45 protein-coding genes and 1 rRNA gene (1 of these 46 running past the window's edge) are annotated in these 57,671 nt (G+C 38.6%); 29 read left to right on the top strand and 17 right to left on the bottom strand.

Annotated features, from left to right (window positions below; genetic code table 11):
• Positions 1-1,398 carry the 5' portion of a B12-binding domain-containing radical SAM protein gene (locus tag H6G44_RS09790; protein ID WP_190386373.1) on the bottom strand. It extends 180 nt beyond the left edge of the window, so only the first 1,398 of its 1,578 coding nucleotides appear in the window; its start codon is at positions 1,396-1,398; its stop codon lies beyond the left edge, outside the window.
• Between the two features lie 324 nt (positions 1,399-1,722).
• Positions 1,723-2,319, bottom strand: coding sequence for a glyoxalase-like domain protein (locus H6G44_RS09785; RefSeq protein ID WP_190386372.1), 597 nt, complete (start codon positions 2,317-2,319; stop codon positions 1,723-1,725).
• Between the two features lie 207 nt (positions 2,320-2,526).
• Between H6G44_RS09785 and H6G44_RS09780 the strand changes: the two genes are divergently transcribed.
• The 12 genes from H6G44_RS09780 (at position 2,527) to H6G44_RS09725 (ending at position 15,207) form a co-directional block, all read left to right on the top strand.
• On the top strand, positions 2,527-3,150 hold the full coding sequence (locus tag H6G44_RS09780) for an RNA polymerase sigma factor (protein WP_190386371.1): 624 nt from the start codon (positions 2,527-2,529) through the stop codon (positions 3,148-3,150).
• 100 nt (positions 3,151-3,250) lie between these two features.
• Positions 3,251-4,318, top strand: coding sequence for a tetratricopeptide repeat protein (locus tag H6G44_RS09775; protein ID WP_190386370.1), 1,068 nt, complete (start codon positions 3,251-3,253; stop codon positions 4,316-4,318).
• A 213-nt stretch (positions 4,319-4,531) separates the two neighbouring features.
• Positions 4,532-6,013, top strand: a complete 1,482-nt coding sequence (locus H6G44_RS09770; RefSeq protein ID WP_190386369.1) for an efflux RND transporter periplasmic adaptor subunit — start codon at positions 4,532-4,534, stop codon at positions 6,011-6,013.
• 24 nt (positions 6,014-6,037) lie between these two features.
• Positions 6,038-7,255, top strand: coding sequence for an ABC transporter permease (locus H6G44_RS09765; RefSeq protein WP_190386368.1), 1,218 nt, complete (start codon positions 6,038-6,040; stop codon positions 7,253-7,255).
• 325 nt (positions 7,256-7,580) lie between these two features.
• On the top strand, positions 7,581-9,107 hold the full coding sequence (gene bchB, locus H6G44_RS09760; protein WP_190386367.1) for a ferredoxin:protochlorophyllide reductase (ATP-dependent) subunit B: 1,527 nt from the start codon (positions 7,581-7,583) through the stop codon (positions 9,105-9,107).
• Positions 9,108-9,336: 229 nt separating this feature from the next.
• Positions 9,337-9,672 (top strand): hypothetical protein, encoded by a 336-nt coding sequence (locus H6G44_RS09755; protein WP_190386366.1) that lies wholly within the window; start codon positions 9,337-9,339, stop codon positions 9,670-9,672.
• A gap of 212 nt (positions 9,673-9,884) precedes the next feature.
• Positions 9,885-10,847 carry a DUF5677 domain-containing protein gene (locus H6G44_RS09750; protein WP_190386365.1) on the top strand — a complete coding sequence of 321 codons (963 nt, stop codon included), beginning with the start codon at positions 9,885-9,887 and terminating at the stop codon, positions 10,845-10,847.
• Between the two features lie 119 nt (positions 10,848-10,966).
• On the top strand, positions 10,967-11,209 hold the full coding sequence (locus H6G44_RS09745; RefSeq protein ID WP_190386364.1) for a type II toxin-antitoxin system prevent-host-death family antitoxin: 243 nt from the start codon (positions 10,967-10,969) through the stop codon (positions 11,207-11,209).
• A 20-nt stretch (positions 11,210-11,229) separates the two neighbouring features.
• Complete coding sequence (locus H6G44_RS09740; protein WP_190386363.1) at positions 11,230-11,607, top strand: hypothetical protein; 378 nt, start codon at positions 11,230-11,232, stop codon at positions 11,605-11,607.
• Between the two features lie 533 nt (positions 11,608-12,140).
• Positions 12,141-12,323 carry a type II toxin-antitoxin system Phd/YefM family antitoxin gene (locus H6G44_RS09735; protein WP_190386362.1) on the top strand — a complete coding sequence of 61 codons (183 nt, stop codon included), beginning with the start codon at positions 12,141-12,143 and terminating at the stop codon, positions 12,321-12,323.
• Positions 12,324-12,437: 114 nt separating this feature from the next.
• A complete protein-coding gene (nadC, locus tag H6G44_RS09730) occupies positions 12,438-13,307 on the top strand; it encodes a carboxylating nicotinate-nucleotide diphosphorylase (protein ID WP_190386361.1) in 870 nt (289 codons plus the stop codon).
• A gap of 205 nt (positions 13,308-13,512) precedes the next feature.
• Positions 13,513-15,207, top strand: coding sequence for an ABC-F family ATP-binding cassette domain-containing protein (locus H6G44_RS09725; protein ID WP_190386360.1), 1,695 nt, complete (start codon positions 13,513-13,515; stop codon positions 15,205-15,207).
• A 69-nt stretch (positions 15,208-15,276) separates the two neighbouring features.
• Here H6G44_RS09725 and H6G44_RS09720 read toward each other — a convergent pair whose 3' ends face one another.
• The 4 genes from H6G44_RS09720 to cysS form a co-directional block, all read right to left on the bottom strand.
• Complete coding sequence (locus H6G44_RS09720) at positions 15,277-16,626, bottom strand: TldD/PmbA family protein (RefSeq protein WP_190386359.1); 1,350 nt, start codon at positions 16,624-16,626, stop codon at positions 15,277-15,279.
• Between the two features lie 8 nt (positions 16,627-16,634).
• Positions 16,635-17,399 (bottom strand): Uma2 family endonuclease, encoded by a 765-nt coding sequence (locus H6G44_RS09715; protein ID WP_168652275.1) that lies wholly within the window; start codon positions 17,397-17,399, stop codon positions 16,635-16,637.
• A gap of 132 nt (positions 17,400-17,531) precedes the next feature.
• Positions 17,532-18,968, bottom strand: coding sequence for a TldD/PmbA family protein (locus H6G44_RS09710; protein ID WP_190386358.1), 1,437 nt, complete (start codon positions 18,966-18,968; stop codon positions 17,532-17,534).
• Positions 18,969-19,125: 157 nt separating this feature from the next.
• A complete protein-coding gene (gene cysS / locus H6G44_RS09705; protein WP_190386357.1) occupies positions 19,126-20,589 on the bottom strand; it encodes a cysteine--tRNA ligase in 1,464 nt (487 codons plus the stop codon).
• Positions 20,590-20,733: 144 nt separating this feature from the next.
• Between cysS and H6G44_RS09700 the strand changes: the two genes are divergently transcribed.
• The 4 genes from H6G44_RS09700 (at position 20,734) to H6G44_RS09685 (ending at position 24,978) form a co-directional block, all read left to right on the top strand.
• A complete protein-coding gene (locus H6G44_RS09700; protein WP_190386356.1) occupies positions 20,734-21,351 on the top strand; it encodes a Uma2 family endonuclease in 618 nt (205 codons plus the stop codon).
• 73 nt (positions 21,352-21,424) lie between these two features.
• Positions 21,425-22,543 carry a CobW family GTP-binding protein gene (locus H6G44_RS09695; protein ID WP_190386355.1) on the top strand — a complete coding sequence of 373 codons (1,119 nt, stop codon included), beginning with the start codon at positions 21,425-21,427 and terminating at the stop codon, positions 22,541-22,543.
• A gap of 241 nt (positions 22,544-22,784) precedes the next feature.
• Entirely contained in the window at positions 22,785-24,062 is a 1,278-nt protein-coding gene (locus H6G44_RS09690) for a M16 family metallopeptidase (RefSeq protein ID WP_190386354.1), read from the top strand.
• 34 nt (positions 24,063-24,096) lie between these two features.
• Positions 24,097-24,978, top strand: a complete 882-nt coding sequence (locus tag H6G44_RS09685) for a fructosamine kinase family protein (RefSeq protein WP_190386353.1) — start codon at positions 24,097-24,099, stop codon at positions 24,976-24,978.
• 9 nt (positions 24,979-24,987) lie between these two features.
• Here the strand turns inward: H6G44_RS09685 and H6G44_RS09680 are convergent, their stop codons facing one another.
• Both H6G44_RS09680 and H6G44_RS09675 read right to left on the bottom strand, forming a co-directional pair.
• Positions 24,988-25,533 carry a GIY-YIG nuclease family protein gene (locus H6G44_RS09680; protein ID WP_190386352.1) on the bottom strand — a complete coding sequence of 182 codons (546 nt, stop codon included), beginning with the start codon at positions 25,531-25,533 and terminating at the stop codon, positions 24,988-24,990.
• A 183-nt stretch (positions 25,534-25,716) separates the two neighbouring features.
• Entirely contained in the window at positions 25,717-29,808 is a 4,092-nt protein-coding gene (locus H6G44_RS09675) for a DNA-directed RNA polymerase subunit beta'' (protein ID WP_190386351.1), read from the bottom strand.
• 18 nt (positions 29,809-29,826) lie between these two features.
• Here H6G44_RS09675 and H6G44_RS09670 point away from each other — a divergent pair, with 18 nt between their 5' ends.
• Positions 29,827-30,081: a hypothetical protein gene (locus H6G44_RS09670; RefSeq protein ID WP_242031703.1), complete on the top strand. Its 255-nt coding sequence runs from the start codon at positions 29,827-29,829 to the stop codon at positions 30,079-30,081.
• On the opposite strand, the gene H6G44_RS09665 is transcribed toward H6G44_RS09670, so the two are convergent.
• On the bottom strand, positions 30,060-31,952 hold the full coding sequence (locus H6G44_RS09665; protein ID WP_190386350.1) for a DNA-directed RNA polymerase subunit gamma: 1,893 nt from the start codon (positions 31,950-31,952) through the stop codon (positions 30,060-30,062). The two genes, H6G44_RS09670 and H6G44_RS09665, sit on opposite strands and share 22 nt — an antisense overlap.
• A 345-nt stretch (positions 31,953-32,297) precedes the next feature.
• Complete coding sequence (gene rpoB, locus H6G44_RS09660; RefSeq protein ID WP_190386349.1) at positions 32,298-35,660, bottom strand: DNA-directed RNA polymerase subunit beta; 3,363 nt, start codon at positions 35,658-35,660, stop codon at positions 32,298-32,300.
• A gap of 46 nt (positions 35,661-35,706) precedes the next feature.
• Between rpoB and H6G44_RS09655 the strand changes: the two genes are divergently transcribed.
• Positions 35,707-35,889 carry an alpha/beta hydrolase gene (locus tag H6G44_RS09655; RefSeq protein ID WP_242031702.1) on the top strand — a complete coding sequence of 61 codons (183 nt, stop codon included), beginning with the start codon at positions 35,707-35,709 and terminating at the stop codon, positions 35,887-35,889.
• A 468-nt stretch (positions 35,890-36,357) separates the two neighbouring features.
• Here H6G44_RS09655 and H6G44_RS09650 read toward each other — a convergent pair whose 3' ends face one another.
• Both H6G44_RS09650 and rpsT read right to left on the bottom strand, forming a co-directional pair.
• Positions 36,358-37,143, bottom strand: a complete 786-nt coding sequence (locus H6G44_RS09650) for a TatD family hydrolase (protein ID WP_190386348.1) — start codon at positions 37,141-37,143, stop codon at positions 36,358-36,360.
• 102 nt (positions 37,144-37,245) lie between these two features.
• Positions 37,246-37,533, bottom strand: coding sequence for a 30S ribosomal protein S20 (rpsT, locus tag H6G44_RS09645; RefSeq protein WP_190386347.1), 288 nt, complete (start codon positions 37,531-37,533; stop codon positions 37,246-37,248).
• A 383-nt stretch (positions 37,534-37,916) separates the two neighbouring features.
• Between rpsT and hisD the strand changes: the two genes are divergently transcribed.
• Together hisD and H6G44_RS09635 are read left to right on the top strand one after the other, a co-directional pair.
• Positions 37,917-39,212, top strand: coding sequence for a histidinol dehydrogenase (gene hisD / locus H6G44_RS09640; protein ID WP_190386346.1), 1,296 nt, complete (start codon positions 37,917-37,919; stop codon positions 39,210-39,212).
• A gap of 99 nt (positions 39,213-39,311) precedes the next feature.
• Complete coding sequence (locus tag H6G44_RS09635) at positions 39,312-40,481, top strand: homocysteine biosynthesis protein (RefSeq protein WP_190386345.1); 1,170 nt, start codon at positions 39,312-39,314, stop codon at positions 40,479-40,481.
• Positions 40,482-40,626: 145 nt separating this feature from the next.
• On the opposite strand, the gene H6G44_RS09630 is transcribed toward H6G44_RS09635, so the two are convergent.
• On the bottom strand, positions 40,627-41,613 hold the full coding sequence (locus tag H6G44_RS09630) for a hypothetical protein (protein ID WP_190386344.1): 987 nt from the start codon (positions 41,611-41,613) through the stop codon (positions 40,627-40,629).
• 333 nt (positions 41,614-41,946) lie between these two features.
• On the opposite strand from H6G44_RS09630, the gene H6G44_RS09625 reads away from it, so the two are divergent.
• Positions 41,947-42,840: a tetratricopeptide repeat protein gene (locus H6G44_RS09625; protein WP_190386343.1), complete on the top strand. Its 894-nt coding sequence runs from the start codon at positions 41,947-41,949 to the stop codon at positions 42,838-42,840.
• Between the two features lie 49 nt (positions 42,841-42,889).
• Here the strand turns inward: H6G44_RS09625 and H6G44_RS09620 are convergent, their stop codons facing one another.
• Complete coding sequence (locus H6G44_RS09620) at positions 42,890-43,507, bottom strand: TMEM165/GDT1 family protein (protein ID WP_190386342.1); 618 nt, start codon at positions 43,505-43,507, stop codon at positions 42,890-42,892.
• Between the two features lie 343 nt (positions 43,508-43,850).
• Between H6G44_RS09620 and arsM the strand changes: the two genes are divergently transcribed.
• Positions 43,851-44,819 (top strand): arsenosugar biosynthesis arsenite methyltransferase ArsM, encoded by a 969-nt coding sequence (gene arsM / locus H6G44_RS09615; RefSeq protein ID WP_190386341.1) that lies wholly within the window; start codon positions 43,851-43,853, stop codon positions 44,817-44,819.
• A 105-nt stretch (positions 44,820-44,924) separates the two neighbouring features.
• Here the strand turns inward: arsM and H6G44_RS09610 are convergent, their stop codons facing one another.
• Positions 44,925-45,719 (bottom strand): Rpn family recombination-promoting nuclease/putative transposase, encoded by a 795-nt coding sequence (locus tag H6G44_RS09610; RefSeq protein ID WP_190386340.1) that lies wholly within the window; start codon positions 45,717-45,719, stop codon positions 44,925-44,927.
• A 316-nt stretch (positions 45,720-46,035) separates the two neighbouring features.
• Between H6G44_RS09610 and H6G44_RS09605 the strand changes: the two genes are divergently transcribed.
• From H6G44_RS09605 to H6G44_RS09580, 6 genes are all read left to right on the top strand, one after another.
• On the top strand, positions 46,036-46,533 hold the full coding sequence (locus tag H6G44_RS09605) for a hypothetical protein (protein WP_190386339.1): 498 nt from the start codon (positions 46,036-46,038) through the stop codon (positions 46,531-46,533).
• Position 46,534: 1 nt separating this feature from the next.
• Complete coding sequence (locus H6G44_RS20630; RefSeq protein ID WP_190386338.1) at positions 46,535-47,851, top strand: SUMF1/EgtB/PvdO family nonheme iron enzyme; 1,317 nt, start codon at positions 46,535-46,537, stop codon at positions 47,849-47,851.
• A gap of 256 nt (positions 47,852-48,107) precedes the next feature.
• The gene (arsS, locus tag H6G44_RS09595; RefSeq protein ID WP_190386337.1) at positions 48,108-49,082 is read left to right on the top strand and encodes an arsenosugar biosynthesis radical SAM (seleno)protein ArsS; all 975 of its coding nucleotides are present in this window, start codon (positions 48,108-48,110) and stop codon (positions 49,080-49,082) included.
• Between the two features lie 42 nt (positions 49,083-49,124).
• Complete coding sequence (locus tag H6G44_RS09590) at positions 49,125-50,045, top strand: SPL family radical SAM protein (RefSeq protein ID WP_190386336.1); 921 nt, start codon at positions 49,125-49,127, stop codon at positions 50,043-50,045.
• Complete coding sequence (locus tag H6G44_RS09585) at positions 50,038-51,327, top strand: photosystem II assembly protein (protein ID WP_190386335.1); 1,290 nt, start codon at positions 50,038-50,040, stop codon at positions 51,325-51,327. Before H6G44_RS09590 ends, H6G44_RS09585 begins: the two co-directional genes overlap by 8 nt.
• 378 nt (positions 51,328-51,705) lie before the next feature.
• Positions 51,706-52,338 carry a hypothetical protein gene (locus tag H6G44_RS09580; RefSeq protein WP_190386334.1) on the top strand — a complete coding sequence of 211 codons (633 nt, stop codon included), beginning with the start codon at positions 51,706-51,708 and terminating at the stop codon, positions 52,336-52,338.
• Between the two features lie 109 nt (positions 52,339-52,447).
• On the opposite strand, the gene H6G44_RS09575 is transcribed toward H6G44_RS09580, so the two are convergent.
• Positions 52,448-53,632, bottom strand: coding sequence for an NAD(P)H-quinone oxidoreductase subunit H (locus tag H6G44_RS09575; RefSeq protein ID WP_028083481.1), 1,185 nt, complete (start codon positions 53,630-53,632; stop codon positions 52,448-52,450).
• A 319-nt stretch (positions 53,633-53,951) separates the two neighbouring features.
• On the opposite strand from H6G44_RS09575, the gene H6G44_RS09570 reads away from it, so the two are divergent.
• Positions 53,952-57,146: a type ISP restriction/modification enzyme gene (locus H6G44_RS09570; RefSeq protein WP_190386333.1), complete on the top strand. Its 3,195-nt coding sequence runs from the start codon at positions 53,952-53,954 to the stop codon at positions 57,144-57,146.
• 417 nt (positions 57,147-57,563) lie between these two features.
• On the opposite strand, the gene rrf is transcribed toward H6G44_RS09570, so the two are convergent.
• Positions 57,564-57,671, bottom strand: a 5S ribosomal RNA gene (rrf, locus tag H6G44_RS09565); the annotation flags it as partial.

Here is a 57,671-nt window from a genome sequence, read left to right as displayed (position 1 = left end):
TATTAATTGCCTCCAAAAAACAAACCGTGTAGAACGTAATCCTCCCTGTCGCCAACAAATAGAAATTAAAAATTTTAACTCCGATTTAGTTAAAGTGCGTTGATATTTAGCCCGCCAACCTTCCATCATCATAAAATGGCGAAAAGTCCGTTTTAGATAGGGCATAGGCTCATATAGATTCCAAAAAGCATCAATAAATTCCTCGGCAATTTCGGACATTGGCCGAGTAGGAATAAAATTCATTAAAGATTTTTGAGAACCGAAAAATTCACCTAACCCGTCTATTAATCTTCCTTCTTTTTGCAAGCGAGTCCACATAGCCGTATTGGGTAAAGCTTGCAGTAAATTCAAATGAGCTTGGGGAATACAGGTTGCTTCTATAAACTCTTGAATCCGTTTACCTGCTCCTGGTTTTTCACCATCAAATCCTAAAATAAAACCAGACATAATTTGTAATCCGGCTTTAGTAATTTTATGGCAAGATTCAACTAATGAATTACGGGTATTTTGGGGTTTATTAATTCCTACTAAACTATCGACATCAGGGGTTTCAATTCCCATAAATATCTGGACAAAACCAGCTTTCACCATTAATTCTAGTAATTCGTCATCTTCTGCTAAATTCAAAGAAGCTTCTGTTAATAAAGCAAAGGGATAATTACGTTCTTCCATCCAGGGAATTAATGCCTTTAAAAAGACTTTAGCATTGCGTTTATTGCCAATAAAGTTATCATCAACGATAAACACATAACGCCACCAACCCATCTTATATAATACTTCTAATTCTGCGAGAATTTGTTCAGGTGTTTTTGTGCGGGGTTTGCGACCAAAAAGGGTAATAATATCGCAAAATTCACATTGGAATGGACAACCACGTGAAAATTGGACAGTCATTGCTATATAAGCATTTAGATCTAATAAATCAAATCTGGGTAAGGGAGTTGTGGTAACATCTGGTTTTTCTGTAGCTCGGAAAATTCCTTTTTCTTCTCCTTTTTCTAAAGCTTCTAAAAACATGGGAATAGTGATTTCTCCTTCATCTAAAATTAAGTAATCTGCTCCTGCTTCCAGGGCAAATTCTGGAACAGATGTGGCAAATGGTCCGCCGACTACGACTTTTTTACCTAATTTTTTACCTTTCTGAATTAATTGACTAAAATCCTGTTTCTGGATAATCATTGCAGAGATGATCACCAGATCACACCATTCCCAATCTGCATCTGTTTCTAGACGAACATTGCGATCGCTTAATTTAATTTCCCAATCAGTTGGTAACATCGCTGCGACGGTAATTAAACCTAATGGGGGATTGGTAGCCCGCAGATTTGCTAAATCAAGAGTTTCCTGATAAGACCAGAAGGAATTAGGCATTATCGGCCAAATTAATAAAGCTTTCATTAAGCATATTCCCCTGAGTTATTTTTTGATTAAGACCTATTTAGTCTGAACTATAAAAGCTAAGTTAGTTAGTTTTTATCCCTCTAGAGGTACAGATTATTGTAGTTTCGTTCTTGGGCTTTTTTTTAGACAATTGGGGGGAAAGCGAATATATTACCTGATGAGTACCTGACTGTTTTTGTTAGACTCATATTGTATACTTGACTTTATTCTCTCTTCGTCTTTCTTGTGCAGAAATCAAAATGGTTGAAAGTAAAATTTAACACCTTATGTTCAGAAATTACAGTTTAGGGTGCATTAGGAAAACCCAACACACCCCCAGGACTAATTAGCAACTTCAGCCATTTCAATGACACGCCCTTCATAATCCTTAACTAAAAAATTTAAAGGCTTTTGGTTACGAATTTTGAACTTTAAACCCCGGACTTCCACCCGCATTAAAATTAATTCTAGACAATCATGATCAAAACAAACATGACGATGCTGATCTTTTTTGCCTAAACTTGCACCAGTGATAATATGTAATTGAGTATTTTTCTTGAGTTGATACCATAGTCCTTCACTACCATTGTTCATGGTGGGATTAGACCAATTGGAACTAGCGGACATATACAGCGGGTCAATACCTGTTGCACCAATAGTTTGCTCGTAATTGTAATAATAGTGCAAAGGGACTTCCGCCACTGGCAAATCTAGCAATCCTTCGTATAACTGTCGGGCAACTTCTAAATCTGATACCATAACAGTATAAACTTTAGGGGCACTACTGAGGAACATCCACATAGCGCCAGCGTAAGCCGCCAACAGCATAATCATAATCCCCTGGGTAGAGAACAGGCTATCCAAGGGCAGGGAAGGTAAAAAAGAGCCGAACATGAGTGGACTCAGCAGGAACATTATGGAACTAACTTCTATAACCATGAACAAACAGAATCACAATAAAGGAGACGCTTTGAGTATTGTCAGTTAAGACTAACATTAAGTCTTTGTCTCTAGTTTATCAATAGTCTAGTGGTCTGACTTCCCAAACTTACTAATTTTTCGATATTATTAGCCATGGCTTCACCTGCCGCAAGCATCACATCACCGTTCCCCAGTATATTGTAACAACTATCTAGTCCAGAGATTGTGCAAATTCCTCACTTTCCCGAAGCAAATCACCCATTGGTGAAATCGCTATTTCATCACAGTGACCCAGAATTACTGAATCTATTTCAGCGAAATCCAGATCATGGCAAGTATTTTACGGGGATTTTTTGCCGTTATAGTCCTATAGTTTACACTTTAATTCGGCATTCAGCGCGATCGCCTGTACAAGCTGATTATTTATTTGCCCTTATCTGGCGAAATATCTATTATGAATTAGGTGGACTGGATTTAAACCAAGCAACCCCAGGAAGCGACTCCTTCACTTTACAAAACTGGTTAATTAATATCACTGCTTTCCATATTAACGAGATTAAACTACCACCCACAGAAGCGATACATTATTCTCTCAAGGATACATCACCACCTCTATGGTGCTATATTGAACAGGCATTAGATCAATTACCACCAATATCACGATTAATCATCTTAATGGCACAAACCTTCCACTGGAGCGAAACCAGAATTGCTGCTTATTTGCAAGCTGAGGGTGAACAAATTTCTCCCGCTGAAGTAGCAAATTCTCTCCAGGAAGGTTATCAAATGCTAGAAGATAAATTACCTGCTGATATTCGAGCTATTTACTTAGGCGAAACTGGGATTTAGTCCTAAAATTAGCTATAATCATGACAATAGCTGATTTACTTATTCATCTAGAATTGGTTTTTACCATCTATTTACAGCCAGAATTTCACGGTTATATCTTATGAAACAGTGGTATTTACTATCAAGAAATCTGATTAATATAGCCAATCTAAAGTTGCCAGTTTTGACTTTTTATATGGTACTATTCATCTGTTTATTTACTAATACAGGTGTAAAAGCCATTAATATTACCGAACAAATTCAACGTCCTTTAAATAATTACGCTGGTCAATCATCGCGCAATGCGGCCGATAAATTATTAAGAGAAGGTAGACAGCAATTATCTCAAGGATTTTCCCAAAAAGCCCTAAAATTATCCTTATCAGCTTTAGAAATTTATCATTCATTAGGTGATTTAAAAGCCCAAGGTTTAACCTATGATTTACTAGCTAATATCTATCTGCAATTAAGTGATATTAACAATGCTGAAGATGCCATTCGTCGACAGGTAGCAATTGCCCGCGACAATCAGGATTTTCAAAATCAGATTTTTGCCCTGAATAATCTAGCCACATTATTTCTAGAAAAAGGCGAAAACATTGCCGCTAAACAAACTCTTGAAGAAGCATTAATCATAGCTCGTAATGTTATGAACATTGAAGGACAAGGGCTATCTTTAAGTAATTTGAGCTTAGTTGCTCTCAGAAAAGGTGATTATAATGAAGCCGTGAAAATTGGTAAATATGCCTTAACTTTTCGCCGCCAAATTAGTGATACCATTGGTGAAGCTAATACCCTTAATAATATTGGTGATGCTTATTTAGCTATGGGTGATTATCAAAATACTATTGATAGTTATTATTTAGCAATGCAGTTAGCTAAAAAAAGTTTTCAGCCTTCTAGCCAATTACGAGCTATTGATGGTTTAGTCACAGCAAATACTATCATAGGACGTTATAATCAAGCCTTAAAACTGTTGGAAACCCGGGTAAAAATTACAGATTCCATGAAAAATCCCGCAGAATATTTAAAATATTTAGCTATTTCTGGGGATATTTATGAAAAAATGGGTAACTTTACCAAAGCTAGGGATTTTTATATACAAGGTATTTCCATAGCCCAAAAATTAGAAGATAGTAAACAACAAAGTTTATTGGTTTATAAACTCAATGAATTAAAAAGACGTTAATCATAAAATTCTAGATATCCGATTTTTTAAAAGAGTCGGGAATCTAAATTAAATCATCTAAATTGAAAAATAGGAAATAAGTCATGTTTACAAATTAAAGAAGAGTATGATAATATGGTTATGGAGAAGATAAAAATTCAGGAAAATTAGAGATTCATAGATTTTTAACTATAAAAGATTCTTACTAACTTCTATTCCCAACCTTTTTTGATCATGATTTTTTACATAGAAATTCCCTTAATTGGTAAAAAAGTTAAATATCCATTACGTTGGTTAATGGGTTTGATAGCTAGTGGTGTTTTAATTGTGGGAACAACAGCCACTATCAAAACCATTCAGCAAAGAAATAAACCCCTAGATATTAGTAAATTAACTGTTCCTGTAGAAGCAAAAAGCGTAACTGTCCGCATTACTGCAAGTGGTAAAGTTCAACCAGTTCAAAGTGTGAATATTAGTCCTAAAAATTCTGGAATGATAGCAGATTTAAATGTTGAACAGGGAGATACTGTCAAACAAGGACAAATAATTGCTCGCATGGATAACTCAGAAATTAAAATGCGAATCCTCCAATACCAAGCCAATTTAGAACAAGCAAAAGCACAGTTAGCGGAAAGTTTAGCGGGAAGTCGTCCAGAAGAAATTGCCCAAGGAAAAGCCCGTGTAGCGCAAGCACAGGCTCAATTAGAGATTATCCGTGAGGGGAATCGTTTACAGGAAATTCAACAAGCACAGGCTCAAGTAGACTCGGCAAAAGCTTCTATAGAACTAACTCAATCACGGTTAAAACGATATCAAGACTTAGCAAAAGATGGGGCAATTTCTCAAGATAGTTTAGAACAATATATCAGTGAAAATAGAAAAGCAAAAGCTAATTTACAAGAAGCTCAAAAGCGATTATCCTTGCTCAAAATTGGCAATCGTAACCAAGATATTCAAAAGCAACAAGCAATAGTTAATCAAGAAAAAGAAGGATTAAGAAAATTAGAAAATGGCAATCGTCCTGAAGAAATTACCAGATTAAAAGCAGCAGTAGCTATTGCCGAAGCTCAATTAAAACAACAACAAGTACAATTAGAAGATACAATTATTCGCGCTCCTTTCACGGGAATTATTACTCAAAGATACGCGACAATGGGGGGTTTTGTTAGTCCGGCTGTTTCTGCTTCTAGTAATGCTTCTGCTACCTCAACTTCTATAGTAGCTTTAGCTAAAGGATTAGAAATTTTAGCAAATGTTCCTGAAGTCGATATTCCTCAAATTAAACAGGGACAAAAAGCAGAAATTACTATTGATGCTTATCCCGATGAAATTTTTCAGGGACAAGTGCGATTGATTGCTCCTGAAGCGATAGTTGAGCAAAATGTCACCTCTTTTCAGGTGCGTATTACTATTAGCAAAGGGGCTGAAAAACTACGTTCAGGAATGAATGTGAGTGAGATAACATTTCTTGGTAATAATATCGAAAACGCGCTGTTAATTCCCCAGGAGTTAATCGTTACTCGCAAGGGAAAAACTGGGGTGTGGTTATTAGGTGAAAAAAATAAACCTGAATTTAGTTCTGTCAAAATTGGTGCGAATATTGATAATCAAGTTCAAGTTTTAGATGGTCTTAAAGCCGGAGATCGTATATTTATTGACCTACCTAAAACAAAAGAAAAAGGAAAAACAGAACAGGGTAAAGAAAATAAAAATTAAACATACTCATATTCAGCATAAATTATGGACATTTTAGAAAGCATGAAAATGGCAACTACCACCTTATTAGCTAATAAGTTGCGGAGTAGTTTGACCATGTTAGGAATTATTATTGGTAATGCATCAGTTATTGCTATGATTGGGATTGGAGAAGGGGCAAAAATATTTACAAATAAACAATTTCAATCATTAGGACCGAATACTTTATTTGTTATTCCCGGTAGTCCAGGAACTCGCAGTAGAGTAACAGGAGTACCTAGAACTTTGGTTTTACAAGATGCTAAAGCAATAGCTAAACAAGTTCGTGCAGTTAAAGAAGTTGCTCCAGAAATTAATAACCGAATTACAATTACCTATCGGAATATAAATACAACTAGCACGGTTATCGGTACAACTCCTAATTATCCCACCGTGCGTACTTTAGAAATCAAAGAAGGCAGATTTTTTAATAATTTTGATATTAAACGGAGTAAAAGAGTAGCAGTATTAGGACCAGATTTAGCCAATAAACTATTTGATAATCAAAATCCTATTGGTCAGAAAATCCGCATTCAAAATACTACTTTTCAAATAATTGGTTTAACTGTAGCTAAAGGTTCTTCCTTTGGGAGTAATAATGATGATACCGTCTATATTCCCATTAATACTATGTTTAGTCGTTTAGTTGGGAGAACATCCCCTTTTGGTATTAATATTTCTATGATTTCTGTATCGGCAAAAGATGAAAATAGTATATCAGCAGCAGAGTTTCAAATGACAAATTTACTGCGTAGACGGCACAAAATTATCCGCGAAGATGATTTTACAATTCAAACCCAAAAGAACCTCTTAGAAATCAGTAATTCTATTACCGGAGGATTGACAATAATGTTAGCAGCAATAGCTAGTATTTCCTTATTTGTTGGTGGTATTGGAATTATGAATATAATGCTAGTTTCTGTCACCGAACGTACCCAAGAAATTGGACTTCGTAAAGCTATCGGTGCAACGCAACAAGACATTCTCTTACAATTTATGATTGAAGCTGTGATATTATCAGTAACTGGTGGTTTAATTGGCATTATTTTAGGAGGTGGTAGCATTGTTTTAGTAGGCATATTTACCCCTTTTCAATCTACAATCTCCCCTGCAGCAGTTCTTTTAACTGCGAGTGTTTCTGGTGCTATTGGTTTATTTTTTGGTGTCGTTCCTGCCCGTCGTGCGGCTCAACTTGATCCTATGGTAGCACTAAGAACCGCGTAAAAATAATTAATAATTACTTATTCTAGTTTCCTCCTGTTAATATATACAGCGGTTTTCGCTTTTATGAGGTACAAAGTTGAATCATAAAACTCTTGTGGTGCGGGCATCTTGCCCGCTAGATATGTACCTCATGACACTAGTAAGTGCTGTAAAAGATTTATAGGTGTTAGGTGCTGAGAGTGTCAATAGCTAAGTTTTAGCGTTCCCCAAGCAAGCAACCCCGTAACAAAGCTTATTTGTTAATAGCCAATAGATTTGAGATAATCAGGATCGATTTAATAATCAAGCGCTTATAGTTATTTAACTTGTCAAGGGAGAAGACCGAATGAAATTAGCTTACTGGATGTATGCAGGACCAGCCCATATTGGCACTTTACGAATTGCTACTTCTTTTAAAAACGTTCATGCAATCATGCACGCGCCCCTAGGTGATGACTACTTTAACGTCATGCGTTCCATGCTATCGCGGGAGAGGGATTTTACCCCAGTCACAACCAGCGTCGTTGATAGAAACGTTTTAGCCCGTGGTTCTCAAGAAAAGGTGGTAGACAACATCACCCGTAAAGACGCGGAAGAACACCCCGATTTAATTGTCTTAACTCCTACCTGCACTTCCAGCATTTTGCAAGAAGACCTACACAACTTTGTGGAACGGGCCCAATTAGAAGCAAAAGGGGACGTAATGCTGGCGGATGTCAACCATTACCGCTACAATGAACTACAAGCCGCAGACCGAACTTTACAACAAATTGTCCAATATTACATTGAGAAAGCCCGGAAGCGGGGGGAATTACCAACACAGAAAACCGCTAAACCCTCGGTTAATATTATCGGCGTTTCTACTCTTGGTTTCCATAATAACCACGATGTCACGGAATTGAAGCGGTTAATGACTGATTTGGGAATTGAGGTCAATATTGTTATTCCTGAAGGTGCGTCTGTTCACGAGTTAAAAACTATGCCTCAAGCTTGGTTTAACTTAATTCCTTATCGGGAACTGGGGTTAACTACAGCTAAGTATTTAGAAGAACAATTTGGCACTCCTTACGTAGATATTACGCCCATGGGTGTTGTGGAAACTGCTAGATGTATCCGTAAAATTCAGCAGGTAATTAACGCTCAAGGTAGTGATGTTAATTACGAAGACTTCATTAATGAACAAACTCTGCACGTATCCCAAGCGGCTTGGTTTTCCCGTTCTATTGACTGTCAGAACTTGACTGGGAAGAAAGCGGTGGTTTTTGGTGATAATACTCATGCTGCGGCTTTAACAAAGATTCTGGCGCGGGAAATGGGGATTCATGTGGTGTGGGCTGGGACTTATTGCAAATATGATGCTGACTGGTTTAGGGAACAGGTGAGCGAATATTGCGATGAAGTATTAATTACAGATGATCATGGTGAAATTGGGGATGCGATCGCTCGCGTTGAACCTTCTGCTATATTTGGTACGCAGATGGAACGTCACGTTGGTAAACGTTTGGATATTCCCTGCGGTGTCATTGCAGCACCTATTCACGTGCAGAATTTCCCCATTGGTTACAAACCATTTATGGGTTATGAAGGTACAAATCAAATCACAGATTTAATCTACAATTCCTTTACTTTGGGAATGGAAGATCACTTATTAGAAATCTTTGGTGGACACGATACCAAGGAAGTAATTACCAAAGGAATTTCCGCGGAATCTGGTTTGAATTGGACAAAAGATGGCCAAGCAGAATTGAATAAAATTCCTGGTTTTGTACGCGGAAAAGTGAAGCGAAATACTGAAAAGTTTGCCCGTGAACGTGGGTTTAAAGATATATCGGCTGAGGTATTGTATGCAGCTAAGGAGTCTGTAGGGGCATAGGTAAGAAGAGTGAGTAGTGAGGGCGAATATTTTAACCTTCGCTACTTGCTTTTTTTTATAACAGTGTTTATAGTTAGAGTGTTTCAAGCAATAAATGATCCAAAACCTGTCACTATCCTACGGGAAGAGAACACCCACGCAATGACAATTGGGCATTTTTTTAGTTGGAATACTCTTATACTCATTTTTTGTATCAAATTAGACTCAGTTAAGTTAATTCAATAACTATATGGATGAAGTAGTCAGAAAGGTTGCGGCTTTAGGTTTCCCTGGTGTATTGCTTGTAGTAACAATGGCCGCTACTGGTTTAGCTGGAGGTGCTGCTATAACTACTGCCTTAGCAGCTTTGGGCGGACCATTTGGAATGATAGGTGGTATTGCGGCTCTTGGAGTTGCTGGATTAGTAGCAGATGCTCTAGGTAAATATGGTATTGATGGTCTTTTAACAGGAATATATCTAGAGCGAAAGAAAAAAGAGCCAGTAGCAAAATTGTGTAAAGAAATTGACGATTTACCTATTTCTAGCGATTTGAAGCGCAAACTTAGGGATGCTATAGATTGCTAAGATAGCAGAAGTGTTGAATGTTAAGATTTTGAGGATTGTGTCCAAGTTGTGCATTGGTATTGGTGATACCAAATTTGATCAATTAATGACTCTATTCTCAATAGACAATGGATTTTACCTGGGTAAAACGCAAAGATTGTAAAGTTTTATTGCAGGATTCAACACTTGTGCTAAGATAGCTTTAAATACTTTCGTACAAGTATCCATTGAAAATGGATACTATTTATTTGATCTTTAAAACAACACTTATGAATTACTCAGAACTATTAGATATTTTCCAATCATCTCTCTGTCTTACGAATAAAGTTTTTAATTTCTTAGACGCAAATTATGAGGAATTAAATGAAAAAAATAAAATAAGGCATCATATTCTGTTCAAAATGAAGTCTACTAGCACAACTATTTTTAAAATCTTAAATCAAGATACAGAAAATCCAAATTTTATAGATTTCTCATCAGCAGCAATTCTCACAAGAAGTATCCTAGAATGTTACAAAACATTTTATTATTTAACATCTGATACTTTGCTTGCATACGAATTGGAATTTAGGTTACTAATACTGGAGTTATATGATACTCTTGAAAGGCAAAAAATGATTCAACTATTAAAAGCAAGGGAGTTAGAAGAAATAGAAAAACAAGAACTAAAAGAGCAATTAGATGAAGTGAAAAATAAAATTAAAATAAATCAATATTATCAACTACTTGAATTAGAGAAGGAAGAACATCAAAAATACAAACAACTTTTTGAGAAAGATGATACGTGTAAAAATTTATTTTCTGAAGAAGATAAATTTGATAAAGCTGTTATGGATGTCGCTGGGTGCTTTATAAGCCATTATAAGGTACTTTCCAACAGATTAGTCAAGATTATTCCTGGATATGAACATGAAGAAGAAAAGATTAAACACAGATACAAGTTTTTATATAAGTATTTATCTAATTTTGTTCATGTAAGTCCATATTCTATTTCTCAACATTCGCATCTTATTTCCATAGATGAGTTAAAAAAAATTGTCCTCCCTATTATATTTTATTTGAATATTGCCAATAATGACATATTAGATGATTTTCCAGATTTAGAAGAAGAGCTACAAGTAAAAACAAATAACCCTGAGATTTTTGAAGGGTTAGGTGAATTTATTGAATGGTTGAGATGTGATATTATAAACTAATCATTGAGTCCGTTTTAACGGACTTCGACTATTAGACTGGGAATTAATTCCCAGACGGTTTAGAAAGCTAACTGATAATATTAAAAAATATCAGCTACAGCATGAGGAAAAATCCCACCATGTCCAACCAAACAAACTTAACAGATGCTCGTAATAACCTAGCTGACATCTGCGCTCAAGTAGTTGCAGATAGAGAAGTAATGATTATTACCCAACCTAACGGTGAAAATGTCGCCCTTATTGCTGCTGACGAATTAGCAAGTTTATTAGAAACAACTCATTTACTGCGATCGCCTAAAAATGCAGTTTATCTAATTAGTGATGACAGGATTGATTTTCTCCAAGCTAGATTTCATTATTGAAACTTGGGGAAGTATTAAACATGAAAAACGACAAACAGCTTAAAATAGAAAAAATCAAACTCATGGCTGATTATGAATGTTACCCGTTATGGTGGGTAAATTCTGATAAAGCTGGAGATATTGACCCAGAAACATTACCACTGAGTCAAGAAACTATTAGCCGTTTGGAAAAATGGGCAGATATTTATGATGCGAAATTAAACTGGGAAGATCCTAATTCATCAGGTTTTCCTAGTTTAGAGGCTAAAGCCGCTTTTGAAGCAGAAGGTATTAGTTTGTGGAAGCAACTACAAAAAGAACTTGCACCTAATTATGAAGTTTTCTATTTCAGTGAAACTTTACGTAAAGTTGTCAGTGATATGAATGAATTAGACTCTTTACCTACTGTCTATGCTTAACTGATAGTCAACGAAAATAAAACTAATCATAACAACAGCCATCTTATTCCAATGGGTAGAACTAAAATAAGATGTTCCTAACAGCCCGGTAAAAACTCGAAATAAGGGCGTTTTCTTATATCATCTCAATCCTACTACAAGCCAGCCAGAACCAGGATATATTTTAGAAGTTTTTGAAGACGGTGAAACGCTGGATGTTGCTTCTGTTCCTATTTCCTGGGTTAACCCTCTTCCTGAAAGTTGGGGAAGTGTTGAATATAATACTAAACAGACAGTTTAAGGGACTTCCAAAAAATAAATTACTCAAATAAACGAACCACAGAGGCACGGAGGACACAGAGGAATGAGAGTTTGAGAGATTTTCTGCGTTAGGTGGTTGAGTGTTTTTTTATTTGGAGGTCCCTAAAGTATAATCATTGAGTCCGTTTTAATGGACTTCGGCTATGAGACTGGGAATTAATCTCCCAGACGGTTTAGAAAGCTAACTGATAATATTAAAAAATATCAGCTACAGCATGAGGAAAAATCCCACCATGTTCAACCAAACAAACTTAACAAATGCTCGTGATAACCTAGCTGAAATCTGCGCTCAAGTAGATAGAGAAGTAATAATTATTATCCAACCTGACGGTGAAAACGTCGCCCTTATTGCTGCTGACGAATTAGAAAGTTTATTCAAAACTACTTCCCACTTTTTACACCCGACTGTTTTTTAGCCAGACGTAAAATAGTTACTTCGTACTAGATTTTGCATTCCCAAATCCGGGCTAATACTTTATTTATTTGCAAATTTTTGATACTCTTAAGTAGATATAAAAATTAAGGCTAATATGAAGAGTTCAGTGGCTGTACTACCACCGTTTTTAGTTTTGGATCAATTGTTACAGAGTTGGTTGCTGGAGGATATTGGCAGGGGTGATCGTACTACTCAATCTCTATTATCTCAAAATTCGACCAAAGGACAAGCTAAATGGATCGCTAAAGCACCAGGAATAATCGCTGGTTTACCGGTTGCTGCTAGGGTGTTTCAGCTTTTAAATAATCAAGTCAATTTGATAAATGTTACAGAGGAGGGTACACTATGTAAGCCAGGACAGGTAATAGCAGAAATTAATGGTTCTCTGGACGCGCTGTTAATGGGGGAAAGGGTGGCGTTAAATTTAACAATGCGATTAAGTGGAATTGCCAGTTTAACTAGTTTATATGTGGAGAAAATAGCTGATTTACCCACTCAATTAGTTGATACGCGCAAAACTACACCTGGGTTGAGAATTTTGGAAAAATACGCGACTGCATTGGGTGGTGCTATTAATCACCGTATGGGTTTGGATGATGCGGTGATGATTAAGGATAATCATATTCTGGCTGCGGGAGGAATTAGGGAGGCCATTACCCGCGTTCGTTCTCATATTCCCTATCCCCTAACAATTGAGGTGGAAACGGAAAGTTTGGAACAAGTCCAGGAAGCCTTGAATTATAAAGCGGATATTATTATGTTGGATAATATGTCTTTAGAAACGATGAGTCAAGCTGTGTCGTTAATTCGTCAAGAAGATAGTCGGGTGAAAATTGAGGCTTCAGGAAATATAACCTTAGAAACTATTCGCGCTGTAGCAAAAACTGGTGTTGATTATATTTCTACTAGTGCGCCCATTACTCAGTCTAAATGGTTAGATATAAGTATGAGAATAGTTCAATGAGCTAATATAATATTTAATTTATACATACATTGGCAATTAGAGATATTGTCACTCTGCAAGCATTAAAATCAGGGAGCGAAAAGATAAAAACGTGATAGGTAAAGAATTTATGTTCATAGTCAAAAAATTGTACATAAGGGGTTAAATTTTGTTAAGATTATGTACGGCGTTAGCTTTGCCCTTTTCCCTACCCACGAGACATTTCATGCTGCGATTAGAACATATCAGTAAAATTTATCCTACGGGCGAAGTTCTTAAAGATATCAACTGGGAAGTCAAACCAGGAGATCGGATTGGTTTGGTTGGTGTTAATGGTGCGGGAAAATCCACCCAACTGAAAATTATCTCTGGGGAGATTGGACCGACTGCTGGGGAAATTATTCGCCCCTCCAGCCTACATATAGCTTATCTTAACCAAGAATTTGAGGTTGACCCCACCCGGACAGTCAGGGAAGAATTTTGGACTGTATTTAAAGAAGCTAACGAAGTGCAGATGGCTTTATCTCACATTCCCCATGAGATGGAAACTGCTAATCCCGAAGAGTTAGATGAGTTAATTCATAAGTTAGATCGGTTACAGCGTCAATTTGAGGCCTTGGATGGATATAACTTAGACTCACGCATTGGTAAGATTTTACCAGAGATGGGATTTCAATTGGAAGATAGCGATCGCTTAGTTAGTGCTTTCTCCGGTGGTTGGCAAATGCGAATGAGTTTAGGGAAAATTCTCCTACAAAAACCCGACCTATTACTACTGGACGAACCGACAAACCACTTAGATCTAGAAACCATTGAGTGGTTAGAAAATTATCTCCGGGGTTTAATTACTCCCATGGTGATAGTTTCCCATGACCGGGAATTTTTAGATCGTCTATGTAACCAAATCGTGGAAACTGAAAGGGGTGTTTCCAGTTCTTACCTGGGTAATTACTCATCATACCTCCAACAAAAGGCGGAAAATCAGTCAGCACAACTTAACGCTTACGAACGTCAACAAAAAGAATTGGAAAAACAACAAGCATTTGTTGATAAATTCCGCGCTAGTGCTACCCGCAGTACCCAGGCAAAAAGTAGAGAAAAGCAACTAGATAAAATTGAACGGATCGAAGCTCCCGTAGGTGGAGTCAGAACCCTACATTTCCGTTTTCCTGATGCCACTCGTAGCGGTAGAGAAGTGGTAGAAATTAAGGATTTAACCCATATTTATGGGGATAAAATTCTGTTTTTATCGGCAAATCTTTTAGTCGAAAGAGGAGACAGAATTGCATTCCTGGGTCCTAACGGTGCGGGTAAATCCACGCTGTTAAAAATTATGATGGGTGTTGAACCACCTACGGAAGGGATTGTTAAATTGGGTGATCACAATGTGATTCCTGGTTACTTTGAACAAAACCAAGCGGAAGCCTTGGATTTAAATAAAACCGTCATGCAAACTATCCATGACGAGGTTCCGAGTTGGACTAATGAAGAAGTCCGCACATTGTTAGGAAGATTCTTATTTACTGGTGATACTGTATTTAAGAAAGTTGGAGCATTGAGTGGAGGTGAAAAAGCTCGGTTAGCATTGGCAAAAATGCTGTTACGTCCAGCCAATTTAATCATTTTAGATGAGCCTACCAATCACTTAGATATTCCGGCTAAGGAAATGATGGAAGAGGCTTTACAAAACTATGAAGGTACGGCTATTGTAGTGTCTCACGACCGTTATTTTATCTCCCAAGTAGCTAACAAAATTGTAGAAATTCGTGATGGTGATTTTCATGTTTACTTAGGAGATTATCACTACTATCTTGATAAGAAAGCTGAGGAGAAAGAACTGGCGGAATTAGCAGCATTAGAAGCTGCAAAAGCTGCAAAAAAAGCTGCAAAATCTGCAAAAGCCGGAGCAAAACAGAAATAGGTAATATGGCCAATGGGTGACTGATTCTGGTTTTCTGTCACCTATTTTTTACTGGTACACAACTAAGATTTATAAGGTATAGGTGAAATCATTTACCAACATACCGGGAACTAAACTACCTCCTAATTGTCTACTTTCGTAAGTTCCCACTTCGGGAATAAATTCTGAACTGTTGGTGAAGTCAATGAGATTTTCTGCTCCCCAAAAGCGATAGAGACTTTCATCAAAACGCAGATTGGCAATGGGAGCAATAATTTCCCCGTTTTCCACCCAAAAGCAAGCATAACGAGTCATACCTGTAATTCTACCAGATGGGCGATCGCTCCAATTTAAATAGTGTAAATTAGAAATATATAACCCTGTATCTAAATTTGGTAAAATATCCTCAAATGTCAAATTACCAAGGCTAATGTCTGGAGAACGTAATGTTTCTGAACTATTTGCACCATTAGCGGGTTTATTATATTCCTTCGCAGTGCGAGAATTAACTAAGCTATTAATTAAAATACCTTTTTCAATTAAAGTTAATTCCGGTACAGCTATTTCTCCTAAATTATTAAATCTGGGAACTAAACCACTTTGAAAATTTTCTCTTAAAGTAAATTTTGGGGAAAGTTGTTTTTCTTGACGTGATAAAGCAGCTAAGGCGCTATTACCTTGTTGGATATCCGCTTCACTAATAGCACCCCAGGAAAGCATACCTAATAAATCAGCTACCGCAGCGGGAGCAAAATAGGTTTTATATTGTCCTTTGGGTAATTCTTTAACTGGACGAGATAGCATTTCTAACTGCTTTTTTCCATCATTTATTTTAGCTAAATAAGCAGTTTCATTCCACTCACTACCGGCAAAAGTTCCTTTAACAGCTTGTGCTGATGTCATAAATAAGGAATAATCTAAATTAAATGAATCAGTGACAAACCAATGTTTTTGTTCACTAGAATCACCATAACCTCTAATGACAATTCCTCCAGCATACATTCCGGTAAAATCTAAATTAGCAACGGTTTCGAGAATACTGGGAACTAATATTTCTGGAGTCAGTAATTTACCAGTATTAACTTCTCGACTGATATTATTTCCTGATGGTATCACTAAATAAGGATCAATTGGTAATAAAGGCAATTCATGACGTAATTCTTGTAAAGCTGTATAAGCTAATTCCCAATCTATATCCCAATTTCCAGTAAAGGAAAATTGACGAAAACTACTACGTTGATTGGCCATTAAGGTCAATTGAATCGAACCGTCTTGAACATAACCTGTTTGTCTAACTTTAGCAGAATTAAAGCGAGTAAATTGACTGCTTTCGCTGCTAAGTCTCACTGTAAAATGTTCATTTTCTGCTTTTTTAATCAGCAGAGTTTCCACAAGTTGATTAAAAGTTTTTTCTAGGGTTGATAATTCTTCTGGTTTCATTTTTTAAATTAAATTGTATCTGGGTCAATATTTAGTTCTCGCAATTTTGCTGCTAAACGTTCTGATCTTCTAGCTTCCCATTCTGCTCTTTGGGATTCTATTTCTGCTCTTTGGGATTGTATTTCTGCTCTTTGCACTTGTATTGCTGTTTTTTTAGTTTCCTCTTCTGCGGTTTCTTCTGGTGTCGGCACTAACTCTCCTGCTGGGGTAAAATACCTTAATAGTCCTTGATTAATTCCTAAATATAACCCTAACTGTTCACTCCATAAATATCCTTGTTTATTGGGTTCTAAAGGTTGATATTTATTATCTATTAAATGAAAACCTGCAAATTCTAATGTATAAGGATCAAACCAAAAGTAATCTGGTGTGCGGAAAGTATTTTGGTAAAGTTCTTTTTTAAATTCTCTATCAGTATTAGCTGTACTGGGTGAAAGAATTTCTAAAATGAAATTAGGGTATTTACCGTCTTCTTCCCAAACTACCCAACTTTTGCGGGTTTTGCGTTCAGTTTCCAAGACAACAAAAAAATCAGGACCTCGGAAAAATTGTGATTTTTTCTGATTAGGACTATAGTAAATAGTCAAATTTCCCGCAGCATAGAAATTTGTTCTATCTTTCCATAACCATTCTAAACATTTGAAAAGTAAAATTATTTGTCGTAGATGTAGTTCAGTTTCCACGGGAGGTTCATCACTATATAAATCACTAGGAGGAAATATTACATCTGCGGAGATGTCTTGTTGTGATTCTAATTCTTGAGCAATGATCATATTGATATGGCCTCAAGTAGTTACTTTTTTATTGTAGCATTAATTCAAGATCAATATATTTCTTTCTGTTGGGTTGCGCTGTTGCTTAACCCAACCTACTTTAACTCACCAGAACCTAAAGCGGAAAATTCATTAACCACCACCAAAAACCTCAATATTTGCAAATGCACAAACTGGTGAACCATGGCCTACAAAAATCATTTGATTTGGTTCTCCTTTGCCGCAATTAGGCGCTCCATAAATTTGCCAATTGCTATTATCTCCAACTTGAATTAAACTATGCCAAAATTCTGGTGTAGTAGCGCGATAATTAGGATTCCGGAGGGTTTTGGTAAGTTTACCATTTTCAATTAATCTTGCATATTCACAACCAAATTGAAATTTATAACGTTGATCATCTATTGACCAAGAACGGTTAGATTCCATGTAAATTCCATGGTCTATTCCTGAGATAATTTCCTCAAAAGTAGCTGTTCCTGGTTCTAAATTTAAGTTGGCCATTCTGTCTATGGGAGGACGATTCCAGGAAGAAGCCCGCGCACAAGCAACACCGGGTAAATTTGCTCTGGTTTGACTTTCTAAACTACCTAAACCTCGTTGTAAAATCCCTTTTTTAATAATAAATTCTTTGGTAGCTACTGCACCGTTATCATCAAAACTATAACTGGCAAATTCACCTGGTACTGTAGGATCAAAGGTGATATTCATGAGCGGTGAACCATATTCTAATTTACCAAAATCATCTTTGGTGACAAAACTACCTCCAGCATAGTTGCGTTCATCTCCTAAAATGCGGTCAATTTCTAAAGGATGTCCGATACTTTCATGAATTTGTAGCATCATTTGATCTGGTGCTAAAACTAAATTAGTCCGAGTATTTGGACATTCTGCTGCTGTTAATAATTCTAATACCTGTTCACCAACTTGTTGAACTTGATGCCATAAATTATCTTGTTTAAACAGTTCCCAACCACCTTGATAGGAGTTAGCGTAAGCACCATTGTTGGTGCGTTGTTGGACAATTGTACCATCTTGAGCAATAGCTCCAAAATGATGACTAAGAGATAGAATATGCTGATATATTTCTGAACCATTACTACTCACAAACCAAGTTTCTTTTTGATCTGTGTTGACTGCGGCTGTAGTTTGAATGATTTTATCGTTAATTTTCAGTTTCTCACAAATCTGAATCAGTAAATCGTTGATTTCTCCGGGACTAATAGCATTAAATGGCTCTAAAAATGCTGATTTATATTCACCAACTACTTGAGGACGGGTATTTTCACTAACTGGATATATCCACCATTTACTAGCTACTAATGCCTGTTTATAGGCGATTTCCGCCGCATTTTGTAAACTGGAAATATGTAAGGAATTAGTAGCAGCATAGCCTAAACAACCATCAACTATGACTTCGATCATCGCTCCCATATTTAATGATTTACCATTATTTTGGGGTAAACCATCACGCACAGCATGATGTGTGGAGGTGGTTTTTACGGCTCTAATTCCTACCCAATCTGCGGGAATGTTTAAATCAGAAATTGCGGTTGTTAATTGTTTCCACATGGTGTTAATTAAAGGTTGAGAGTTTCTTTTTACATCTATATAAATCAGGCACAAGTTACGGAATAACGAACCACAGAGGCGCAGAGGACACGGAGAGGAAGAGTTTCAGAGATGTTTTGTTTCGCGTCAGTCCTGGTCTAATTATCGTAATTATTAGTTAATTTCTATGCCAACGTGTGCTTTCTTTGCTATCTATTAAGGTGATGCCTTTTGTTAATAGTTCATTGCGAATTCTATCTGATTCGGCGAAGTTTTTGTTTTTTCTTGCTTCTTGTCTTTGTTGAATTAGTTCTTCAATATAAATATCGCTTAAACTATCTTGTTGAGAAGTTTCTGGTTCTGGTTTGGCGGTTAATCCTAAAACTTCTGCTAATGTAATTAGGGTTTGCCATTTTTTAAGTAATTCATCTGCTGGGGTTTCTGTTCTTCCTTGATGAACAATTATATTTCCTTCCCGATTTAGTTCTTTGGCTAATTCAAAAATTATTGTTAATCCACCAGGGAAGTTAAAATCATCATTGACTGCTTCTTTAAATCTCTCAATCTCGGAATTTTGGATTTTAGATTTGGAATTTTGAATTAGTTTAGATTCATCCCAGCCTAGTTTTTTACTATGTTGATGTCCAAATAATAAACCTTCTTTGATCGTATGCCAGCCATTGGTTGCTGCTAATATGGCATCATCGGTAAAATCTATGGGTTTGCGATATTGTGCCATCATTACAAATAAACGCACAGCCATGGGGTCTACACCCCGATCTAATAATTGACGAATGGTGATAAAATTACCCAAGGATTTGGACATTTTTTCCCCATCTACTTTTACCATGCCGTTGTGTAACCAATAGTTGGCTAATGGTTTACCAGTAACGGCTTCAGATTGAGCAATTTCGTTTTCATGGTGGGGGAAAATTAAGTCAGCACCACCAGCATGAATATCTATGGTATCACCTAAGCGATCGCGTACCATGGCGGAGCATTCTATATGCCATCCTGGGCGGCCTTTTCCCCACGGAGACTCCCACGCTGGTTCACCAGATTTTGCAGCCTTCCATAGGGCAAAATCAAAGGGGTATTTCTTCTTTTGATATTCTGTGTCTTCGATGTTTACCCGTTCACTTGCGCCGGCTTGCATATCCTCTAATTTCCGTCCCGAAAGTTTACCATATTCGGCAAAATTCTGAACTGCATAATAGACATCACCACCAGACGGATAAGCAAAACCTTTATGTTCTAAATCGTGAATTAATTTTTGAATACCATTCATTGTATGTGTAGCGCGGGGGTATTCATCAGCTTCTTTAATTCCCAACCGCGACATATCCTCAAAATATGCTTGAATATATTTTTCTGCGACAACTTCCATGGAAGAATTTTCTTCTCTGGCTCGTTTGAGAATTTTATCATCAATATCCGTAAAATTTTGGATATAGCGCACGTCATAGCCAATAAACTGAAGGTAACGACGCACTACATCCCAAACAATACAAGCTCTAGCATGACCCAAATGGCAGTAATCATAAACTGTCACACCGCAATAATACATCTTAACTTTGCCAGGTTCAACGGTGGTAAATTGTTCTTGACGACGGGTGAGGGTATTGTAAATAGATAGGGTCATAATAGAGGAATAAGGCAATCTGACGATAAACAATGATAACGCAAGTTGATGACAATGACGTAAATGAAAATTTTGGTAGCTAATAATTGGCTATAATTATTGTTAGCAATACTTGGTAATTTTGTCAACACCTGGAGGTAAAGTATGATTCAAGCATTACCGAAAACTAAATCAGTAACTTTTGAGGAATTTGTCCAATGGAAACCAGAAGGAAAGTATTATGAATTACATCATGGAGTAATTATTGAAATGAATCAACCTTTAGGCGATCATGAGTGGATTATCATTTTTTTGAATAGAAAAATAAACTCAGAATCAGAACGTTTAGGATTATCCTATGGAATAGCAAAAACTGTGTTGGTTAAACCTCCTGATAATGAATCTGGTTACTCACCAGATGTTTTACTACTCAATCCATCTAATTTAATTAATGAGCCATTATGGAAAAAACAATCTACAGTTACTCAAGGCGCATCAATTCCATTAGTTATTGAAGTTGTGAGTACAAATTGGCGTGTTGATTATTTGAGTAAAGTTAAAGATTATGAAGAAATTGGTATTCCTGAATATTGGATTGTTGATTATTTAGCTTTAGGTGGAACTCCCTATATAGGAAATCCCAAACAACCAACTATTTCTATCTATGATTTAATTAATGGGGAATATCAAGTGAGTCAATTTAGAGAAAATCAAACTATAGTTTCGCGTACTTTCCCGGAACTTACCCTCACTGCTAATCAAATTTTTCAAGCTGGAATATAAATATGTTACTCTAATGTCGAGTAGCTAAAATCAAGATAAAATTAAAAACACACCAAAATCCTACTTCATAATTATGCAAACCACAGTTAATTCCGAGTCTCACATCATGGAAGTTGCCAAACAAGGTTTACCAGTTACCATTATTACAGGTTTCCTCGGTAGTGGTAAAACGACTTTACTCAATCATATTCTCACAAATCAGCAAGGTGTGAAAACTGCTGTTTTAGTGAATGAATTTGGGGAAATTGGTATTGATAATGAATTGGTTGTTTCCACAGATGAAAATATGGTGGAATTAAGCAACGGTTGTATTTGTTGTACCATTAATAATGACTTAGTTGATGCTGTTTACAAGGTTTTAGAAAGAGAAGAAAAGTTAGATTATTTAGTCGTAGAAACCACTGGTTTAGCAGACCCTTTACCTGTAGCTATGACATTTTTGGGTTCAGAATTGCGAGATCTAACCAGGTTAGATTCTATTATTACTGTAGTTGATGCTGCAAATTATAGCTTGGATTTATTCAATTCTGAAGCAGCTTTGAGTCAAATTACTTATGGTGATGTCATTATTCTCAATAAGACAGATTTAGTTGATGAAACCACTTTACAGGAAGTGGAGAAAAAAATTAATAATATTAAAGAAGGCTCGCGGATAATTCGGACTACAAAATCTCAAGTTCCACTTCCTTTAATTCTCAGTGTTGGTTTATTTGCATCTGATAAATATTTTGATTCCCATACAGAGGAACATCATGATCATGATGATCATGATCATTCTAATTGTGGTCACGAACATCATGATGATCATGATCATTCTACCTGTGGACATGACCACCATGATCATGAACATCATCACCATTCTAATCATTTAGAAAATGATGGTTTTATCTCTATTTCTTTCCAAAGTGATAAACCTTTTTCCATTAGAAAGTTTCAACATTTTTTAGATAACCAATTACCCATAAATGTCTTCCGTGCTAAGGGGATTATGTGGTTTGATGAAAGTCCTCAACGTCACATTTTCCACCTTTGCGGTAAACGCTTCACTATTGATGATGATCAATGGAAAGGTGACAAGAAAAATCAATTAGTGTTAATTGGTCAAAATCTAGATAGTGAAATCTTACTTCAACAGTTAGAAAACTGTATTTGTCTTCCTTCTAGCACTAAAGGTAAGGGATTTGGGAACTAGTAATTAGTCATTTTCATCTAATATCTATATCCCCAACTTATTTAAAGAATGGGGATATTGTTATTTATTATTGTTAGAGGGTGTTTGAAAAAATCGTTATATTCTTTACACTATCTTATTTTCAGCCTTGTTTGTCGCCATGTCTGCCCCTAAATACTAACAGTTTATAGATGAAAAGGTTTACACCATCAAGAAAGTTGTAATATAGAAAAAGTAACATAGCTGAAACTATCCTTTTCCAATGACATCAACTCTGCTGAAACTTCCGCGTCTCAATACACCCACAGTACACCATATACCCAACGGTTTAACCATTATTGTCGAACAAATGCCAATAGACGCAGTTAATCTCAACCTGTGGGTAAAAACAGGTTCAGCAATGGAAGCTGATACTATCAATGGTATGGCTCACTTTTTAGAACATATTGTTTTCAAAGGTACAAAAAAACTCATTAGTGGTGAATTTGAACGTCGCATTGAAGAACGTGGCGCACTCACCAATGCCGCCACTAGCCAAGATTATACCCACTATTACATCACAACCGCACCTCAAGATTTTGCCGAACTAGCACCATTACAAATAGATGTTGTCTGTAATCCTAGTATTCCCCATGATGCTTTTGAACGCGAACGATTAGTAGTTTTAGAAGAAATTAGACGTTCTCAAGATAACCCCAGAAGACGGATTTATCGTCATATCATGGAAACCGCCTTTGATTATTTACCCTATCGTCGTCCAGTCCTAGGTTCTGAATCAATCATTTCTCAAATTCAACCCCAACAAATGCGAGATTTTCACACCCATTGGTATCAACCCCAATCAATTACAGCCGTCGCTGTCGGTAATTTACCAGTAGAAGAATTAGTAGAAATTATCGCCACAGAATTTAATAAAAATTACCAACAACCACCCAACAAACCAACACCAATAGCCCCAACCCCTGAACCTCCATTTACAGAAATAGTCCGTCAGGAAATTATTGACCAAACACTCCAACAAGCAAGACTAGTCATGGTTTGGCGAGTCCCTGGATTAATCAAATTAGATCAAACCTATGCACTTGATATCATAGCTGGAATTTTAGGACACGGAAGAACATCTAGATTAGTTCAAGACCTACGGGAACAACAAGAATTAGTTTCCTCAATTTCTGTTAGTAACATGAGTAACTTATTACAAGGTGTATTTTCAATTTCCGCCAAATGTAACCTAGAAAATATAGCCACCGTAGAAAAAGCGATCGCTCAACATCTTCACATCTTATACACAGAAATCGTCAAAGAATCAGAAATTAGTCGTATTCAACAACGTATAGCTAATCAGTTTATATTTGGGAACGAAACACCAAGCGATCGCGCTGGATTATATGGTTATTATCAATCATTAATTGGTGATTTAAAACCAGCTTTTAATTATCCCCAACACATCCAATCTATCACCGCAACTGACTTAATCCAAGCAGTCAAAAACTATCTTTCCCCCGATGCCTATGGTATTGTCATTGTTAAACCTGCCTAGTCATCGCTAATCCATTCTCAACAATTAACGAACTATGATTTGGCAAGAAATTGATAACCACATTAGTCAAATTACTGGCGAGAAATTTGTCAGTAATCAACATTTATCCATCAGTGGTGGATGTATTAACCAAAGTTATGCCATTAGTAATAGTAAAATCACCTACTTTATTAAACAAAACCTTCCTTCCCAAGGGTCAATGTTTGCAGCAGAAATCCTCGGTTTACAACAAATCTATCAGTCCAAAACTATCCGCTCTCCTAAAGCAATTTGTTGGGGAATTACAGAAACTTCTAGCTATATTGTATTAGAATGGCTAGAAATGACCAATGGTAATCATAAATCCTGGACAGAACTGGGACGGAAAATAGCAGCCATGCACAAAATTACCACCAACAAAGGTTTTGGCTGGAATATAAATAACACCATCGGTTCTACACCCCAAATCAATAACTTTCACTCCTCCTGGACAGAATTTTATACTCAAAATCGTTTAAACTATCAATTTCAACTAGCAAAAAAACGCGGTGGAAAATTTCCCCACTCAGCTAAACTACTAGCAGCTATTCCCCAATTATTCCTAAATTATCAAATTCAACCTTCCTTAGTTCATGGAGACTTATGGAGAGGAAATGTAAGCTTTACCATTGAAAATGAACCAGTTATTTTTGATCCTGCCACTTATTTTGGAGATAGAGAAGTTGATATTGCCATGACCGAATTATTTGGAGGTTTTCCGCCAACATTTTATCAAAATTATCAAGAAGTATTTCCCTTAGATAAGGGATATGAAACACGCAAAACATTATATAATCTCTATCATATTTTGAATCACTTTAATTTATTCAGTGGTAGTTATTATTCTCAAGCTAATCAAATGATAGAGAAAATATTAAAAGCATCTAACCTTAACTGACCACTAAAACTACTTCAAATCTAACAATCCTCCTTCCTTTAATTTAGGATTAAAGCGAACTTGAGTATTTATTCCCCGTTCCCTTAAAACAGCTAAAATCTCCTCCTCAACACGCCGCGCCACATTCTTTAAAACCTTGCTTTTCCCTAAATCATCAATAGCCTTATACTCATAATCATTTTTTTCCTCCAGAGTCATTAAATCCCTCACATCTATAGGATTTGTCCATTTCTGTTTAAACATAGTTTCAGTAATAGAAATATCCCCATTTTCCATCACCCAAGCATCTTCAATACCTTCTAAAACCGTACGGTTAGGACGTTCTATAGTTTGCACCTTCACCCAATAACAACATTGAGGCCGACGAACCAAATGCTGCTTCAAACTTACATAAATATCACGAGAATAACCAACAAATTGAAGAACCTTATCCTGATTAAAAATAGCATAAACTCCGATTTTACCCTCAAAGTCCGCCATCACCTCACCATAGTCATCAATATAAGCATAATATTCAAGACCAGCCAAACTTGACACCCCGACCTCCATCGTCATACAGACCTTCCCGGTATTATGAAATAAATATGTAGCAGGCAAAATGCCCCGTAATAGGTAATGGGTAATAGGTAATGGGTGATAAGTGAAAACTTACCAATCACCACTGACCACTGACCACTGACCACTGACCACTGACCAATCACCACCGACCAATCACCAATCACCACCAACCATTACTTATTATTCATCCTCAAAATCATCATCATCATCCTCCTCCAAATCATCATCCTCCTCCTCAATCACAAAGTCGCCAATTTCATCAGCAATCAGATCATCATCATCATCATCTAATACCAAGCGTTCTCCCATCTTTCCGTGAAAACTATTATCTCCCATCACCGGAGCATCCAAATTATAAAGTTTTGCCGTCCGGTCATCCAAAACCATATCCAAAGGGTCATCCACCTCATCCAGCAGATTATCACCCATACCATTAAAACCCATATCCATCACATAATCATCAACTACCCCCACCTCCTCATAAGTATTGTAACCAGTCCCAGCCGGAATCAAACGCCCAATAATGACATTTTCCTTTAAGCCCCGCAGCCAATCAGACTTACCTTCTATAGCAGCCTCAGTTAATACCCTAGTCGTTTCTTGGAAAGAAGCAGCAGATATAAAACTATCCGTATTTAACGAAGCCTTCGTAATACCCAGCAACATAGGCGTATATTCCGCCCTTGCCCCTCCAGTAATAGACATAGCCTCATTCACCTGTTCCACCTGCCGTAACTCAACTAATTCACCCGGCAACATCGTAGTATCCCCACCATCATCAATCCTCACCTTATTAGTCATTTGTCGCACAATTACCTCAATGTGTTTATCAGAAATATCAATACCCTGAGATTGATACACCATCTGCACCTCATTTACCAAGAAAGTTTGTACCTTCTGCAGAGCATGACTAGCACAGGCATAAACTCCATCTTCCGACCCTAAACTAAAGAAAATCTCCAAAATCTCATGGGGATTAGAAGGACCATCCGTAAGCGGTTGACCTGCTAATACACAAGCTCCATCCGGTACTATTAAATTTTGTCCCGGTCCCAAAGGATAATCAGTCACAGCACCTTGACCTTCAACAATCTTAATAGAATAGGCCTCACGAGTGATAGATGTCATCTCATCTCCGTCTCCATAGATCACCTTCACCTCACCAGGACGACGAGCCAATATACAAGCTTCCTTCGGTTTCCGGGCCTCCAAAAGCTCCTCTATTCGAGGTAATCCTTGAATAATGTCCCCTGTTTTTGCTCGCTCAAACACAAGTAACACCAGATTATCCCCCCGTTGCACCAGATCTCCATCCTCCACCTGCAACACCGCACCCGGACTAACCCGATAAGGACGACCTACCCGAAAAGTAACCTTATGACACCACTTATCAGTTATTAATCCTTCTTCTCCATCATTAACCGACAAAAGACTAACAACATCCACAACCTCACCAGAAACATCCGCCAAAACCCCAGGCGCAATTTCGCTACCTTCCACCACCAAATCAGCCTTATTCAAATTAGGACGTAAATTAGTATCCACCGTCACCAAATCATTTTGACGCAAAACCAGACAACGACGAACCGTTTCCGTCCCCTGTTGCACCCCCCTAACTATCCCCCCCTCCTTACAGAGAATTTTTGTCCGAGCCACCACAGATCCAGGCGCAATAGTATCACCATCTCCAACCTCCAAACTAGTTTGTGTACTACCTTGCGTAGCATCCGCAGTAATATCCCGACGAACCACCAAAGACTCCAAAATAACCAATTGTAACCTTTGAACCTCCTCATTTTCGCCATCAGAAATTAACTCTATATCCGCCGCCAGGGGAGAAGATCCATGCTCTCCCTCCGTCTCATCATCAATCTCCAAAACAATCTGTGTCCGCAGCAACTCCACCCCTTCCACAGACTTCACCCGCTCCGAATCCTTGTAGGGAATTCTTTGTACAGCCCGCAATTGAATTGAGCGCCCAGTCTGTTGACTAACAGAAGTAGTAGCAGGTACATCAGGATGAGTTCGTACCGGAAACTCCATCACAGGACGACTCAACAGCGCCGGCCCTTCAGGACCTTCCACATACTGAACATACCTTAGCTCCGTCGCCATCACCCCCAGCAACTCCTCCCCAGGTCGCAAAAAAGAATGGTCTAAAGCCATAGCAGATTCAGGATCATCTACCATCAGCAACTCCCCCGGCTTAATCACTATTTCTCGCAAAATATCATTCTTTTGCGTTATTTCCACCACCCCGCCAGACTGACAAAATATATCCTTAACTATTTCCGTACCCGCCTCCACAAACTGACCATCTTCCACAAGCAGCAAAGATATATCCTTATTCACCTCATGAGTTTCCTCCGGAATCCACAACAGCGTTCCTCCCTGCACCACCTCATAACCCAGCTTCGCCTTACCCTTCTTCTGTACCTCCACCTCCGCAAACTTCAAAACCCCCCCCATAGTAGTGCGATAACGGTCATCAATCAACTCCGCCACCACCTGTCCCGACAAAACCTTCGTTCCAGGAGTTGCCCGCAGATTAAACTCCTGATTATTAGCCGTCGTAATCAAATAGCTATTCCGACCTTGGAACTCATGCATAGTAACAGCCGCCTGGTCCAACACCACAGAAGCCGTAATCACCTCAACCTCCCTCGTCGCCTTTTCTACCGTAGAAGACTGCATTCGGACAACCCCACCATGTACCGTAGTTAATTGTGTTTCCGCCAGCACCCCATTCGTTTCCACAACATCTCCATTTTTGACAACCAATTCCGCCCCAGGAGGTAAATTATAAACATCTCCTGATAATATCCAAATTAATCCCCCTCTAGTAGCCGTCACAGTCGTATTTCCCTGCCTGTCCGTTTTTTGTTCAGCCACCAAATCCGCAAACTTCACCTCCCCCGCCAAATCCGAAGCCACATCTTTCACAGCCTTTTCCGTATTTGTTCTAGTAGTTTTACTACCTAAAGCCACCTCCGCCACCAGATGATCCGCTAATATTTGTTGTCCATCGTGAATGTATAGAGTTGAACCTTGAGTAACCGCAATTTCTTGACCTTCCCCAGTTCCCTGCTTCCTATCACCCTCAATCATTAACGTACCATTAGCTTCCACATACAGAGCATCCTCCCCATGCCGTGTTCGATAAGGACGGGTTTGTAACTTCCGAGGAATTTTCACCGTTCCCGTAATTTTAGAGCGCACCTGTTGAGCCACCTCCCCAGTAAATACCCCACCCGTATGAAAAGTCCGCATAGTTAATTGAGTACCCGGTTCACCTATACTTTGAGCCGCAATAATTCCTACCGCCTCCCCCAAATCCACCATCTTCCCATGGGCTAGACTCCAACCATAGCAATATTGACAAACAGAACGAGCCGCCTCACAGGTTAAAGGACTGCGAACAGTTACCGTTTTTACACCACTGTTTTGAATTTTCAGAGCCAAATCATCATCTATAGGCGTATTTCTTGAAGCAATGACCTGCCCCGTATCTGGATGCAGCACATCCTCCGCCACCACCCTACCCATCAACCTAGTCGCCAACTTAATTAACGTCTTATTTCCCTCCACCATAGCCCCAATCGTCAGACCCCGACTAGTTCCACAATCAAACTCCCTAACAATCACATCCTGGGAAACATCCACCAACCGCCGAGTTAAATAACCCGAATCCGCCGTCCGTAAAGCCGTATCTACCAGTCCCTTCCGCGCCCCATAACTAGATATAATATATTCCGTAACCGTCAAACCTTCACGGAAATTAGTTTTAATCGGCAAATCAATAATTTCTCCCTGGGGATCTGCCATAAGTCCTCGCATTCCCACCAACTGCCGTACCTGGGAAATATTTCCCCGCGCCCCAGAAAAAGCCATCATATATACAGAATTTAGAGGGTCTGTTTTTTTGAAATGCTCCACCACCTCATCCTTAAGAGCCTCCGACGTACTATTCCAAGTATCAATTACCTTCTGGAAACGCTCAACCTCCGTAATCTCTCCCCGTTGATATCGTTCCTCTGTCGCCAAAATTTCTCTTTCCGCCGCCTCCAACAACTGCTTCTTAGAAGGCGGAATCATCAAATCATTCACACTAATAGATACCCCCGCCTTCGTCGCATAACGAAAACCTAACTCCTTCAGCTTATCCGCCATTACCGCCGTTCTAGCCGTTCCATAATGAGTAAAAGACCAAGAAATCAAATCTCTCAACTTGCCCTTGTTTACCACAAGATTGCGAAACACTACATTAGTCATAATTTTGCCAGTTGTCAGTTGTCAGTTGTCAGTTGTTGGTCATTGGTCATTGGTCATTGGTCATTGGTCATTGGTCATTGGTCATTGGTCATTGGTAAGTTTTCACCCATTACCCATCACCCATTACCCATCACCCATTACCCATTACCCATCACCCATTACCCATTACCCATCACCCATCACCCATTACCCATCACCCATCACCCATTACCCATCACCCATCACCCATTACCCATCTTACGAATTACGAATTACGCATCTATAGCCTCTTGAATCGCCTTATTATAAATCGCTCGCCCAGGAGTCGTATAAATGTACTGAGAAAGTAAATTTCCCTGACCATCCTCCCGCACACGCCGGAACTTATAAATCAAAGTTCGACCCCTTAAATTACCCAACCCATCCCTATCCTCAATAACCTCTATCGGCTCAGAATCCGGCACACCCGAATCTACCTCACCATCAAAACGCACATAAATATATGCGTGCAACTCCACCTGCTTCGCCTCATAAGCCATAATCACATCATCCAAAGACGAGAAATACTTCCCGGCTCCCAAGGTCGCTTTAGGGTTTTCCGCTGTCAAATAATAGGCCCCCAACACCATATCCTGACTCGGTGTTACAATCGGCTTACCAGTCGCCGGCGACAGAATATTATTAGAAGCCAACATCAACAACCGCGCCTCCGCCTGACTCTCCAAAGACAAAGGCACATGAACCGCCATCTGGTCACCATCAAAATCAGCATTAAAAGCCGGACAAACCAAAGGATGCAATTGAATCGCCCTACCCTCCACCAAAATCGGCTCAAAAGCCTGAATCCCCAAACGGTGCAACGTCGGCGCTCGGTTCAACATCACTGGATGCCCCTCAATCACCTCCTCCAACACATCCCAAACACTCGGATCACCACGAGAAATCAACTTCTTCGCCGCTTTGATATTATTCACCATCCCCGACCGAATCAAGCGATTAATCACAAAAGGCTGAAATAACTCAATAGCCATCTCCCTCGGTAATCCACATTGATGAATCCTCAAATTCGGACCCACCACAATCACCGACCGTCCCGAATAATCCACCCGTTTACCCAACAAATTCTGTCGAAACCGTCCCTGTTTTCCCTCAATAATATCCGACAAAGACTTCAGTGGACGGTTATTAGCACCCACCACTGTCCTACCCCGTCGCCCATTATCTATCAGCGCGTCCACAGCCTCTTGCAACATCCGTTTTTCATTCCGCACAATAATCTCCGGCGCTAGAATCTCTTGCAGCCTAGCCAAACGATTATTCCGGTTAATCACCCGCCGATACAAATCATTTAAGTCACTGGTCGCAAACCTCCCCCCATCCAATTGCACCATTGGACGCAAATCAGGGGGAATTACGGGAATAATCTCCATGACCATCCATTGTGGTTGTGACCCAGTGGCAATGAAATTATCAATCACTCGCAACCGTTTAATCAATTTTGCCCGTTTTTGACCTTTAGCCTTCTCAATCTCTTCCCGTAAGGTTTCCGCCTCTTCTTCTAATTTAATATCCGCTAACAGTCGCAACAGAGCTTCAGCCCCAATACCTACTTCCACACCCTCCAACTGAGAATCTTCACTGTAGATAGCATCCTCAATTTCTAACCACTGGTCTTCACTCAGCAACTGTTTATAACTCAAGGTATCCGCATTGCCAGCAGCTAAAACACAATAAGAGTTGAAATAAACAATTTGCTCTACGTCTCGCAAGGGCATATCCAAGAGAATCGCAATATAACTAGGAATCCCTTTCAAGTACCAAACATGAGCTACAGGTGCAGCTAGTTTAATAAAGCCCATTCGGTGACGACGGACACGAGACTCTGTTACTTCTACTCCACAGCGCTCACAAACAATGCCTCTATGGCGAACGCGTTTGTATTTACCACAATGACATTCCCAATCTTTCGCTGGTCCAAATATGCGTTCGCAAAATAAACCATCCATCTCCGGCTTCAGAGTCCGGTAATTAATCGTTTCTGGTTTTGTTACCTCACCCACCAACTGGCCATTGGGTAAGGTACGTTCACCCCACTGGCGAATCCGTTCGGGTGAAGCAATACCAATTTTTACGTAGTCAAACTGATTAGATTGGGGAGATCTCATAACAAATTAAACATGAAAAAACAGTTGGTGGTCAGTTGTCAGTGGTCAGTTGTCAGTTGTCAGTGGTGATTGGTCATTGGTCATTGGTGATTGGTGATTGGTGATTGGTGATTGGTCATTGGTGATTGGTGATTGGTGATTGGTCATTGGTGATTGGTCATTGGTGATTGTAAACAGCATTACCCATGACCCATGACCCATTACCGATTACCGATTACCGATTACCGATTACCCATGACCCATGACCCATGACCCATCACCCATGACCCATGACCCATCACCCATCACCCATTACCCATCACCCATCACCCATCACCCATTACCCATTACCCATCACCCATTGCCCTATTCCTCTTCATCCAGAGATTCACGAGAAAGAGACTCATAGGTAGGTCTGGGTGGAGTTCTTCGAGTAGCTTGGTCTATCATCAAATCGACTTCTACGTCAAGGGAACTACCATCAGTCTGAGTTTCTACTTTATGGACAGCTACATCTAGACCCAAGGACTGCAATTCCCGCATTAATACCTTAAAAGATTCTGGTGTTCCCGGTCTAGGTATAGCCTTACCTTTGACAATAGCGTTCAAAGCTTCATTCCTTCCCTGCATATCATCAGATTTAACAGTCAACAATTCCTGCAAAGTATAAGCTGCTCCGAAAGCTTCTAAAGCCCAAACTTCCATTTCCCCAAATCTTTGTCCCCCCTGTTGAGCCTTACCACCCAAAGGTTGTTGAGTTACCAGAGAATAGGGACCCGTGGAACGGGCATGAATTTTATCATCCACCAAATGCACCAGCTTGAGCATATAAGCTACCCCAACAGTAACATCTCGGTCAAAAGCCTCACCAGTTCTGCCATCATAAACCGTGATTTTCCCCGCATTATCCGGGTTATACACCCAATCTCTCCCCGTTTCCTCCCTCGCCTCCTCCAGCTTCCCATGAACCAAACGACGAGACGTTTCCTCACCATACATCTCATCAAAAGGAGTGATTTTAAACCGCACCCCCAAATTATGACCAGCCCAACCCAGCAAACACTCAAAAACCTGACCCACATTCATTCGACTCGGCACCCCCAAAGGATTCAGCACAATATCCACAGGAGAACCATCAGACAAATAAGGCATATCCTCCGCCGGTAAAATCCGCGAAATAATCCCTTTGTTCCCATGTCTCCCCGCCATCTTATCCCCTACCTGGATTTTCCGTTTTTGGGCAACATAAGCCCGCACCACCATATTTGCTCCCGGTGGTAATTCATCTCCCTGTTCACGGGTAAATAACCGCACATCAACTACCCGTCCCTTCTCACCATTGGGAACTCGCAGAGAATTATCCCGCACGTCCCGGGCTTTCTCTCCAAAAATAGCTCTCAGGAGTTTTTCCTCCGGAGGTTGATCTGATTCTCCTTTGGGAGTCACCTTACCCACAAGAATATCCCCCGCATCTACCCACGCACCAACACGGATAATTCCCTGTTCATCAAGCTGTCTGAGAGCATCCTCCCCCACATTGGGAATCTCTCTAGTGATTTCCTCAGGTCCGAGCTTAGTCTGTCTGGCTTCAATTTCATATTTTTCTATGTGAATAGACGTATATACGTCTTCTTGTACCAGACGTTCGGAAATGAGAATTGCATCTTCATAATTGTAACCCTCCCAAGGCATATAAGCTACTACAATATTCTGCCCCAGTGCCAGTTCACCACCTTCCGTAGAAGAACCATCCGCCAACACCTGACCCGCAACGACCTTTTCACCAATTCTTACCAACGGCTTCTGATTTAGACAAGTATCTTGATTAGAACGTTGATACTTGGAAAGTTTATACTTGAGTTCCTGGGGTTTATCAGTCCTTAATTGCTCTCTATCCCCGGTTTTCTCCTCATCACCGACTACCAACCGTTGACCACCTACCCGGACACGAATTTCAGTAGCATCTACATATACTACATCTCCATCAGTCCGGGAAACAATCACCATCCCGGAATCTCTGGCAGCTTGAGCTTCTAGCCCTGTTCCCACCAAAGGACGTTCAGGTTTTAACAAAGGAACAGCTTGACGCTGCATATTAGAACCCATGAGCGCCCGGTTAGCATCATCATGTTCCAAAAAAGGAATCATGCTAGTGGCAACTGACACAATCTGCACCGGGGAAACTGCTACATAATCTACTTGTTCGGGGGGCGTGGTAGTCCAATCTTGACGGTAACGAACGGGAACATTTGGTCCTTTGATAAAACCATATTCATCTAGGGGAATATCACCTGTGGCTGTCCGTAGGTCATCTTCTTCATCGGCTGTCATATATACAGGGGGCAGATGGAAAAGAACTTTACCATTTTCGACTGGTCTGAACGGTGTTTCTAGAAAGCCATAGAGGTTAACACGGGCATGGGTAGCGAGCGATCCAATAAGTCCGGCGTTTGGACCTTCGGGGGTTTCAATGGGGCAAATTCGTCCATAGTGGCTGGGGTGAATATCTCGAACAGCAAAACCAGCCCTTTCTCTAGTTAAACCTCCTGGTCCCAGGGCACTAAGACGACGTTTGTGGGTCAATTCTGCTAAGGGGTTGGTTTGGTCCATGAACTGACTGAGTTGACTTGAACCAAAGAACTCCTTAATAGCTGCGACTAGAGGTTTTGGGTTAACGAGGGATGCGGGGGTAAGCACTTCTGCGTCACTGACAGTCATCCGTTCTCGAATGATTCTTTCTAGGCGATTTAAACCCACTCTGACTTGGTTTTGTAGCAATTCTCCCACGCTTCTAACACGGCGATTTCCGAGGTGGTCGATGTCATCAATGTTGCCGATGTCAAATTCTAGATTAATTAAATAGTCAATAGCTGCTAGGATGTCACTAGAGGAGAGAACACGCATGGTGTCTGGGGCGGAAAGACGGAGTTTTTTGTTGAGTTTGTAACGACCAACTTTTCCCAGGTCATAGCGCTTGGGGTCGAAGAAGCGGGAGTCTAAAAGCTGTTGTCCGCCTAATACGGTGGGGGGTTCTCCTGGACGAAGTTTACGGTATAGTTCCATTAGGGCTTCTTCTTCGGAAAACTGTCCTTCTTTTTCAATGGTTTTTTGGAAGTATTCGGGGTGACGTAGAGCGTCAAAAATTTCGTTGTCTGATAAACCCAGTGCTTTGAGAAGTACCTGGGCTGATAATTTGCGGGTTTTGTCTATCCGTACCCAAACTAAGTCGTTACGATCTGTTTCAAATTTTAGCCATGCTCCGCGGTTGGGAATTAAGCTGGCAGAGTAGGTTCTTCGACCGTTTTTATCAATTTCTGATTTGTAGTAAACTCCAGGCGATCGCACGATTTGATTAACTATTACTCGCTCTGCTCCGTTGATAATAAATGTGCCTCTATCTGTCATCAAAGGCAAATCACCGATAAATACTTCTTGTTCTTTGATGTCTCCTGTTTCTTTGTTTAAAAGCCGAGTAGGAACATACATTTGCACTGCATAAGTGCTATCTCTACGTTTGGATTCTTCAACACTGTATTTAGGTTCTTTGAGCTTGTAGTTATTACCTAAAAAGTGCAATTCTAGTTTGCCAGTGTAGTCTGTAATTGGACTAAAGGAGTTCAGTTCTTCTATTAGCCCTTCCTCTAGAAACCACCGAAAACTAGAGCGCTGAATTTCAATCAAGTCGGGTAATAGAAAGGCGGATTCCATATATTTATCGTCGTTAGTCATACCTTTACCTTTATCTACCTGGTTAAACTTTCAAAGTCATTGGTCATTGGTCATTGGTCATTGGTCATTGGTCATTGGTAAGTTTTCACCTATCACCCATTACCCATTACCTATTACCCATTACCCATTACCTATTACCCATCACCTATCACCCATTACCCATTACCCATTACCCATCACCCGTTACCCCTATGCCACTAGCCAATTATGCTTTAACGATTTTCTATAGCTTTGATATGATCATTGGATTGCTTTTTGTCTTTTCTCTCTAGATGAGACTTTCCATCGAACGTCTCTACATTTTTTCTTCAAGTTTTGAGTTTCCACCAACCCTAGTCAATTGAGATCACCCGTTCGTAGAGATTTACAGCCGTTTCCACTCTTATGAGTTACAAAGTTGAATCATCAAACTCTTGTGGTGCCGGCATCTTGCCCGCTAGATATGTACCTCATAACACCGGGAATTGCTGTAAGTGGATGTTCCTTTTTAAACTTGGGTCTGATTCGACTCATGAATCGGGTTAAAACCACGATTTCCCAACTGGCTAAACAGCACAAATTGAGTCTTAGGAGTTATAGTCTTTACCATTATGGCTTAACTTAAATGTTTTTTAGAGAACAATTTTAGCACATTTTCATCCTAGTATCAGATATTTTTTGTTAAATTAGCACTCTTGTTAGGGATTCAAGCTGTTATCTATAATGTTAGACCGAATAATTTACAAGCATTTCCGGTGGTTTTCTGGGCAATTTCTTCGATAGTTTCTCCTCGTATTTTTGCTAGTTGTTCCGCTACATGGCGGACATAAGCTGGTTCATTGCGCTTTTCTCCACGTCTGGGTACAGGCGACAAAAATGGACAATCGGTTTCTATAAGTAGGCGATCGCTATCCACCATTGCAGCAGAAGCTTGAATAGTTTTAGCATTCTTAAAGGTAACAGTACCACTGAAGCTGATATAGAAGCCCAAATCTAGAAACCATTGAGTCTCCTCCGGTGTCCCACTCCAGCAGTGCATGACACCCCGTACCATGCGCCCATGCCAATTTCGCCATTTTTGCAACACTTCTCTCACAGCAGGGGCCGCATCACGACAATGGATAATCACTGGTAAATCTAATTCACAAGCGATCGCTAATTGTGACACAAATACCTGATGTTGATGCTCATAATTATCTGCCTTGTAAAAATCCAACCCCATTTCCCCAATGGCCACCACCTGGGAATGAGAACGGGCTAAAGACTTGATCAGGGTAGCTGTTTGCTCATCCCATTTATCAGCATCTAGAGGATGTAGTCCTACAGCAAAGCTAAGTTCGGTAAACTGCTCCGCTATGGCTTGAATACTCGCAAATTCCTGGGGGTGAACGCAGGAGTGGACTAATCGGACTACTCCCGCTTCTTGCCACCGAGCGCGAACGGCTGCTAAATCTGGCTGAAAAATGTCAAAGTTAATGTGTACGTGGGTATCTATAAGTTGCATAACCTGTCGGTTGTCAGTTGTCAAAACAAGGACAGAGTCCAGATTCGGTGAGAAAAATAAATATCTCTCTATTCCCCATTCTCTGTTCCCTGGAACCATTGACTAGGCTGTAAGGGTTTTGTGTTTATGAGCCAATCTTGACTTTTTCCTGGCTCCATTGTTGGGATGGAGCACACCAGTTTTTACAGCTTTATCAATTTTGCTGTAAGCCTCGGACATTCTTGTTTCCACTTCCTGCTTGAGTTCTGTTGTCGGATTAGCGGCACAAGCTTCCACAGAACTAAAGTATTTTTTCATCAGCGTTTTAACTGCTGATTTATATGCTTTATTACGCAGTCGGTTACGTTCTGCGATTTGTGCGCGTTTAAGAGCAGACTTTGTATTCGCCACAGTAATTCCAAAAAAGACTATTAATTATGTACACACACTACTAGGTTTAATAAATATAGCATTATTTCTGATAATGTGCTAGTTTCTAAAAAAAATATTTTATTTGGTCGCAAAAGCTGGTGTCGGCGGGTGAAAAAATAGATTACAATGACTTAGTGACAAAGAAGCCAGACAAGTTCTCTAAATTCACACCTAGGGAATATTAAATTTATGGGGTTGTCCGAGTTTTATAAATTAGTATCAAAAAAATCTAGATTAAGCTAGAGAAGAGAATTACTTATGGTCAGTGGTTAGTTGTTTATTGTTGCTTATTCCTTACTTGTTTTCATAACTCCACTGACCACGGATGTGAATGTTGTCAAACCTAGTATTGTCATTACTCCATGCTGCGAATTATTACAGAGCAAGCAGACGTTAGATCAGAACTTCAACGAATCCGCGATCGCACCCAGGATGAACAGGTAATTCATAAAGAAGCAACAGTTAGTGAAGTGTTGCAAGCTGTGAAGCGTCAAGGTGATACAGCCGTATTACATTATACATCTGAATTTGATCATCAAATCCTCAAAGCAGAAGAACTGAAAGTGACAGGGTCAGAACTGGACGCGGCTTACCAACAGGTATCCAAAGATTTGCTCCAGTCAATTCGCCTTGCTTGCAAGAAAATAGAAGCCTTTCACCGTCAGCGAGTTCCCAAAAGCTGGGTACAATTTGAAGATGATGAAGTAGTATTAGGCAAACGTTATACCCCCGTAGATCGAGCCGGTTTATATATACCAGGTGGTCGAGCTTGTTATCCTAGTACAGTGTTAATGAATGCCATTCCGGCAAAAGTAGCAGGTGTTCCTCGCGTGGTGATGGTCACACCTGTGAAGGGCGGTAAAATAGTTAATCCTGCGGTTTTAGTAGCAGCCCAGGAAGCGGGAGTTCAGGAAATTTACCGTATAGGTGGTGCTCAAGCGATTGGGGCTTTGGCCTATGGAACAGAAACAATTCCTAAAGTGAATGTAATTACTGGACCTGGTAATATTTATGTCACCTTAGCCAAAAAATTAGTTTACGGAACCGTGGGCATTGATTCTTTAGCCGGACCTAGCGAAGTGCTGGTAATTGCTGATGAAACAGCTAATCCTGTCTATGTTGCTGCTGATTTGTTAGCTCAAGCGGAACATGATCCTATGGCCGCAGCGATTTTACTAACAACAGATTGGAGTCTAGCGAAAAAAGTGCAAACAGAGGTAGAAAGACAATTAATAGATCACCCGCGCCGGATAGATACGGAAAAAGCTATTGCCCATTATGGTTTAATTGTGGTTGTAGAATCCCTCTCAGCAGCGGCAGAACTATCGAACGAATTTGCACCTGAACACTTAGAATTAGAAATTGCGGATCCTTGGGGGTTAATTAACCAAATTCGCCATGCTGGGGCGATTTTTCTGGGTAGTTCGACACCTGAAGCTGTGGGAGATTATTTAGCCGGTCCTAACCATACTTTACCTACTTCTGGTGCAGCCCGTTATGCTTCAGCTTTAGGAGTAGAAACATTTTTAAAACACTCAAGTATTATCCAATACTCACAAACTGCCTTAGAAAAAGTGGCATCTGCCATTGACATCTTAGCAACTACAGAGGGTTTACCTTCTCATGCTGATTCCGTTAAACTCAGGGTGGAGGAGTGAAAAGCAATAGGGATGGAACTCCAGAACAACTGACAACTAATAACTGACCAATGACCAGTGACACCTGATTGTACTGTGTGTCCTTGAGATGAATTAAAAATGCGAACAATTGCTGAAATTAATGAAAAAATCAGCCGAAAACGGGCGGTGGTCTGGACGGTTGAAGAGTTAAAAGCGCGAGTTATCGAAATTGGTGTTACTAAAACTACCAAAGAAGTAGATGTAATTACCACTGGTACATTTGAGCCAATGGAATCAAGCGGTGCAATTATTAACTTAGGGCATACTGACCCGCCCATTAAAATTCGGCGTTGCTGGTTAGATGGAGTTCCCGCTTATGCTGGTTTTGGGGCAGTGGATTTATACTTGGGTGCTAGTTGTCCCGTTGATTCCCCAGATGGAGAAGAAGTGCGGGAACATGGTGGTGGTCATGTGATTGCGGATCTAATTGCTGGTAAATCTATCCAAGTTCGCGCCGTGGGACAAGTTACCGATTGCTATCCTAGAGCCACATTTGAAACCACTGTTACCCGTGAAACTATCAATCAGTTTTATTTGTTTAATCCGCGGAATCTTTATCAAAATTTTATTATTGGCGTAAATGGAGGCGATCGCCCACTACATACCTATTTAGGACCATTACAACCTCGCTTAGGTAATGCAGTTTATTCTAACCCTGGTTCCCTGTCACCCCTTTTCAATGATCCCGATTTACAACTTGTAGGAATTGGGACAAGAATTTTTTTAGCTGGGGGTATTGGTTATGTAGCCTGGGAAGGGACACAACATTTTCCCTTACAAAAGCGGTTAGAAAATCGGACACCGATAGGTCCTGGATCAACTTTAGCATTAATTGGTGATGCTAAACAAATGGATGCCCGATGGATACGGGGCTGTTATTTTAAAGGCTATGGACCATCTTTAATGATGGGTGTAGGTATAGCACTACCAGTTTTAAATGATAGTGTTGTGGAACACTGCGCCGTCCAAGATAAGGACTTAGTAGCACCAATAGTAGATTTTTCCATTCCCCGTCGTGTCCGTCCTACCTTCGGTTTAGTAAGTTACGCTCAACTTAAATCTGGACGCATTACTATTGAAGGAAGGACGGTACGGGTAGCATCTTTAGCCAGCTTATTTCTTTCCCGACAGGTGTCTCAAGAATTGAAACAATGGATTAAAGAAGGGATATTTACTCTAACTGAACCAGTAGCCCCGATACCAATGGAGCGTTCTTTTTTACCTCAAGATCGTTGGACGGAGTTTTAGTAGGAGTCAGTAGTCAGTAGTCAGTTGTTGAATAAAATTCCTTACCTGCTTCTTTGAAATTAATGCCCATTTAGTTTAAGCTTCTTAGCAACGGACAACGGACAACGGACAACGGACAACGGACAACGGACAACTGACCAATTAGCTATTCCCCGCTTGGCTTAGGCTTTTTAACTGGCATAGGAGTGGGAGTTTTGGGTATGGGTTTGGTGATGACTGTGGAATCACCCCCTGTCTTTCTAATGGGACGTGGGGCTTCTCCATTTTGTCTAGGGAGGAATGGCCGTCTAGAACCACCTCCACCAGCACGAGGTGCTGATCCTTTGAAGGGGGGTCGGCGTTTTTTAGGTAAATCAGCGATAGTTTCGGCATTAATTACTACTAAAGTATCCGATTCCCGTTTAACATTAAAGTCCCAGAACTTACTGACAGCTTTAGTAGTTAATACGCCCTTGAGTTTCAACTTAAAATATTTAACTTTATCAGTAGGTTTACGTGGAGCTTGTTTGATTTTCACAACTAAACTCCTTTCGTCAAAAGACTGGTAAACCACCTCACCACGCACAGAAAAACCACCATCAGGAACTGCTGAGGAGGGTTTGAGATCATCAGCAACTACTGTGGTTGTAGTTACATTTTGAGGATCTGGGGTATGTTTATCCAGTTCATACTTAGCCAGATTTTCTGGTTCCCAAACACCAACAATTTGCAGGTGTAATGCGTCATTTTCTTGTCTGGTGCGGGGATAAACTACCCATAGATGTTCTTTTTCTAGGTCTAAGTGATTTTTGACCAAACTCATAATCCGACCTAAGAGAACGGCATTAAGTTCCACTCCATCGGTAGTGAGCAGTGTTCCTTGGGTAAACTGTTCATCACTGGCATGGTAACATCCCCGAATCAGGCCAATGGCTCGGTATTGAGTTGGTTCACTCGGAGGTGGAATTGGTTGTTCTCGGCTAGGTAAATGGCCATTGGAGTTAGGTTTGCTAGAATCAGTCAGGGTATTTTCTAGTTTAGAGGATTGGTTTGTTAATGTATTAGCATTAACAGGGGTTTCAATCTCTTTTATACCCTTTTTAGAGGCTGTGAAATTTGAGGCTTGAGAAGATGGCATCAGGTCGGAATTCATAAAAACTCCTTGCGGCACAAGACATAACCCATTATGGGATTTAATGAAGACAAAAGAAAAGAGCAAGAATGTGGTTGATTAAAGTATATTTACTTTTAATTTAGCCACTTGTTTGATGCTCTGGACGACCGGTTATGGCTTACGCCAAGCTACGCTATCGGAAGCATAGCATAGCGATAATTCTGACGGATCTTCCTAAAGTCATCACTTACTTTAGCAGGATAGATATTTATTTGTTATAAAATTCACAGACAAATGACCGTATTCCGCAAAGTTTTAGAAATTTTTAACTTTGTAATTCATTTCATGATCATGTAGGAGCAAAATAATATTGTGTCTGAATTGCGTAATCGTTGGCTAGTCCGAGTAGTGTTAGGTTTTGCTGTTGTGGCTTTTGTTGGTGTTTCTATTATACCTATCCTGACAGCGATGAATAAACCCCAATCATCTCCACAAAATCAGGCCAATGGTGATCATAAAATATCTTTATCGGAGCAAAAGTCAAAACTGGAAGATCAAGTTCGGGTTTATGAATTAGTTTTACAGAAAGACCCGGAAAATCAAACTGCACTCAAGGGACTTTTGCAAGCCCGGTTGCAGTTGTTAAGTCAAAAAAGCCCAGGGGAAGTTAAACCAGCGGATATTCAAGTTGTGATTGAACCTTTGGAAAAACTCGCTAAACTTAATCCCCAAAAGTCAGAGTATGGGGTTTTACTGGCTCAAGCTAAACAACAAATTGGTGATAAGGAGGGAGCAGCCGAAACTTATCGTACTATTTTAACTACAAAACCGGGGGATTTGAAGGCTTTACAGGGGATGGTGAGTTTGCAATTGAATGAAAAGCGTCCAGAAGCGGCTATTGGGGTATTACAAGAAAGTTTGGCTGCTGCGAAACAGGCTAATACTATTCAGCCAGGAAGTGTGGATGTAGTTGCTGTTACTGTACTTTTAGGTAGTGTATATGCTTCTGAAGGTAAGGATGATAAAGCTATTTCTACTTATGATGAAGCGATTAAGAAAGATGTTCAAGATTTTAGACCAATTTTAGCAAAGGCTATGCTGTTTAAGCAACAAGGTAAGGTTAATGAGGCTAAACTTTTATTTGATAGTGCGACGGCTTTAGCACCGGCTCAGTATAAGGACGAAATCAATAAAGCAGCATCTAATCCTACTCCCACTGCACCACCTACGGAATCATCTCCACCTGCACCTACGGCTACTCCGTAAGGGTTGGGCGAGATAAGAGCGCGGACTTTGCGCCCCTACAGTCTTGAATTTACTTTCCTTCTATGGCGGCGACTATGCCAAAGATGATAAATAGAAACCCGCCTAAGAAGGTAATTTGTCTTTCGGAAATTTTACCTGCTATTAATCTACCACCAATGACGGCGATCGCTGCACAAATTGCGTGTCCTAATATTGCTCCCAGTGTCACACCAATGGGGTTATTACTGGCTGCGAGGGCTATGGTGGCTATTTGTGTGCGATCGCCCCATTCTGCTATAAATGTGAGTAGGAAGGATTTTAGTAAAATTGACCAAACACTTTTTTGCTGGGAATTATCTAAATCTGCCTTTTCTACCGCTTCTTTTGCCTCTTCTGCGACTTCTTCTGTAGCAGATACAGGCATTTTATTGGCATCATAGATTAATTTTAAACCAAAGGCAATAAACAAACCTATTTCGGCATAATGAATGATTTGTTTTGGCAAAAAGGACACTACTTGTCCAAATATTACCGATAAGATGGTCATAGCCGCTAAAGCAGCCATAACACCGGAGAACACCAAGCGCCGTGGGTGGTGCATGGATAGAATTACAGCGATAAAAAAGGTTTTATCACCTAGTTCAGAAATGGTAATTAGTAATAAACCGGCGGTAAAGGCTGTTAACACTCTCTCAAACTCCTCAAGGATTTTTTACCTGTGTGGAGTATCAATGAGAGCATTCAAACCTCACTGAACTCCACACTTTTCAATGTGTAGTCAGTGAAGGTCTCGCTTTCAAATACTTTGTATATTCGCTATCTAAACCAGGCTCATCACCAGTATGTTGATTTAGATATACTGAACAGAAAATCTTGATTTACTGTCAGCAGCTACTCCCCTTCTATTAGTCATAGATTGTACTCTTGCTGAGATTAAAAGTCAAGTCTTTTGGAAGGGAAAAATATTGCAGCACGGTAACGGTGAAGCCAGAAACAGTTCTGTTAAAATAGATTGATACTAATTTGAAATTATGACCTATTTAGAAACCGCAGCCCAATTTTACAGCCAAGTTGCCCAAACACCGGAAGTGGGGCTATGCTGTGTCCAAAGTACACCTTTACAATTACCAGGGCTGAAAATTCCTCTGCTGATGCAGGAAATGAACTATGGTTGTGGAACTACGGTTCATCACAATGAACTTAATAATGAACCTACAGTTTTATATGTTGGTGTCGGTGGTGGTTTAGAAGCGTTACAGTTTGCTTATTTTTCTCGTCGTCCCGGTGCGATTATTGCTGTTGAACCTGTGGAAGCTATGCGAGAAGCTGCAATGCGTAATTTAGAAATTGCTGCAACGGAAAACCCTTGGTTTGATACTAGCTTTGTTGAGATTTGTCCAGGTGACGCTTTTAATTTACCTGTGGCTGATGCTTCGGTGGATATAGTAGCGCAAAATTGCCTTTTCAATATTTTTGAACCAACGGATTTAACTCTCGCTTTAAAGGAAGCATATCGGGTATTAAAATTCGGCGGTCGCTTACAAATGAGTGATCCAATTTCTACCAGTCCAATTCCTGAGCATTTACAAAAAAATGAACATTTACGCGCTTTGTGTTTATCCGGTGCTCTTACATATCTAGAATATACTCAACTAATAATTAATGCTGGTTTTGGACAAGTGGAAATTCGCGCTCGTCGTCCTTATCGTTTATTAGATAAACATAGTTATCAACTACAGGAAAATATCCTTTTAGAAAGTCTTGATTCTGTGGCTTTTAAGGTGGAAATTCCCCCGGACGGAGCTTGTGTTTTTACTGGTAAAACGGCAATTTATGCGGGTAAGGAAGAATTTTTTGATGATCTATCTGGACATATTTTACAAAGGGGAATTCCTGTGGCTGTTTGTGATAAAACAGCGGGAAATTTAGCAAATTCAAATCCTGAAGAAATCATTATTACTGATTCTACATGGTATTATGATGGTGGAGGATGTTGTTAATTCTATACAGTATTTTCCTCCGCTATTAAGTATAGTTTTCTATCCTCAAACCTGTAAGGGCGGGGTTTCCCCGTCCTCAATAGTATTTTATTAGAGCGAGAACTACTATGATTGTTGAATTTCCTTTTGTAAAGCCTGAATTTGCTGAAGAGATAATTCCGTAACCTCAGCAATTTGTTGTAAATTCATGCCAGTTCGTAACAATTTTAAAGCAAACTTTCTGGTTGCTTTAGCTTCACCTTCAGCTTTACCTTCTTCTAAAGCTTCTTGATAAACTCTGGTTTGTTTCAACTCACTTAAACCTAACATAGCTTCAATCTCCTTTCTGCTTTTTTTGGGTAATTTGTAGACGATAATTGTCTCAATCAGATTAATTAAATCCCGTTTAATTTTGGTATCAGTTAGTTGTTGGTTTGCTTGGGCAATTAAACGTCTTGCTAATGCTGGTGCAGCCTTCTCTGTTTCTATTACTAGTTTAACAACTCCCACCCCTAAAGAACTTTCTCCCAACTCGTCTAAATAAATGCGTGTAACTCTTTCAATCAGTAAGATTTCCCCAAATTGTACATTCTGTTCTCTTTCTATATTACGACTAGGATAGATGATTACAGCTTGCCAAGGATGAGCAGTTTTGTATTGTCGTAGGTAGAGAAAAAGTTCTGCAAAGAGACGATAATATAAATCATCATCGGGTTGAAATTGAACCTCGACAATATAAAATGGCTTTTTGGCATCTTTGGTGGTTGGTAAAAATAAACCGTCTAAACGAAAAGCCAGTTGTTTAACTTCACGAGAGGTAAATTCATACGTACCTGCTTCTGTGGGAGACTGGTTAATTAATTCAAAGAAAATGCTAGGAAATGCTTGAAATAGGCTATAGAAAATTGTATCGGTTTTCACGGTAATTGAGTAATTCTTATATCTAATCTAGCTGAGGTTTCGCGCAAAGAGGCAAAGGAGCAAAGACGCAAAGCAAGAAAACTCTCGTTCCCAGTCTCTGACTGGGAATGTCATCTTAGAGGTTCTACCTCTAGGTATAATAGAGGCAGAGCCTCTTAACTACATTCCCACGCAGAGCATGGGAACGAGAGAATAGGAGAAACTAGAGAGAAAATGGGGTAAAATTCTCAGATTTCTCATCTTTGCTTTTATTTCTCAACTAAGTATGGTTTAATTTAGATGGAATAAATAATTAATTTTATTAAAATGGCTGTTTATGCCTAAACAAGATCCCGCAAAATTAAAAAAAGTATCCATTAGTCTTCCCTTTGGTATTGGTGCTGCGGAATGGGAAGCGGACACAACAGAACGGAAAGCCGCTTGGTCGTTGTATGTGGAACTGGTGACACGGGTTGCTGTGCAGTCTTTAGAAGTTGACCACGGCTTAGTGCGGGAAGCGTTAAATTCTTTGTATAGTTTATTTGGAACTACCCGCGAAGTTCTCAAAGCGGCTGGACCTGATGTGGGTGCTTCTAAGAACTCAGTTGGGGGTATTGCTATTGCGGTGTTGAATAATGGGTTACGACCATTTTTAGCTAAATGGCATCCTATTTTACAAGCTTGGGAAGCAAGACGGCCTATGGGGGTAAGTGTGAAGGAACACGAGGTGAGTTGGTCTGAGGAAGGAAAGTTGCGAAGCGAGTTGGCTGCTTTGCGAGGTGATTTAGAAGAGTATGCGAAGGCTTTGGCGATTATTGCCGGTGTGGAGGAGTAAAATGGGAGAATTTGAATTTGATGTTTTTCTTTGCCACAATAGTCAAGATAAGCCTGCGGTGATAGAAATTGCCAACCAATTAAAAGCAAATAACATTAACCCTTGGTTAGATAAATGGCATTTACGTCCTGGTTCTTCTTGGCAGGATTCATTAGAAGATCAGATCGACCAAATTAGAACAGCAGCCGTTTTTGTGGGTAATTCAGGATTAGGTCCTTGGCAAATTGAAGAAATTAAAGCATTTTTACGAGCATTTGTAAATAGGAAATGTCCTGTTATTCCCGTATTATTACCAAATGCACCTAAAGAACCAAAACTACCAGTATTTCTCCAAGGTTTAATGTGGGTAGATTTCCGTGAACATGACCCTGAACCTTTGGGACAATTGATTTGGGGGATTACTGGAATAAAGCCAGATTCACCACCATTAATACGTAAAAAACCACCAGAAGAAGAAAAAAATAAATCTTCTTATCAGTTAAAAACTTTCCTATTTCAAACTGCTCAGATAAATAATAATGGGACAGAAATTAAACGCATTACCAAAAACGCAAATTATTTTGGCGAAGACTTGGGAGATGGTGTAACTTTGGAAATGGTGGCTATCCCTGGAGGGACTTTTATCATGGGTTCTCCAGAAAATGAGGAAGGTTATCATTCTTCTGAAAGTCCACAACATGAAGTTACTGTTCCCCCGTTTTTCATGGGTAAATATCCAGTTACTCAACAACAATGGCGAGTCGTGGCTGCCTTACCAAAGGATAAGATTGATTTAAAATCTGATCCATCTTATTTTAAAGGTGATAATCTGCCTGTTGAGTGTGTATCATGGAATGATGCTCAAGAATTTTGTGCCAGACTTTCCCGAATGGCAAATAAAACCTATCGTTTACCTACTGAAGCCGAATGGGAATATGCTTGTCGTGGAGGAACTACTACCCCGTTTTATTGTGGGGAAACAATTTCTACAGATTTAGCTAATTATGATGGTAACTACACTTACGGGCAGGGACAAAAAGGAGAATATCGAGAAAAAACCACAGAAGTTGGAAAATTTCCCGCCAACCCTTTTGGTTTATATAATATGTGTGGGAATGTGTGGGAATGGTGCGAGGATGGGTGGCATGAAAACTATATAAATGCGCCTACAGATGGCAGTGCTTGGACAAGTCCAAGCACTGAATATATGCTGCTTCGTGGCGGTTCTTGGTACTACAATGCTAGGCACTGTCGGGCTGCGAATCGCTCTAGGTATTCGCGCGACTATCGTTACTTCAACTACGGTTTTCGGGTCGTGTCTTCGTTCAGGACTTGGTAGCCCTTTATACTCTTACTCTTTTACCCTCTGCCCTTCTTTCTCTTTTTACTTCCCTAGCGTAACGGAGTGGAGCGCTCAAAAATATTTTTTGAGATTTTGGTAATGATGGATGGGTTGTTTATCCATAATATAGGAAACTTTCGATTTAGTCAAGTGGTATGTCCCAATTATCAATAGTCTGTCACTTCCCCTTGTCTGTGAGGTTGAATGACCTTTAAAATATCCTCTTATAGAAATTCGTGCTAGAGATGCTTCTATGATTACACCTTTTTTTCAGCAGCTAAATTCTCCTTTAACAAAAAAGCAAATTAACGTTTTACAAGTTAATTTGGGAAAACTTTGTAATTTGACTTGTAACCATTGCCATGTGGAAGCTGGTCCGAAAAGAACTGAGGAATTAACACCGGAAGTTTGTCAACAGTTAATTACTTTAATTAGTAGGTTTCCGCAAATTAAAACGGTAGATTTAACTGGTGGCGCTCCAGAAATGAATTATGGTTTTAAGTCTTTGGTAGAAGCTGCTAAAAATGCAGGTAAACAGGTAATTGTCAGATCAAATTTGACAATTTATTTTGTGGAGGGATTTGAGGATTTACCAGATTTTTTGGCTGAGAATAAGGTAAGGATTGTCGCTTCTCTTCCCTGTTATTTAGCAGATAATGTGGATAAAATGCGGGGAAATGGTGTTTTTGATCAATCAATTAAGGCTTTACAATGGTTGAATAAAATCGGTTATGGTCAAAATCCAGATTTAGTGTTAGATTTGGTTTATAATCCTCCATTACCAAATAGTGAAAATTTTTCTCTCACTCCTGAACAGAAAAATTTAGAAAAGGCTTATAAAACCTTTCTGTTTGAAAAATTTGATATTCGATTTAATCATCTTTTTACGATTACTAATATACCTGTAGGGAGAACAAAGTTTCATTTAGAAAGAAAACAGCTTTATTCTCGCTATTTGCATTTTTTGGAATCTCACTTTAATGCAAATACAATTGATGGTTTAATGTGTCGTGAACAACTTTCTATTGATTATTTAGGGAATATTTATGATTGTGATTTTAATCAAATGATGAATTTACCTGCTAAAACTAGTAATGGTGAAAATTTGACTGTGAGTAAATTGTTAGAAATTGGTAGTTTGGATATAATTAATGAAATCCAAACTGCTGAATATTGTTATGGTTGTACTGCGGGTTGTGGTTCTAGTTGTGGTGGTGCTATAGTATAAATTTTCAAAATACCGTTATTCAATTTAATAAAATATTGGAATATGGCAAAATTATTGTACGAAGGTTATAGCGACAAAACTCCTACAAAATTTGTGCGCGAAAGATTTGGAGATATTACGGTTTACGCCCAAAATGCTAAATCACTACTAACAAAAGCAACTGGTTTTATTGCTGCTTATGACTTTACTCTTAATCCTTATCGTGGTTGTCAATATGGCTGTAGTTACTGCTATGCTGCTGCATTTAGCCCTAATCATAAAATGCGTCAGGATTGGGGTAAATGGGTAATTTTTAAGGAAAATGCTGCGGAAGTTTTAGCAAGGGAATTAGAAACTTGGTGTCGAAAAAATCCTAATCAACCTCCCAGAATTTATATGAGTAGTGTTACAGATCCTTATCAACCTTTGGAATCTAAACATCAATTAACTCGTAGTTTATTAGAAGTAATGCTTGATTATCGTCCACATTTAGTAATTCAAACTCGCAGTCCAATCATTACTAGAGATATTGATTATTTACAAAGGTTTCAAAGGTTGCGAATTAATATGAGCATTCCCACGGGTAGCGAAGTTGTAAGAAAAGATTTTGAACCCCGCTCTCCTAGTATTAAAGCTAGATTAAATGCTATTATTAAAATCCGACAGAGCATTGATAGTTTGAAAGGTTTTATTCCTAAAATTTCTATTACTATTACACCTCTACTTCCAACACTAGCCAAAGATGAAGATACGTTTATTCAAAAATTAGCTATCGCAGATAGAGTGGTAATTCAAGACTTTCATACTAATAATAATCGTTCTTTAGTCGCAGGAACTCGTCAAGAAGCTGAAGAAATTAAACAAAAGTATGCTTGGTGGTATAATTCTCAGCAGTTGAGTTATCAACGATTTAAAGAAAAGTTAATATCTCAACTTCCAGGTGTGGAAATAAAAGAAGGAAAAGATGGTTTTGGTTATGAGTAATTTCATTATTAATTGGTGGAGAAGTCAGCAATTCAAATCAGCATTATGTCGTGGTGATACCCAAAGTGCTATAAAAATTTTGCAAGCGATTCAAAAGTCGGGAGCAAGTTTTTCATGGTTAGAGAAACTATTTAGAGATAAACTTCAACTCGAAAGAACTTCCCAGGAAAATAAACGGGAAATCGCAAATTTTAAAAAACAAATAACGGAAGCAACAGAATCAAAATCTAATCTTTTATTAAAGCCTAATACAGAATTTATTAAGTATATATATCAAACTTTTGAATTAGTAGATCATGATGAATATAAGCTACAAGTTACGGGAATTGACCAGAGTATATTTAATGATTTTGAAGTTGCATTATTCACATATCTTCAAGAAGAATTTAGTAAAATTAATGAACAAAAATTAATAATATCTTTAAAAGATGCTTTTGATGATATTAATGGTTTAAAAGTCGGAAAAGATCCAGAATACAGTCTTAATCTAACTCCTCATGTCTATTTCATGAAGTATTTTTTAGAAAATGTATATTGTCTCTATTTATCCTGGTTTTTAATTTACCAAAATGAGTTGCTACCAACTAAATTAAATATTCTTGATATTGCTGCTGGACCGGGAACAACAGCTTATGGTTTAGCTTTATTTCTCCAAAGTTATAGCAGCTTTTTTAGTATTCCCCAAATGCACGTATCTTACTATTCTTTTGAAAAACAAGACACTTTTCAGTATCGAGGACTTCAATTTTGGCGTAAATATATTGAGTCGCAGATAAATCCTATAAATAATTATTTTCGTTTTGTGACTGCTGATATCTTTTCTTCGGAAGAAAAATATAGTAATATTCCAAAAAACTTTTTTAATTTTATTGTCATTTCTCATTGTTTTTTTGCAGATGATTCTAAAAGAATTAAAGCTAATAATATATATAAAAAAATATTTACTAATAGTTTAAGTAGTCAAGGTTATGTAATGCTTATTATTCAAGATAAAAAGTTATTTAAGACTTATAATACTTATCGGGTTGAAGATAAAGAACAGGAAAAAAATGTAGTATATAAGTTTGTAGAAGAACTGGGACTAAAGTTAGTTTGGTATAAATATCTAACCTCAACTGGTCTAAGAAAAAGTTATACCATTGTTGACTTTGCAAAATTTGCTCAAGAAAACTTACCCAAACAAGTTTATATTAGTTCTATGCTTAAAAAGTATTTTGATCAAAATTATGAATCTAACTATACATTAGATGATTATGTAATATTAGCAAAAAAACGGGTATAGATTGCAATCTTTAGCAGTTTTTAAATAGGTTTTGTTAAATATACCTACCAGTGCAAACTCTTAGTAAGATCAAAAATCTCAAAAATGGTATAATTTGAAAGTGAATTTTTTTAGCCTGAGTTTTATTGATTATAATTGTTTATAGTTTGGTAATTATTTACGGTCAAACCTTCGCCAATTGTATTTAATAATACCGTATAAATGCCAACTAGCTATTTAGTCACCTTGTTACTGGTTCAGGGAATACTCAGAAAAATAATTAATTTCCAATCTTTGCCTTTTGTGCATTTTTCCATTATTCTTGAGCATAATCTCACAAATAATTATATTCTGATTTTTGTTAGCCTGGCACTAATTACCGGATTTTGATACTAAGATATGAAAACCTCTACAGAATCTAGTCAACCACCTACTTATCCCGCTGCTGTTCCTCTTTACGTTTATCGAGAGTTGACAACGGAGTTACAAGCAGTCCAATCTAAATTAGATGTAATTACCAGTCATAATCACAAATTAGTTCAAGAGAATCAAGAACTGCGTCAAGAAATTACTAAAATGATTCAGTCCTGCTTAGAACTGCAAAAGTTAGTTACTACACCGTCACCCAGTTCTCCCACACCAATTCCACCTGACAACGAAGTAAAATATCAAACTCAACCTCAATCCATACCTCATAATCATCATGAGGTAAAATATACAAATAAGCCAACTATTACAGCAACAGTTCCCCGTCAGCAAACTAATCGACCCCGTCCAAAAGCAGTAATAAAAGCTACACATCCTCAAAAAAATGTTAAGGGTATCAATATACCAGTGTCGCAAACAGCACTTATAGAAGAAAAGGAAGTGCGCCATTATCCTCAATCTCAGCCTGAGAGCAAAGGCTTAAATGGTTGGTGGCTGACAATAACTATTATAATCATTATTATAACTGGTTTTGCGGCTGGGTATTTAATTGTGCGTCCCTTATTCCAAAATCAAATCCAACCTACACAAGAAATCAAACATTAAAAATGTCAAAACTCCACCTCCTATTCTCTGCGACTGGAGCGCCTCTGGGTGGGATAAATTCATAACTAGCAAGGAACTCAAGTTCCTTGCTATGAAAATTGACAGAAAATTACCTATCAACAGAACCCATAATTACGTCAATACTACCGAGAATAACAACAATATCTGCTACCTTCATTCCTCGCAGTAAATGAGGAAGAATTTGTAGGTTGTTGAAATCTGCGGCGCGAATTTTCCAGCGCCAGGGGAAAACATTATTATCACCAACTAGGTAAATTCCCAATTCTCCCTTACCACTTTCGACACGAGAGTAAATTTCACCTTTAGGAACTTTAAAAGTAGGAGCAACTTTTTTAGCCACGAACTGGTAATCAAAACCATCCCATTCAGATTTTTTTCCAGCCATTAACCGTTTCGCTTCCAGGTTTTCGTAGGGTCCTCCGGGTAATCCCGCAATCGCTTGGCGTATGATTTTTACAGATTCGCGCATTTCTCGCATCCGCACCATGTAACGAGCAAGACAATCACCGACGGTTTCCCACTGAACATCCCAATCAAAATCATCGTAACATTCATAGTGGTCAACTTTCCGTAAATCCCATTTTACCCCAGAAGCGCGTAACATTGGACCAGAAAGCCCCCAATTAATAGCTTCTTCACGGGTAATAGTTCCCAGACCTTCAATACGGCGGCGGAAAATGGGATTATTTGTAACTAAGCGTTCATACTCATCAACTTTAGGGATAAAGTAATCACAAAAATCTAAACACTTATCTACCCAACCATAGGGTAAGTCAACAGCTACACCACCAACACGGAAATAGTTATGATTAACCATGCGGTAGCCTGTGGCGGCTTCCCACAGATCATAAATCATTTCCCGTTCCCGGAATTGGTAGAAAAACGGTGTTTGAGCGCCTACGTCAGCCAAGAATGGACCAAACCATAGGAGGTGGTTAGCTATGCGGTTGAGTTCCAGCATGATTACACGGATATAGCTGGCGCGTTTTGGTACGGTAATACCCGCTAATTTTTCCGGTGCGTTGACTGTCACCGCTTCATTAAACATCCCCGCAGCGTAGTCCCAGCGGCTAACGTAGGGGACATACATGATTGTAGAACGGTTTTCGGCAATTTTCTCCATTCCCCGGTGTAAATAGCCTATAACTGGTTCACAGTCTACGACATCTTCACCATCTAAGGTCATGATTAAGCGCAAAACTCCGTGCATTGATGGGTGATGGGGTCCCATATTTAGCACCATCGGTTCGGTGCGGGTTTCTATTCTACTCATGAATTTCGTTGTTCTCCTGTTGTGGATGTTGTCAATTGACCCGCTAAGATTAACTTGTACTTCAATTATTATAGGGAAGCTTGATATATCAGTGATTAAAAGTTTTGACTTTTTTCATGTATCAGATGATGATTGGTATTGAGTTCATGACAATTATATCAATATTTGGGTAGTTTTGCTGGTTTTTGACTCGTAGCAAGATAGATTTAATTTATAATTACCTTAATTAGTATCTATGGCTATCTATGGCTAATTTTTTTTAGCTCACCCAAAGGTGCGAATTTAGAGAAGCAAAGTTTTTAAGGGGTATGATTCAGTTATGAATTATTTGCAAGTTTATTTTCAGGAAGTTAATCAAGTTTATCAAGGACAAAATGCTACTGAACATAGTTATCGTCCAGCTTTGAAGAAGTTAATGGAGTCTTTAGATTCTGGTATTCAAGCTATTAATGAACCGAAAAGAATCGCTTGTGGTGCGCCAGATTTCTTGGTCAAAAATGGTGTTTTAGATGTTGGTTATATGGAAGCTAAAGATATTAGTGTTTCTCTCAAGAAGGTGGAAAAAACTGCTCAAATGGGGCGTTATTTTCAGGCTTTGGGTAATTTGATTTTAACTGATTATTTAGAATTTCGTTGGTATGTCCAAGGAGAATTAACATTAACTGCTGCTTTGGGAACTATTGATAAAAATAAAAAAATCAAACTTGATAAAGAAGGAATACAGGAAGTTGACCAACTTTTACAGCAATTTTTATTAGCTAAAGTTCCCCAAATCACGACACCCAAGGATTTAGCTAAACGTATGGCCAGTTTAGCTCAATTGATGAGAGATGCAATTAAAACTGCGTTAAATGATGTGGATAAAGGGGGAACTTTACGGGAACAGTTGGAATCATTTCAACGAGTATTAATTAAGGATTTAACCGTTGAACAATTTGCGGATATGTACGCCCAAACTATTTGTTATGGTTTATTTGCAGCGCGGTGTAATACTGATAATGTTCAGACTTTTTCACGGGAAACAGCAGCCTTTAAATTACCGAAAACTAACCCATTTTTAAGAAGTATTTTTGGACAAATAGCCGGACCTGATTTAGATGATAGAATTAGTTGGGCTGTTGATAATTTAGCGCGTATTCTCCAACAAACGGAAATGGCGGAAATTCTCAAAGATTTTGGTAAACGGACTCGCAGAGAAGACCCTGTTGTTCATTTTTATGAAACGTTTTTGGCGGAATATGACCCGAAAATGCGAGAATCAAGAGGGGTTTATTATACTCCTGAACCTGTGGTTAATTATATTGTCAAAAGTGTAGATTATATTCTCAAACATAAGTTTAATATTAGTAAGGGTTTAGCAGATTCTAAAAAGATTAAAGTTCCTAATCCCAAGGGTGAGGGAACTATCGAAACCCATCAAGTTTTGATTTTAGATCCTGCGGTGGGAACGGGAACTTTTATTCACAATGTCATTGATTTTATTTATGATAAGTTTAAATCTCAAAAGGGGATGTGGTCAAGTTATGTTAGTCAACATTTATTACCGCGATTATTTGGTTTTGAGTTATTAATGGCTCCCTATACTGTAGCACATATAAAATTAGTTTTACAGTTGCAAGAATTGGGTTATGATTTTAGTTCTGACGAACGGTTAAGGATTTATTTAACTAATACCTTACAAGAGGCTTTTCAAATTCCTCCTGCTGATGGTTTTATGAATAGAATTAGAGATGAAGCAGAAGCAGCAAAGGATATAAAACAAGATGTTCCTGTGATGGTAATTTTAGGAAATCCTCCTTATTCTTATGAATCTATAAATACTGATCCTTGGATTGTCGGGTTAGTTAGGGATTATTATCAAGTAGACGGTAAACCTTTAGGAGAAAGAAACCCCAAAGGATTATTAGATGATTATGTAAAGTTTATCCGTTTTGCTCAACATCGAGTTTCGGAAACGGGTTATGGTATTGTGGCTTTAATTACGAATCATGGTTATTTAGATAATCCCACTTTTCGGGGAATGCGTCAAAATTTGATGCAGACTTTTGATGAGATTTATGTTTTAGATCTACATGGTAATAGTAAGAAAAAAGAAGTTTGTCCTGACGGTTCACAGGATAAAAATGTTTTTGATATTCAGCAAGGGGTAGCAATCAGTATTTTTATTAAATATGAACATAGTCAGCAAAAGTTAGCAACAGTTTATCATGCTGATTTATGGGGTATGAGGGAGGTTTATGAAAATAAAGAGTTAGTTGGGGGTAAATATCATTGGTTAGCTGAAAATGATATTAGTTCAACTGATTGGAAAATTTTAAATCCTGAGTTTGAATTTTATCTTTTTCAACCTCAAAATCTTGAATTATCTAAAGAGAAAGATAATTTTTGGAGTATTAAAAATATTTTTACAGATAGCACACCTGGAATTGTAACAGCTAGAGATAATCTTACCATTCATTGGCAGAATAATGAAGTATGGAAAACTGTAATTGATTTTTCTAAAATTTCTGCTGAAGAAGCTATTGTCAAATATAATTTAACAGATGACACTAGAGATTGGAAAGTCTATTTAGCTCAACAAGATATCAAACAATCAAAAATATCTAAAGATAAAATAACTTCTATTTTATATCGGCCGTTTGATTTAAGATATACTTATTATACTGGAAATACTAAAGGTTTTCATAGTATGCCGCGTCATCAAGTTATGCGTCATATAGTTAATTATGAAAACTTAGCATTAATTTCTGTACGGCAAGTTGCAGAAGGCATATTTAATCATATATTGGTAAGTGACTGTATTATAGATAATCGTTTAACTTTGAGTAATAAAGGATATGCAATCCTTTTCCCTCTCTATCTTTACCCAACCAATACCCCAACTTTATTTGATTCTACACCAACTAACGCACCTGGAGGACGTAAACCGAACTTATCCCCAGAATTTATTAGTGAATTTTCCCAAAAACTAGATTTAGAATTTATTTTTGATGGAAAAGGAGATAAAACCAAAACCTTTGGACCAGAGGATATTTTTAATTACATTTACGCTATCTTTCATGCTCCTATTTACCGTCAACGTTACGCCGAATTTTTAAAGATTGATTTTCCTCGTGTTCCTTTAACTGCCAATGCTGCACTTTTTTGTGAATTAGTGATCAAAGGTGATAAACTAGTTAAATACCATTTAATGAAAGAAACAAGAACAGAAATTTCTACCTATCCTATTCCTGGTTCTGATATGGTCGAACAAATCAAATATCATGAAAATCATCAACAAATCTGGATAAATGCTGAACAGTATTTTGATCAAGTTCCGCAACAAATCTGGAATTTTTATATTGGTGGTTATCAAGTTTGTCAAAAATGGTTGAAAGACAGAAAAGGAAGACAATTAAACTTTGATGATATTAATCATTATCAAAATATTATTTCTATAATATCGGAGACTATTAAGATTATGGAAAATATTGATCAAATCATTGAAAATTATGGGGGTTTTCCTTTAGAATGAAATTAATAAAAAAGGTGTTCATTTTAAGCTATAAAGATTAAGAAATCGCCTAATATTCTAGAATCTAACCCCAATCAAGTAAATGGTGAAATCTCTCCTATAGATGGTCTTATCTTAATCAATTTGAGAGAAAATATCTCAGAGAAGCCATGAAAGCTTATAATAAAACTAATGAATAGATAGAAATAGATACTTACTCCAGTTGGCAGAATTTAGTTAATTATGTTGAAAAAGTCATTCGAGATTTTGGTAAAGAATATGTAATTAATTTTGTATAACTACTTATTACATTTTTCTACTCATCATGTATTATTAAATTAACTTTTTAACACACTGGAGATAAACGCTAAACAATGAAACCCAAAAACAAAACCCCCGCTAAATAAATAGAGGGGGTCTTGTTATATGAAATAATAAACCTGGCATCGAGCTATTTTCACGCAGGGCTACCCCCAAACTATCGTCGCCGCAGCAGCGTTTCACCTCTGAGTTCGGGAAGGGATCAGTGTGGTTCCACCGCGCCAT

Source organism: Aphanizomenon flos-aquae FACHB-1287 (assembly GCF_014698755.1).
In the GTDB taxonomy this organism is placed as follows: Bacteria; Cyanobacteriota; Cyanobacteriia; order Cyanobacteriales; family Nostocaceae; genus Dolichospermum; species Dolichospermum flosaquae.
The sequence above is the reverse complement of the archived record's forward strand: the minus strand, read 5'-3'. Positions and strand labels throughout refer to the sequence as shown.

Bases quoted from the DNA above. Each gene is read 5' to 3' on its own strand.
- bchB (WP_190386367.1), top strand. From the start codon at position 7,581: ATGAAATTAGCTTACTGGATGTATGCAGGACCAGCCCATATTGGCACT.
- H6G44_RS09675 (WP_190386351.1), bottom strand. From the start codon at position 29,808: ATGACTAATGTAGTGTTTCGCAATCTTGTGGTAAACAAGGGCAAGTTG.
- H6G44_RS09680 (WP_190386352.1), bottom strand. From the start codon at position 25,533: ATGACGATGGAGGTCGGGGTGTCAAGTTTGGCTGGTCTTGAATATTAT.
- H6G44_RS09735 (WP_190386362.1), top strand. From the start codon at position 12,141: ATGTTCAACCAAACAAACTTAACAAATGCTCGTGATAACCTAGCTGAA.
- H6G44_RS09725 (WP_190386360.1), top strand. From the start codon at position 13,513: ATGCTGCGATTAGAACATATCAGTAAAATTTATCCTACGGGCGAAGTT.
- H6G44_RS09785 (WP_190386372.1), bottom strand. From the start codon at position 2,319: ATGGTTATAGAAGTTAGTTCCATAATGTTCCTGCTGAGTCCACTCATG.
- H6G44_RS09745 (WP_190386364.1), top strand. From the start codon at position 10,967: ATGTCCAACCAAACAAACTTAACAGATGCTCGTAATAACCTAGCTGAC.
- H6G44_RS09720 (WP_190386359.1), bottom strand. From the start codon at position 16,626: ATGAAACCAGAAGAATTATCAACCCTAGAAAAAACTTTTAATCAACTT.
- arsM (WP_190386341.1), top strand. From the start codon at position 43,851: ATGACCTATTTAGAAACCGCAGCCCAATTTTACAGCCAAGTTGCCCAA.
- H6G44_RS09740 (WP_190386363.1), top strand. From the start codon at position 11,230: ATGAAAAACGACAAACAGCTTAAAATAGAAAAAATCAAACTCATGGCT.
- rpoB (WP_190386349.1), bottom strand. From the start codon at position 35,660: ATGACTAACGACGATAAATATATGGAATCCGCCTTTCTATTACCCGAC.
- H6G44_RS09700 (WP_190386356.1), top strand. From the start codon at position 20,734: ATGATTCAAGCATTACCGAAAACTAAATCAGTAACTTTTGAGGAATTT.
- H6G44_RS09715 (WP_168652275.1), bottom strand. From the start codon at position 17,399: ATGATCATTGCTCAAGAATTAGAATCACAACAAGACATCTCCGCAGAT.
- H6G44_RS09770 (WP_190386369.1), top strand. From the start codon at position 4,532: ATGATTTTTTACATAGAAATTCCCTTAATTGGTAAAAAAGTTAAATAT.
- H6G44_RS09695 (WP_190386355.1), top strand. From the start codon at position 21,425: ATGCAAACCACAGTTAATTCCGAGTCTCACATCATGGAAGTTGCCAAA.
- H6G44_RS09650 (WP_190386348.1), bottom strand. From the start codon at position 37,143: ATGCAACTTATAGATACCCACGTACACATTAACTTTGACATTTTTCAG.
- H6G44_RS09755 (WP_190386366.1), top strand. From the start codon at position 9,337: ATGGATGAAGTAGTCAGAAAGGTTGCGGCTTTAGGTTTCCCTGGTGTA.
- H6G44_RS09765 (WP_190386368.1), top strand. From the start codon at position 6,038: ATGGACATTTTAGAAAGCATGAAAATGGCAACTACCACCTTATTAGCT.
- H6G44_RS09710 (WP_190386358.1), bottom strand. From the start codon at position 18,968: ATGTGGAAACAATTAACAACCGCAATTTCTGATTTAAACATTCCCGCA.
- H6G44_RS09635 (WP_190386345.1), top strand. From the start codon at position 39,312: ATGCGAACAATTGCTGAAATTAATGAAAAAATCAGCCGAAAACGGGCG.
- H6G44_RS09750 (WP_190386365.1), top strand. From the start codon at position 9,885: ATGGATACTATTTATTTGATCTTTAAAACAACACTTATGAATTACTCA.
- H6G44_RS09685 (WP_190386353.1), top strand. From the start codon at position 24,097: ATGATTTGGCAAGAAATTGATAACCACATTAGTCAAATTACTGGCGAG.
- H6G44_RS09775 (WP_190386370.1), top strand. From the start codon at position 3,251: ATGAAACAGTGGTATTTACTATCAAGAAATCTGATTAATATAGCCAAT.
- arsS (WP_190386337.1), top strand. From the start codon at position 48,108: ATGATTACACCTTTTTTTCAGCAGCTAAATTCTCCTTTAACAAAAAAG.
- H6G44_RS20630 (WP_190386338.1), top strand. From the start codon at position 46,535: ATGGGAGAATTTGAATTTGATGTTTTTCTTTGCCACAATAGTCAAGAT.
- H6G44_RS09630 (WP_190386344.1), bottom strand. From the start codon at position 41,613: ATGAATTCCGACCTGATGCCATCTTCTCAAGCCTCAAATTTCACAGCC.
- H6G44_RS09590 (WP_190386336.1), top strand. From the start codon at position 49,125: ATGGCAAAATTATTGTACGAAGGTTATAGCGACAAAACTCCTACAAAA.
- H6G44_RS09575 (WP_028083481.1), bottom strand. From the start codon at position 53,632: ATGAGTAGAATAGAAACCCGCACCGAACCGATGGTGCTAAATATGGGA.
- hisD (WP_190386346.1), top strand. From the start codon at position 37,917: ATGCTGCGAATTATTACAGAGCAAGCAGACGTTAGATCAGAACTTCAA.
- H6G44_RS09570 (WP_190386333.1), top strand. From the start codon at position 53,952: ATGAATTATTTGCAAGTTTATTTTCAGGAAGTTAATCAAGTTTATCAA.
- nadC (WP_190386361.1), top strand. From the start codon at position 12,438: ATGAAGAGTTCAGTGGCTGTACTACCACCGTTTTTAGTTTTGGATCAA.
- H6G44_RS09690 (WP_190386354.1), top strand. From the start codon at position 22,785: ATGACATCAACTCTGCTGAAACTTCCGCGTCTCAATACACCCACAGTA.
- H6G44_RS09580 (WP_190386334.1), top strand. From the start codon at position 51,706: ATGAAAACCTCTACAGAATCTAGTCAACCACCTACTTATCCCGCTGCT.
- H6G44_RS09665 (WP_190386350.1), bottom strand. From the start codon at position 31,952: ATGAGATCTCCCCAATCTAATCAGTTTGACTACGTAAAAATTGGTATT.
- H6G44_RS09605 (WP_190386339.1), top strand. From the start codon at position 46,036: ATGCCTAAACAAGATCCCGCAAAATTAAAAAAAGTATCCATTAGTCTT.
- cysS (WP_190386357.1), bottom strand. From the start codon at position 20,589: ATGACCCTATCTATTTACAATACCCTCACCCGTCGTCAAGAACAATTT.
- H6G44_RS09585 (WP_190386335.1), top strand. From the start codon at position 50,038: ATGAGTAATTTCATTATTAATTGGTGGAGAAGTCAGCAATTCAAATCA.